This window comes from Gordoniibacillus kamchatkensis, from assembly GCF_000829455.1.
GTDB classification, from domain to species: Bacteria; Bacillota; Bacilli; order Paenibacillales; family NBRC-103111; genus Gordoniibacillus; species Gordoniibacillus kamchatkensis.
The window spans coordinates 1-57671 of sequence record NZ_JXAK01000036.1 but is presented as its reverse complement, the minus strand read 5'-3'; the positions used below and the strand labels follow the sequence as shown (position 1 = coordinate 57671).

Annotated in this window: 48 protein-coding genes and 4 pseudogenes; 12 read left to right on the top strand and 40 right to left on the bottom strand. The window is 55.8% G+C overall.

The genetic code is table 11. The features are described 5' to 3' along the window. The first annotated feature begins 124 nt into the window (after positions 1 to 124). Complete coding sequence (locus SD70_RS19730; protein WP_041049228.1) at positions 125 to 331, top strand: DUF1657 domain-containing protein; 207 nt, start codon at positions 125 to 127, stop codon at positions 329 to 331. Between the two features lie 139 nt (positions 332 to 470). Here SD70_RS19730 and SD70_RS19725 read toward each other — a convergent pair whose 3' ends face one another. Beyond that, on the bottom strand, positions 471 to 1475 hold the full coding sequence (locus SD70_RS19725) for a lipoate--protein ligase (protein WP_041049252.1): 1005 nt from the start codon (positions 1473 to 1475) through the stop codon (positions 471 to 473). 100 nt (positions 1476 to 1575) lie between these two features. Between SD70_RS19725 and SD70_RS19720 the strand changes: the two genes are divergently transcribed. Further along, entirely contained in the window at positions 1576 to 2349 is a 774-nt protein-coding gene (locus tag SD70_RS19720) for a GNAT family N-acetyltransferase (protein ID WP_041049227.1), read from the top strand. Here the strand turns inward: SD70_RS19720 and SD70_RS19715 are convergent. From SD70_RS19715 to SD70_RS19645, 17 genes and pseudogenes are all read right to left on the bottom strand, one after another. After that, the gene (locus SD70_RS19715) at positions 2333 to 2995 is read right to left on the bottom strand and encodes an alpha/beta hydrolase (RefSeq protein WP_041049251.1); all 663 of its coding nucleotides are present in this window, start codon (positions 2993 to 2995) and stop codon (positions 2333 to 2335) included. The two genes, SD70_RS19720 and SD70_RS19715, sit on opposite strands and share 17 nt — an antisense overlap. Before the next feature lie 193 nt (positions 2996 to 3188). Further along, positions 3189 to 3917 (bottom strand): peptidylprolyl isomerase, encoded by a 729-nt coding sequence (locus SD70_RS19710; protein WP_052487659.1) that lies wholly within the window; start codon positions 3915 to 3917, stop codon positions 3189 to 3191. A gap of 70 nt (positions 3918 to 3987) precedes the next feature. Beyond that, entirely contained in the window at positions 3988 to 6654 is a 2667-nt protein-coding gene (locus SD70_RS19705) for a transglycosylase domain-containing protein (protein ID WP_052487658.1), read from the bottom strand. Between the two features lie 141 nt (positions 6655 to 6795). After that, positions 6796 to 7038, bottom strand: coding sequence for an RNA chaperone Hfq (gene hfq, locus SD70_RS19700; RefSeq protein WP_041049226.1), 243 nt, complete (start codon positions 7036 to 7038; stop codon positions 6796 to 6798). 84 nt (positions 7039 to 7122) lie between these two features. After that, positions 7123 to 8064, bottom strand: coding sequence for a tRNA (adenosine(37)-N6)-dimethylallyltransferase MiaA (miaA, locus tag SD70_RS19695; protein WP_041049225.1), 942 nt, complete (start codon positions 8062 to 8064; stop codon positions 7123 to 7125). Beyond that, complete coding sequence (locus tag SD70_RS19690; protein WP_041049224.1) at positions 8061 to 8834, bottom strand: class I SAM-dependent methyltransferase; 774 nt, start codon at positions 8832 to 8834, stop codon at positions 8061 to 8063. The genes miaA and SD70_RS19690 overlap by 4 nt, the downstream gene beginning before the upstream one ends. Before the next feature lie 22 nt (positions 8835 to 8856). Continuing rightward, entirely contained in the window at positions 8857 to 10854 is a 1998-nt protein-coding gene (gene mutL / locus SD70_RS19685; RefSeq protein WP_041049223.1) for a DNA mismatch repair endonuclease MutL, read from the bottom strand. Positions 10855 to 10881: 27 nt separating this feature from the next. Beyond that, a pseudogene (locus SD70_RS38305) lies at positions 10882 to 12104 on the bottom strand (S41 family peptidase). Beyond that, positions 12007 to 12381 (bottom strand): hypothetical protein, encoded by a 375-nt coding sequence (locus tag SD70_RS33660; RefSeq protein ID WP_052487655.1) that lies wholly within the window; start codon positions 12379 to 12381, stop codon positions 12007 to 12009. The pseudogene SD70_RS38305 and the gene SD70_RS33660 overlap by 98 nt, the downstream one beginning before the upstream one ends. 444 nt (positions 12382 to 12825) lie before the next feature. Further along, entirely contained in the window at positions 12826 to 15606 is a 2781-nt protein-coding gene (gene mutS, locus SD70_RS19675; RefSeq protein WP_041049222.1) for a DNA mismatch repair protein MutS, read from the bottom strand. 64 nt (positions 15607 to 15670) lie between these two features. Further along, positions 15671 to 16624 carry a putative amidoligase domain-containing protein gene (locus tag SD70_RS38300; protein ID WP_231571327.1) on the bottom strand — a complete coding sequence of 318 codons (954 nt, stop codon included), beginning with the start codon at positions 16622 to 16624 and terminating at the stop codon, positions 15671 to 15673. A gap of 313 nt (positions 16625 to 16937) precedes the next feature. Further along, complete coding sequence (locus tag SD70_RS37060) at positions 16938 to 17315, bottom strand: hypothetical protein (RefSeq protein ID WP_052487652.1); 378 nt, start codon at positions 17313 to 17315, stop codon at positions 16938 to 16940. A 187-nt stretch (positions 17316 to 17502) separates the two neighbouring features. After that, the gene (locus tag SD70_RS19665) at positions 17503 to 18066 is read right to left on the bottom strand and encodes an outer spore coat protein CotE (RefSeq protein WP_041049221.1); all 564 of its coding nucleotides are present in this window, start codon (positions 18064 to 18066) and stop codon (positions 17503 to 17505) included. A 145-nt stretch (positions 18067 to 18211) separates the two neighbouring features. Next, positions 18212 to 19186 carry an aromatic acid exporter family protein gene (locus SD70_RS19660; RefSeq protein WP_041049220.1) on the bottom strand — a complete coding sequence of 325 codons (975 nt, stop codon included), beginning with the start codon at positions 19184 to 19186 and terminating at the stop codon, positions 18212 to 18214. Between the two features lie 78 nt (positions 19187 to 19264). Next, on the bottom strand, positions 19265 to 20209 hold the full coding sequence (locus SD70_RS19655) for an ABC transporter permease (RefSeq protein WP_231571326.1): 945 nt from the start codon (positions 20207 to 20209) through the stop codon (positions 19265 to 19267). Continuing rightward, positions 20206 to 21038 (bottom strand): annotated as a pseudogene (locus SD70_RS19650) (ABC transporter ATP-binding protein). Before SD70_RS19650 ends, SD70_RS19655 begins: the two are co-directional and overlap by 4 nt. A 77-nt stretch (positions 21039 to 21115) precedes the next feature. Continuing rightward, positions 21116 to 22128, bottom strand: a pseudogene (locus tag SD70_RS19645) (ABC transporter substrate-binding protein). A 133-nt stretch (positions 22129 to 22261) separates the two neighbouring features. On the opposite strand from SD70_RS19645, the gene SD70_RS19640 reads away from it, so the two are divergent. The 5 genes from SD70_RS19640 to SD70_RS19620 all read left to right on the top strand — a co-directional run bounded on the left by SD70_RS19640 (position 22262) and on the right by SD70_RS19620 (position 27598). After that, positions 22262 to 23095: a FadR/GntR family transcriptional regulator gene (locus SD70_RS19640; RefSeq protein ID WP_231571324.1), complete on the top strand. Its 834-nt coding sequence runs from the start codon at positions 22262 to 22264 to the stop codon at positions 23093 to 23095. Between the two features lie 141 nt (positions 23096 to 23236). Beyond that, positions 23237 to 24562: an ABC transporter substrate-binding protein gene (locus tag SD70_RS19635; RefSeq protein WP_041049218.1), complete on the top strand. Its 1326-nt coding sequence runs from the start codon at positions 23237 to 23239 to the stop codon at positions 24560 to 24562. A gap of 66 nt (positions 24563 to 24628) precedes the next feature. Further along, positions 24629 to 25525: a carbohydrate ABC transporter permease gene (locus SD70_RS19630; RefSeq protein WP_052487651.1), complete on the top strand. Its 897-nt coding sequence runs from the start codon at positions 24629 to 24631 to the stop codon at positions 25523 to 25525. Continuing rightward, complete coding sequence (locus SD70_RS19625) at positions 25526 to 26362, top strand: carbohydrate ABC transporter permease (RefSeq protein WP_041049217.1); 837 nt, start codon at positions 25526 to 25528, stop codon at positions 26360 to 26362. A 48-nt stretch (positions 26363 to 26410) separates the two neighbouring features. After that, positions 26411 to 27598, top strand: a complete 1188-nt coding sequence (locus SD70_RS19620) for a trans-sulfuration enzyme family protein (RefSeq protein ID WP_156158104.1) — start codon at positions 26411 to 26413, stop codon at positions 27596 to 27598. Between the two features lie 129 nt (positions 27599 to 27727). Here the strand turns inward: SD70_RS19620 and SD70_RS19615 are convergent. Then, positions 27728 to 29244: pseudogene (locus SD70_RS19615) on the bottom strand (carboxypeptidase M32). A gap of 126 nt (positions 29245 to 29370) precedes the next feature. On the opposite strand from SD70_RS19615, the gene SD70_RS19610 reads away from it, so the two are divergent. Beyond that, the gene (locus tag SD70_RS19610) at positions 29371 to 29706 is read left to right on the top strand and encodes an iron-sulfur cluster biosynthesis family protein (protein WP_231571329.1); all 336 of its coding nucleotides are present in this window, start codon (positions 29371 to 29373) and stop codon (positions 29704 to 29706) included. A 41-nt stretch (positions 29707 to 29747) separates the two neighbouring features. Further along, on the top strand, positions 29748 to 30329 hold the full coding sequence (locus tag SD70_RS19605; protein WP_041049215.1) for a beta-class carbonic anhydrase: 582 nt from the start codon (positions 29748 to 29750) through the stop codon (positions 30327 to 30329). Positions 30330 to 30388: 59 nt separating this feature from the next. On the opposite strand, the gene SD70_RS19600 is transcribed toward SD70_RS19605, so the two are convergent. The 4 genes from SD70_RS19600 to SD70_RS19585 form a co-directional block, all read right to left on the bottom strand. After that, positions 30389 to 31078, bottom strand: coding sequence for a hypothetical protein (locus SD70_RS19600; protein ID WP_041049214.1), 690 nt, complete (start codon positions 31076 to 31078; stop codon positions 30389 to 30391). 138 nt (positions 31079 to 31216) lie between these two features. Next, positions 31217 to 32731, bottom strand: coding sequence for a sensor histidine kinase (locus SD70_RS19595; protein ID WP_052487650.1), 1515 nt, complete (start codon positions 32729 to 32731; stop codon positions 31217 to 31219). Next, a complete protein-coding gene (locus SD70_RS19590; RefSeq protein WP_231571322.1) occupies positions 32703 to 33428 on the bottom strand; it encodes a response regulator transcription factor in 726 nt (241 codons plus the stop codon). Before SD70_RS19590 ends, SD70_RS19595 begins: the two co-directional genes overlap by 29 nt. Then, complete coding sequence (locus SD70_RS19585) at positions 33425 to 33979, bottom strand: DUF309 domain-containing protein (RefSeq protein ID WP_052487649.1); 555 nt, start codon at positions 33977 to 33979, stop codon at positions 33425 to 33427. Before SD70_RS19585 ends, SD70_RS19590 begins: the two co-directional genes overlap by 4 nt. A 165-nt stretch (positions 33980 to 34144) precedes the next feature. On the opposite strand from SD70_RS19585, the gene SD70_RS19580 reads away from it, so the two are divergent. Then, on the top strand, positions 34145 to 36082 hold the full coding sequence (locus SD70_RS19580; protein WP_231571320.1) for a glycosyl hydrolase family 18 protein: 1938 nt from the start codon (positions 34145 to 34147) through the stop codon (positions 36080 to 36082). Positions 36083 to 36152: 70 nt separating this feature from the next. On the opposite strand, the gene SD70_RS19575 is transcribed toward SD70_RS19580, so the two are convergent. The 6 genes from SD70_RS19575 to SD70_RS19555 all read right to left on the bottom strand — a co-directional run bounded on the left by SD70_RS19575 (position 36153) and on the right by SD70_RS19555 (position 40520). Beyond that, positions 36153 to 36815 carry an SGNH/GDSL hydrolase family protein gene (locus SD70_RS19575; RefSeq protein WP_041049213.1) on the bottom strand — a complete coding sequence of 221 codons (663 nt, stop codon included), beginning with the start codon at positions 36813 to 36815 and terminating at the stop codon, positions 36153 to 36155. A gap of 34 nt (positions 36816 to 36849) precedes the next feature. After that, complete coding sequence (locus SD70_RS19570; RefSeq protein ID WP_041049212.1) at positions 36850 to 38751, bottom strand: thioredoxin domain-containing protein; 1902 nt, start codon at positions 38749 to 38751, stop codon at positions 36850 to 36852. Positions 38752 to 38791: 40 nt separating this feature from the next. Then, entirely contained in the window at positions 38792 to 38953 is a 162-nt protein-coding gene (locus SD70_RS39325) for a DUF255 domain-containing protein (protein WP_082053499.1), read from the bottom strand. Between the two features lie 399 nt (positions 38954 to 39352). Continuing rightward, positions 39353 to 39598, bottom strand: a complete 246-nt coding sequence (locus tag SD70_RS19565) for a hypothetical protein (protein WP_041049211.1) — start codon at positions 39596 to 39598, stop codon at positions 39353 to 39355. Positions 39599 to 39771: 173 nt separating this feature from the next. After that, positions 39772 to 39987: an RrF2 family transcriptional regulator gene (locus SD70_RS19560; protein ID WP_082053498.1), complete on the bottom strand. Its 216-nt coding sequence runs from the start codon at positions 39985 to 39987 to the stop codon at positions 39772 to 39774. A 119-nt stretch (positions 39988 to 40106) separates the two neighbouring features. Further along, positions 40107 to 40520, bottom strand: coding sequence for a DUF1259 domain-containing protein (locus SD70_RS19555; RefSeq protein ID WP_041049210.1), 414 nt, complete (start codon positions 40518 to 40520; stop codon positions 40107 to 40109). Positions 40521 to 40761: 241 nt separating this feature from the next. On the opposite strand from SD70_RS19555, the gene SD70_RS19550 reads away from it, so the two are divergent. Further along, a complete protein-coding gene (locus SD70_RS19550; protein WP_041049209.1) occupies positions 40762 to 41106 on the top strand; it encodes a hypothetical protein in 345 nt (114 codons plus the stop codon). Between the two features lie 38 nt (positions 41107 to 41144). Here SD70_RS19550 and SD70_RS19545 read toward each other — a convergent pair whose 3' ends face one another. Beyond that, positions 41145 to 41411, bottom strand: coding sequence for a stage VI sporulation protein F (locus SD70_RS19545; protein WP_041049208.1), 267 nt, complete (start codon positions 41409 to 41411; stop codon positions 41145 to 41147). A gap of 318 nt (positions 41412 to 41729) precedes the next feature. Between SD70_RS19545 and SD70_RS35040 the strand changes: the two genes are divergently transcribed. Then, positions 41730 to 42716, top strand: coding sequence for an AraC family transcriptional regulator (locus tag SD70_RS35040; RefSeq protein ID WP_082053497.1), 987 nt, complete (start codon positions 41730 to 41732; stop codon positions 42714 to 42716). Positions 42717 to 42798: 82 nt separating this feature from the next. Here SD70_RS35040 and SD70_RS19535 read toward each other — a convergent pair whose 3' ends face one another. The 10 genes from SD70_RS19535 to SD70_RS19490 all read right to left on the bottom strand — a co-directional run bounded on the left by SD70_RS19535 (position 42799) and on the right by SD70_RS19490 (position 57649). Beyond that, entirely contained in the window at positions 42799 to 44562 is a 1764-nt protein-coding gene (locus SD70_RS19535) for a glycoside hydrolase family 2 protein (protein WP_041049206.1), read from the bottom strand. A 27-nt stretch (positions 44563 to 44589) separates the two neighbouring features. Beyond that, positions 44590 to 46971 carry a family 43 glycosylhydrolase gene (locus SD70_RS19530; protein ID WP_231571318.1) on the bottom strand — a complete coding sequence of 794 codons (2382 nt, stop codon included), beginning with the start codon at positions 46969 to 46971 and terminating at the stop codon, positions 44590 to 44592. Between the two features lie 4 nt (positions 46972 to 46975). Next, a complete protein-coding gene (locus SD70_RS19525) occupies positions 46976 to 49000 on the bottom strand; it encodes an alpha-L-arabinofuranosidase C-terminal domain-containing protein (protein ID WP_041049205.1) in 2025 nt (674 codons plus the stop codon). A gap of 24 nt (positions 49001 to 49024) precedes the next feature. Beyond that, positions 49025 to 49918, bottom strand: a complete 894-nt coding sequence (locus SD70_RS19520) for a carbohydrate ABC transporter permease (RefSeq protein ID WP_041049204.1) — start codon at positions 49916 to 49918, stop codon at positions 49025 to 49027. Between the two features lie 14 nt (positions 49919 to 49932). Then, positions 49933 to 50889, bottom strand: coding sequence for an ABC transporter permease (locus SD70_RS19515; protein ID WP_041049203.1), 957 nt, complete (start codon positions 50887 to 50889; stop codon positions 49933 to 49935). A 28-nt stretch (positions 50890 to 50917) separates the two neighbouring features. Then, positions 50918 to 52513 carry an extracellular solute-binding protein gene (locus tag SD70_RS19510; RefSeq protein ID WP_041049202.1) on the bottom strand — a complete coding sequence of 532 codons (1596 nt, stop codon included), beginning with the start codon at positions 52511 to 52513 and terminating at the stop codon, positions 50918 to 50920. A gap of 117 nt (positions 52514 to 52630) precedes the next feature. After that, a complete protein-coding gene (locus SD70_RS19505) occupies positions 52631 to 54235 on the bottom strand; it encodes a response regulator (protein WP_041049201.1) in 1605 nt (534 codons plus the stop codon). Positions 54236 to 54238: 3 nt separating this feature from the next. Then, positions 54239 to 56017, bottom strand: coding sequence for a cache domain-containing sensor histidine kinase (locus SD70_RS19500; protein ID WP_041049200.1), 1779 nt, complete (start codon positions 56015 to 56017; stop codon positions 54239 to 54241). 207 nt (positions 56018 to 56224) lie between these two features. Next, a complete protein-coding gene (locus tag SD70_RS19495; protein WP_331436820.1) occupies positions 56225 to 56773 on the bottom strand; it encodes a nitrite reductase in 549 nt (182 codons plus the stop codon). A gap of 96 nt (positions 56774 to 56869) precedes the next feature. Continuing rightward, positions 56870 to 57649 (bottom strand): hypothetical protein, encoded by a 780-nt coding sequence (locus SD70_RS19490; protein ID WP_231571316.1) that lies wholly within the window; start codon positions 57647 to 57649, stop codon positions 56870 to 56872. Positions 57650 to 57671: the final 22 nt, after the last annotated feature.

Sequence of the window (57671 nt, the reverse complement as noted above, 5' to 3'; positions counted from 1 at the left end):
TTTCGTAGTTGTCCGTCTCCCATATTATCTTCAGTCTGGTAGCAATTATTTCGCCTTGGCGCACGTATTTATTGTTTGCCAATGGACATTTTATGATTGTTGCTGAAACGAAGGAGGTGGGAAGATGACAGTCGCAACGCAAGTCAAAACTTGTCTGGCCTCGCTGAAAAGCGCGCAGGCAAGCTTGGAGCAATTTGCCATCAACACGCAAAACCAGGAGGCAAAGCAAGTGTTCCAGCAGGCTGCCCAATCGACGCAACAAATCGTCGACCAGGTGTCTAGCCGCGTGCAGCAATTGGAAAACGAAGAGCCTCAATACAAAGGCTTCTAACCATGAAAAAAGGCAGCGCGGAAAGCTCTCCGCGCTGCCTTTTATAATTCGACATGTCGACCTTGTTTCGACGGTTCTCTCGCGACCTGTCGGTTCTTGCGCTTGCCCGGGAAATGCTTTTATTTCCGCAAAGCGGCGCTTATACGCCCAGCAGCAGCAAATCGAGGAAGGCGGACTTGTCCACTCGTCCGAAATACGCTGCTACGTCGATGCCTTGCAGCGCCTCCTCGAGTGCGCCGCGCTCATACGCTGCTCCCTCCAGCTTCCGCTCCAGCTCCTTCACGTCAGCCGTGCCGAAAAAATCGCCGAACAAGCGGATTTCGGCAATGCGGCCGCCCTCAACGCTGAGGCGCGCGTCAATCGTGCCCGCCCCTTCGAACCGCTTGTTGTGGCGGATGTTCGCTTTCGGGGACTTCCCGTAGTTCCAATCCCAGCTTCGGTAACGCTGTTCCGACAGAAGACGGATGCCCTCCCAATGCTCCTCCGTCAGTTGCACTTGCGGCACTTCCGAAGCCGGACAACCGAAAATCGATTCCAGCAAAGCAGTGCGGAACTGCTCGACCGTCATCGGACGCTCGAGAAATTCGCGAATGTTCGCGACGCGACTGCGGATCGATTTGATTCCTTTGGACTGAATTTTTTGCGGGTCGACGTTTAACGCGCTGACGACGTTTTCGATCTGCGAATCGAACAGCAGCGTGCCGTGCGTGAACATCCGGCCCTTCGTGGCGAATTGGGCGTTGCCGGATATTTTGCGTTCGCCGACCTGGATGTCGTTGCGCCCCGTCAGCTCCGCCTCGACCCCGAGCCGCCGCAATGCCTGGGTGACCGGCTCCGTAAACTTGCGGTAATTGTGGAACGACTGGCCGTCGTCTTTCGTGATGAAGCTGTAATTCAAGTTGCCAAGGTCGTGATAGACGGCTCCGCCGCCGGACAGGCGCCGCACGACATGGATGCCGTTTCTTTCTACGTACTCGGCGTTGATCTCCTCGTGCGTGTTTTGATTTTTGCCGATAATGATGGACGGTTCGTTGATGTAAAAGAGCAAATAGTCGTGCTCCTCCGGCAAATGGCGGAGCGCGTATTCTTCGATCGCGAGGTTGACCGTCGGATCGTGGATGCCGGCGTTGTCGATGAAGAGCAGCATGGACAATTTCCTTTCCGCATGTTTGATCGAATCTATTGTAACGAAAACCGCAGGTAAGGTACAATCGGCATATCCTTGCGGTAAAGGAATGAGCAATATGGATATCGACGACATTCGCCGGCTGGAAGCGCGGGCGGCGCGGACATGGCCGGCGGCGGAAAACGTTCCGCTCGGCGGCTGGCTGCTGCGCGCCTCAGGCGGCGTCACAAAGCGGGCAAACAGCGTGCTGACGGCCGGGGACGAGCCGTCCGACGGGGATTGGCTGCAGCGCGTCGAGGCGTTCTATCTCTCGCGCGGACTGACTCCGACGTTCCAGGTGACAGACGGGTCGCCGGAGCGGTTGGACGAACTGCTGGACCGGCACGGCTATGCGAAGGAAACCCCGTGCCTGCTCATGATAGCCGAGACCGAGACAGCTGCGGCGGTGGCCAGGGACAGCAGCAAGGTACGGCATGAGGATGTGCGGCTCCAAGTGTCGTCTCATGCCGACGATGAGTGGCTTGACGACTTCATCCGGCTGGAACAGTTTCCGCCGGAGCGGCTCCCATTTTATCAAGGACTGCTCGAGCGCATGCCGGCGGGAACGCGCTACTTTACCCTGCTGCAGCAACGTACGGCGGTCGCGGTCGCGACGGTCGTCGGCGAACAGGGCTGGGGAGGCGTTATCAACGTAGCTGTCGACGAGCGGCTGCGCGGGCAAGGCCTCGGCAAAACGCTTATGGCGAGCGTCGCCGAATGTTGTGCGGAACAACAAATAGACCGGCTCTATTTGCAGGTAGTTGCAAATAACGAGCCGGCCATACGATTGTACAGACGTTTTGGCTTTATCCCGGCATACGGCTATCATTACCGGATCAAGCTTGATCCTTAGCGAGAAAGTGCGCGACGGCGCGGCACAAATCGGCGGCTTCCGGACCTTGGCAAATCATGTGGCTCGATTTCGGAAAGTAGCGCAGCTCCCGCGGTCCGGACAGCTTGCCGTACAAATATCGCGCGCTGAGCGGGTGAACGACTTGATCCAGCTCGCTTTGCGCAATCAACGTCGGCACCGTAACTTTCGGCAGCTCCGGCTTCAAATGCTTCACGAGCCGGGTAAACTGCCACGTCGCCCGGAATGGCGTACCGCGCATCTTGTTCCAATGGCTGCGGTCCCCCTGGCGGAAGCGCTCGGCGAACCCCCGCGCAAAATGCGGGCTGACGTAAATGACTGCGGCGTTTAACAGCACGAGCTTGCGCACCGGATAGCGCGTCGCGATGTATGCGGCGAGCAGCCCTCCCATCGAGAAGCCGATGCAGTCAAACGGCTCGGCTTCGGAAGCAAGCTGTCTCGCCTCTGCCTCCGCCGCCTGCACCCAGTCCGACCAATGGACGCGCTCCGTTTTCTCCAGCTGGGAACCGTTCCACGGCAGCAGCGGGAGCACGCAGCGCACGCCGGTTCGCTCCAGCTCGGCGGCCAGCGGTTCAAGTTCGTACGGCCCCCCGGTAAAGCCGTGGAGCAGCAATGCCGTCTTCCCCATACCGTTTTCCTCCGGTTCAGGCTGCTCAAGAAAGTATGGCTGCGATGCGGACCTGAGAATGCGGGTCTCCGGCTTCATTGAACTCGTGTTCCAATGCATCGGAATATATGGTTGGAACACGATTTCAAAGGCGCACGCTTCGTTCATAGGCCCACATCCCCATCCTCCGCTCCGCCTTTCTTGGGCAGCCTGATTATTTCTCTATAATTTTAACGCTGTTAATCGTTACTTTCTCGGTCGGCGAGCTCAGTTCTCCGCGCGGGCTCGGCTGAACCGGCGTATCGGCGATTTTTTGCACGACGTCCATCCCTTTACTTACTTTGCCGAAGACGGTGTAGTTCGGGCGAGGGTTGAGCGACGCCGCGGCATCCGAACCGGTGCAGATGAAAAATTGGCTGCCGTTCGTGTTCGGTCCGGCGTTGGCCATCGCCACGATGCCTGGCTCGTAGTTCTTATACGGCGTCTTCTCGTCATCGAACTTGTACCCGGGACCGCCGGTACCGTTGCCGTTCGGATCGCCGGTCTGGACCATGAACGTTTTGATAATTCGGTGGAAGATGACGCCGTCATAAAATCCTTGCTTCGATAAAAATACGAAGTTGTTGACCGTCTTCGGCGCGTCTTTGGCAAACAGTTGAATGGTGAACGTGCCTTTGGACGTCGTTACTTCCGCTTCATACGATTTGTTCGTGTCGATCTGCATCGCCGGTGGCGAGCTCCAGCTTTTCGCCTTCGCCTGTTGTCCGGCTGCCGCCCCGCTCGACGCAGTACCGGTGCCGCCAGCGGCGGCGCCTCCGGCGTTCGGTTTGTTGCCGCAGCCCGCAAGCAGCAATGCGGCAACAGTTACAGCTGCCGCCAGCTTCAGGGCTAACGGGCGGATGCGCCTGCGCTCTGGCGTATGGAAATCGGAAACGCGCTTCATGACTATAGTTCCTGCCTTTCGCGAATGTTAGTTTATCGGTATTTCGCTCTCCGGATGCGCCATGCGAATGTTAACCGCCGCCAGCTCCCGCGTTCCCGGGCGGGTTAGTGCCGGCGCCGGCACCTTTGTCCGCGCCGCTGCCGGCTCCTCCGGTCCCCCCGCCTGTTCCCGTAGAACCGCCTGTACCTATGGCGCCAGTGCCTGTTCCGGTCCCGCCGGGATTCGTTCCGATGCCTGTTCCGATTCCTGTTCCGCCATTCGTGCCCGTTCCGGTTCCGGCTCCTCCGTTCGTTCCAGTCCCGGTGTTTGTACCTGTACCGGTGCCGCCGTTCGTGCCGGTGCCATTTCCGGTACCTGCGCCGCTAGTTCCCGTTCCGCCGCCTCCGGTGCCGCCGGAACCGTTCTTACCGCCATTAGGGTTGCCTTTGCCGCCATTATTATCCGTGCCGCCTGCCCCTGTCTTATCGCCTGGCAAAGGCGGCAGCGTTGCGGCGTCCGCCGGTACGGCAACGGCGGCCACGTTCGATTTGTCGCTGTTCATATTCGTGTCCGTATTCAAGGCGGTGACGTAATATTCGTACGTCTCGCCTTTTTGCACGGTAAAGTCCAATACGTTCGCCTGCGCCGAATCGAGCAGCTTCGTAAAGTCTGCGTCTTTGGAGCCTTTGCGGAACACCTGGTACTGCACGTTGCCGCCGGATGCGGTCCAATTGAGCGTGACGCCGCTCTTCACCGGATCGTATGCCGCCGTCAAATCGGAAATCGCATTCGGCGGCTGCTCCGGATCCGGAACGCCGGCAGGCTTCTGGAACTGGCTAGGCGGCTTGCCGGCCAGTGCCTTCGACATCACTTCCTTGAAAATAACAGCCGGTCCGCCGCTGCCGACGGTCACGTAATGCTTCTCGTCGGTGACGAGGAACCCTTCCCAGACGGCGGTCGTCCATTCCGGCGTATAGCCGACCATCCATACGTCGCGGTTATACTTTTCGAGCCCTTTCAGGTCAAGATTCGTCGTTCCCGTCTTGCCGGCAAGCGGGCGGTCGAATTTCGCCGACGTGCCGGTGCCGTACTGGACGACGCCTTGCAGCATAAGCGTCATATAGTAGGCCGTTTTGGCCGACATCGCCGTATTTTTTTGCGGCTTGTACGCCGCGATTTCGTTTCCTTTATCATCGAGAATTTTGACGATCGTGTGCGACGTGTACCAGTAACCGCCGTTTGCAAACGCCGAGTAGGCCGTTGCCATTTGCAGCGGAGTAGCCCCTTTGTACAGGCCGCCGAGGGCGATGGCCAAGTTTCGGTCGTGTTTCGGGTCGAGCTGGATGCCGAGCTTTTGCGCGAATTCCATCCCCTTGCTCGGTCCGAGCTCGTTCAGCAGCCAGACGGCCGGCGCGTTGATCGACTGCGCCACCGCATCCCGCATGCTCACTTTGCCCCGATAGACGCCGTCATAGTTGCGGGGCGAATAGTTTCCGTACGACTGCTGCTCGTCGGTCAGCAGCGAGTACGGCGTATAGTTGCCGCTCTCCAGCGCCGGACCGTAGACGGCGATCGGCTTGAACGCAGAGCCGGGCTGGCGCGGGTTGCTCGTCGCCAGATTCAAATCTTTCGTCTTGTAACCGCGCGCGCCGACAATCGCAACGATGCCGCCGTCCTTGTTGTTTACGATCGCCATCGAGCTTTGGATCTTTTGCCCGTCGGACGCGTTCTTCTGGAAAAACTTATCTTGCTCGTACGTCTGCTCGGCGATTTTTTGTGCCTTCGTATCCAGCGTCGTGTAAATTTTGTAGCCGTTGCTGAGCAGCTCGTCTTCGGATATGCCGTAGACGTCTTGCGCTTCTTCCATGACCGTATCCGTAAACGCGGCGTAATCTTGATTTTTCGCAATCGGGCGCGGCGTATATTCGACCGCTGCCGCCTTGGCGCGCTCCTGCTCCGTAATGTAGCCCTGATCTTCCATGAGCTGCAGCACGACGGCGCGCCGCTCGCGCGATTTTTGCGGATTGTCGATCGGATTGTACACGCTCGGCGCTTTCGGCATCGCCGCCAGCGTCGCTATTTGCCACGTATCGAGCGCATTCAGGTCGGACACGCCGAAATACGTCTTCGCCGCAGCTTTTATGCCGTAGGCGCCGTTGCCGAAATAAATGCGGTTCAAATAAAGCTCAAGAATTTTGTCTTTCGTAAACTTCTCCTCGATAGCGATCGCAATCGACATTTCGGTCGCTTTGCGGAACGCGGTTTTCTCCGAGTTCGTGAACACGTTTTTGGCCAGCTGCTGCGTAATGGTGCTGCCGCCTTCGACCGCGCTGCGGGCGACGACGTCCTTCACCAGCGCCCGGCCGAGCGAATAAAAGTCGACGCCGAAATGGTTGTAATAGCGCCGGTCTTCCGTGGCGATAAAGGCGTCCCGCACTTTCTCCGGAATGTCCTTCGCCTCTACGACTTCGCGGTTGACGCCGCGTTTCAGCGTCGTTGCCTCCTGATTATTAACGTCATAAATAATCGACGATTCGTCGACGTCGAGCAGCTTGTTCATATTCGCATTCAAAATTTTATTGCCGTTAACGATAAAAAACATATAAATGCCGAGCGCGCAAATCATCGCGATGATGGCCGTCGCGAAAGCCCCGAGGACGAGCCGTCCCCAGCGGATTCCTTTCCGTTTCTTCGTCGGGGCCTTCCCCTTCTTCGTACCGGCTGCCGGTTTCGGGATTTGCTTCGGTGGTGTTGCCATGACGCTTCCCTCCGCTTCCGTATCGCTCTCGGGATTGCTCCCGGTTTGTCAACAAAAGAACAACCCGCTTCCGGGTTGCTCCTTCGTATTGTCTATGCAGTTAGACGGTTTCCGTGGCCGGAAAGTTGCACCCGGCGCTTCTCAATCGTCGCCCGCGCTGTCCTGCACTTGGAGCGAAACGGCGCGCTGCGGCGTAAATGTGGAGATGGCGTGCTTGTATACCATCTGCTGGCGGCCGTCGCTGTCGATGACGATCGTGAAATTGTCAAAAGCGCGAATCACTCCGCGGATCTGGAAACCGTTCGTCAAATAGACCGTAACGGGGATGTTCTCCTTCCGCAGCTGGTTCAAAAAATTGTCCTGAATGTTGATCGATTTATTCACTCGTGGTTCCCCTTTCTATTTGGAACGCCCGCAGGCGTCAGCTTCATGGCTGCGGACAAGTCGTCATTACCAAAGGTATTCGCGTTACATGCCGAACTTTCCTGCTAGTATACCATGGATATAACGAACTTGCTCAAAAAAATTTTGCGCATGCGTCACGTCGATCCAGTGGATGTCCCGCATGTGGCGGAACCAGGACAGCTGGCGCTTGGCAAAACGGCGCGTATTCCGTTTCAGCGTGCTGGCCGCCTCTTCCAGCGAAACTTCGCCGGCAAGGTAGGCGGCGATTTCCTTATAGCCGATCCCCTGCATCGAGATGTGCTCCGAGGTGTAACCGGCGCGGAGCAAACGCCGCACCTCGTCCACAAGCCCTTCCGCCAGCATCGCGTCGACGCGCTGGTCGATGCGCCGGTACAGCGCTTCGCGTTCCATCGTAAGCCCGATGAAACAGCATTCGTAAGGAGATTCCTTCTTCTGTCCGGCGAGGTGCTCGCTGAGCGGTTTTCCTGACAGCCGCTCGATTTCCAGCGCGCGAATTATGCGGCGCCGGTCGTTCGGATGCAGCTTGGCCGCGGACGCCGGATCGACGGCGTGCAGCTTGGCGTGGAGCGCTTCGTCGCCGTGCGCTTCGGCATAATCTGCCAGCTCGCGGCGGTAGCGTTCGTCAATGCCGACATCGGTAAATTCGAAGCCGTAGCACAGCGATTCGATATAGAGGCCCGTTCCGCCCACGAGCATCGGCAGCTTGCCGCGCGCGGCTATATCCGCGATCGCTTCGTGCGCGAGCTGCTGAAATTCGGCGACGGAGAACGGATAGTCCGGATCGTGAATGTCGATCAGGTGGTGCGGCACGAGCGCCCGCTCCTGCGGCGTCGCCTTGGCCGTGCCGACGTCCATGCCGCGGTACACCTGCATCGAATCGCCGGAAACGATCTCGCCGTTATACCGCAGCGCGAGCTCCAGGCTCAGCTTCGTCTTGCCGACAGCCGTCGGGCCCAGCACGATAAGCAGCGGCGGCTTCATCATAATTCGATCACCCCGTATGCCAGCTTGCGCGCCGTCGGGATCACCTTGACGAAGCCGAGCCGGGCGAATTCCGCGCTGTCCTTCTGCTCTTTGAGCACAATCGTCTTGCGCGCGACGCGCCTTGCTTCGGCTATCGCTTCCGCCGCGAGCGGGCTCGCGTTGGCCAGCTCGCGCAGCGGCGAGAGCGACGCCGAAGCTTCGATCGGCCGCCGGAACATCGGGTCGAAGTAAACGACGTCGACGCTCCGAGCGGGCTGCTCGCGCAAATACGCGAGATGGTCGGTCCGCAGCACGCGGACGCGGCGCAGCGCGGCCGTCAGGTCAGCGTCGCCGAGCTCGTAGCTGGCGAGCCCGCTGGCGACGAGCAGCGCGATGACCGGCTCGCTTTCGAGCGCGGTGACGGAGCCGCTCTCGCCGGCGCCGTAGGCGAAGACGATGGCGTCGGCGGCGAGGCCCGCCGTGCAGTCGAGCACGGTGTCGCCCGGCGCGAGGCGGGAGGCGGCCAGCAGCGGGTCGGATTCGCCGCGCTGCAGCCTTTTGAGCCGGATCATCGCCATGCTCGGGTGAAAAAACAGCGGCGGCTCGCCGCCGCGGATGAGCTGCAGCCCGCCTTTTGCCACGAGCAGAAGCTCGCTCTCGCCGTGCTTCGCCAACAGCTGGCTAAGCGAGCTGCGCCCGCGCGGGGCATACGCGGCGCCGAGCGCGGCCGCAGCTTCGCGCGCCTCACGAGCAAGTTCGGCAGTCGGTTCGTAGGATGTCGTGACGATCAAAGCGGCACTTCCTCTTGTGGTGTTACATGACTCGTTTGAACATTTTTTCCAGTTCGTAGGTCGAGAAGCTGACGACGATCGGGCGCCCGTGCGGGCACGTGTACGGATTGCGGCAGGCGGCGAGCCTGTCGAGCAGCGCTTCCAGACTGGACACGCTTTGCCGCTGGTTCGCCTTGATCGACGCTTTGCAGGAGCATAAAATCGCGGCCTTCTCCCGCACCTTGGCGATATCGACCGCTTGCTTGCCTTCCAGCAGCCAGCCGCACATCTCATCTACGACTTCCTGTTCTTCCCCGGGCGGGAACCAGTGCGGCAGCGAACGGACGAGAAAAGCGTTCGCGCCGAACGGTTCCATCGCCACGCCGACCTGTGCCAGCATCGGCAGCGCGCCGCGCAGACGCTCGGCCTCGGCGGAGGTGAACTCGAAAGTTAACGGCATCAATAATTCCTGGCTGGCGTCAGCCGGCTTGCCGAATTTGTCGTAGTAGTATTCGTAGTTGATTCGTTCATGTGCGGCATGCTGATCGATCAGGAACAAACCGTCCTCGTTCTGCGCCACGATATACGTGCCGTGCAGCTGTCCGATCGGCTGCAGCCGCGGAAAAGCGGGCAGCGCGGCCGGTGCGTTGACGCCATCCCCGCTCGCCGGCTGCATCGCCCGATTCAGCGCCTCCGCCGCCTGCCGCAGCGATGCGCCGCCCGGCTCGGATTGCTGCTGATATGGCTGCTGTTGACGGTACGCCTGCTGCATCTCTCGCGGTCGCTGCGATGCCGCCCCTTGGCTGCTTCCGGATAAGTAAGAACTGTTAACGATTCCCATTCTACCTTCTTCGCCGGGATGCTGCAACTTGCCTTCCGGCAAGCCGTCCCAAGGCGCTGCGGACGCGGTCCGCACGCCGGCAGAAGGCTGCAGCGGGACCGTTGCGCCGTCCTGCGCCGGCGGCCCGGCAGGCTCCGGCCGGTACAGCGTCAGCTGCTCCTGTACGACGAACGGCTTCTCCGCTGCAGGCTTGGCAATTTGCGGGATGAGCACCTGATTGCCGAGCGCGTTCCGCACCGAATGTTCGATGAGCTCCATCAGTTCCGCTTCTTTGCTGAAACGGACCTCAAGCTTCGACGGATGTACGTTGACGTCGACGAGCACGGGATCCATCTCGATGCGCAGCGCCGCCACCGGAAACCGGTTGATCGGAAGCAGCGTGTGGTAGCCTTGCAGCAACGCTTGGTTCAGGGCGTAATTGCGAATGTATCTGCCGTTCACGATGACGGTAATGCCGCCGCGATTCGCGCGCGTCACTTCCGGCTTCGCAATCCAGCCGCTCAACTTGTAATCGATGCTCTCTCCGCTTACTTCCACGAGCTGCTTGGCGAGCGCCGTGCCGTAAATGGCGGCGAGCGCTTGCCGCCCGTCGCCCGAGCCGAGCGTCTGCAGCAGCGTATGCCCGTTATGCTTGAGCGTAAAAGCGATATGCGGATGCGCAATAGCAAGCCGGTACAAATAGTCGGACACATGGCCGAGCTCCGTCTGAATCGACTTCATATATTTCAGGCGGGCAGGCGTATTGTAGAAAAGCTCCCGCACGGCGATGTCCGTGCCCCGCTCGGCGGCGGCGTCGGCTATTTCGCGGACCGTGCCGCCTTCGATGACGATGCGGCGTCCGAGGCCGTCCGTCCGCGCCGACGTCGTGCAGCTCAGCTTGGAGACGGCGGCGATGCTCGGCAGCGCCTCGCCGCGAAAGCCGAGCGTGCGGATCGCGAACAAATCTTTGCTGGTCGCGATTTTGCTGGTCGCATGGCGCAAAAACGCCGTTTCGACGTCGTCCCCCTCGATGCCGGAGCCGTTGTCCGCGACGCGGATCAGCTGCAGCCCGCCCTCCTCGATCGTGACGTCGACGCGGGTCGAACCGGCGTCGACGGCATTTTCCACGAGCTCCTTGACGACGGAGGACGGCCGCTCTACGACTTCGCCGGCGGCAATCTGGTTGGCGAGCTGCTCGTCCAGCAGTTTAATGATGCCCATTCGGTCGCCTCCTTACAGTAGCGCAGCTTACGGCTGCTTGGCATGCACTGTCAGCGTGCCGTTTGCGTCTTGATAATCGAGCTCCGGGAAAGACGCGCGCACGGCGTCCAGATCGACGAAGCTCGAACCGTCTTTCAGGATGAGGTCGTGGCCGGACTCGCTATAAGCCGCATGAGTGCCGTGCGCCGTGACGTCGACCGAGCGGACATCTCCGTTCCAGACGACAACTCCCCGCAGCAGCGACGTAACGGCCCGCGTCGGAGCGTACACGTGACCGTCCTGGCGCAGCACCGGGAACGGATCGTCCACGTCGAAGCCGTTGACGTTCAGCCTGTGCTTGTCCGCCTTGAGCGTCAAGTCGCTTAGTCCCGCAATGCGAAGAGCGGCAATGAGCTGCGCCGCATCCCCTTCTACTGGAAAATCCGGCGTGAGGCCGACTTTATTCACCTTGGTCAGCTTCGGTGTCAAATATTCCTGCACGGTCACTTTGAGCGCCCCGCCGCTCGGCAAATCGAACACGGACTGGACGCTGCCTTTGCCGTACGTTTTCGTGCCGACGACTTTGGCGACGCCGTAGTCGCGCAGCGCTCCGGTAACGACCTCGGAGGCGCTGGCGCTATTCTCGTTGACGAGAATCGTGACCGGCATATCGCGTTTCTGGCCGTGCAGCTCGACCGGGTCGTCTTCGTTGTTGCGGTCTTTCGTATGGATCAGCACTCCGCTTTGCACGAACTGCTCGGCGATCGTCTTGGCGCTTGCAAGCAGCCGCCCGGATTGTCGCGCAAATCGATGACGAGCGACTTGGCCCCTTTTTTGACCAGATCGCCCAGCTGTGCGGCGAATTTCGTGCCGGCGTCGCTGGAGAAGTCCGTCAGCCGAATGTAGCCTACGGTCGGCTGCACGAGGCCGGAAGTGACGACAGGCAGCTGGATTTGTTTGCGCGTCAGCTTGAAGTCTTTCGTCGTCTCGCCGCGCTTCACGGTGACCGTCACTTGCGTCCCTTCCGGGCCGAGAATGGTCTTGACGACATCCGATGTCGACGTTGTGCTGGCCGGTTTGCCGTCTACGGCGACGATATAGTCGTCGCGCTTCAGGCGCCCGCCTCTGCCGGAGAGTTCGGCACGACGCGGCCGATATAAACCCCGGCATCGTCTACGCCGACGACCGCGCCGATGCGACGTAGCTCTGCTCGATGTAATTATTGAAGTTTTGCAGTTCGGATTTGTCGAAGTAAACGGTGTACGGATCATGAAGCGCCTCGATCATGCCGGGAACCGTCAATTTCTCCAAAGCCGAGCGCGGCGTGCCGCTGACGTGCAGCCGGCTGAGCAGATCGAGCACCGTATCCCGGTCCTGCAGCTGCTCGGCCGCGATCGTCTGCGAGGCGTCCTCGGCCAGTGCCGCCCCCGGGACGGAGGCAAGCGCCAGCGCGAGCGCGGAGACGAGCAGCGGGCGCGCGACGACGCGGCTCTTGCGGGCGGCGGCAGCGTTTTGTTGCGGTCGGTCTATCGGATGTAAGGAATGCATAGTACGGCTCCTTCCGGGGCGAGTGATGGTTGTTACGTTTACGTTGCGTTATGTAAATGTGCGTTTGCTAAGGTGCGTTAGGCTCACTGTGCTTCGTCATGCTGTGCTGCAAGTGCACTCTGGGCAACTTCAGCATGACATTTCGGAAAATCGGCTGTGCAAGTGCTTTTTGAGCAGCTGCAAACGTAACTTTCCGCAGTTGGACCCAGTCGGACACTGTTGCTGCGCTAGGAGCAATTAAAGAAGCCGATTCCGCGAAAACAGCTGATGCGAGTGCACAAAGTGCGACTGCAGCGTGCTGGCGAAGCTAAATAAGCGTTATACACCTGCCGTTACAAAACCTTCAAGACGCAAAAAACGCCCCAAGAACGGTTACAAGACGCTATAAATCGCTGTGAGGCACTTGTACAAAACGCAGTAAGGCGCTTTAAGGTTGCAGATCGACTACCGCCCGTCCTGCAGCTTCTGCTTCAAATCGTAGATCATATTCAGCGCCTGAAGCGGCGTCATGTTGATGAGATCGGCGTGCTTCAGCTGCTCGAGCACCTGCTCGGCGCGGGCGTCGTGCTTCTTGCGCCCGGGCTTGTCCGCATTTTCCGGAAACAGGCTGAGCTGCACGACGGCAGCGGCTTGACCGGCCGCAGTATCCGCGGGCGCCGTCTGCGGCGCTGTAACTGCTGAGGCAGACGCCACCGCCTCTTCCTCAGCCTGCGCGCCATAGGCGGCGGGCACGGCTTCGGCCGCTGCTCCCGCCGGAGGCAGCTTGTCCCGCACGCCGGGCGCGGAAGGTGTACCTGCAGCCTCCGGGCCAGTCCATGCGCTGCGCGCCTCGAAGGTACTGAGCAGCTCGTACGAGCGGGCGATGATCGACTCCGGCAAGCCGGCGATTTGCGCGCAATAGATGCCGTAGCTCGTGCTTGCCGCACCGGGAACGAGCTTGCGCAGAAACGTGACGTCGCGACCGCTCTCCTTGACGGCCATGCACACGTTGCGCAGGCCTTCCAGGCTGTCCTCGAGATGCGCGAGCTCGTGAAAATGCGTCGAAACGAGCGTTTTGCAGCCGACCTGATCGTGCAAAAACTCGATGACCGCCTGCGCGATCGCCATCCCTTCGCCCGTCGACGTCCCCCGGCCGAGCTCGTCGATAATGACGAGCGAGCGCGGTGTCGCTTTCTCCGTCATGACCTGAATATCCATCATTTCGACCATGAACGTGCTCTGTCCGCCGATCAGGTCGTCCGCCGCGCCGATCCGCGTGAAAATGCGGTCGACGAGCGGAACCGTCGCTTCCTCCGCCGGCACGAAGCAGCCGATTTGCGCCATCAGGCAAATGACGGCGACTTGGCGCATGTATGTACTCTTGCCGGCCATGTTCGGCCCGGTGATAAGCAGCATCGAGCTTTCCCGCTTCGTAAGTCCGGTGTCGTTGGCGATGAACGCCCCGTTCGTCATCACCGCTTCGACGACCGGATGGCGGCCCAGCTTCACGACCAGGTCGTAGCCGTCCGTCACTTCCGGTCGCCGGTAATGGCGCGCTGCCGAGACGGCGGCCATGGATTGCAGCGCGTCGACGGCCGCAAGCCGCTCGGCGAGCCGCTGCAGGCGCGGGATGTGGGCGGCGATGCGGTCGCGCAAGGCGGCGAACAGCTCGTACTCGAGGTCGACCATTTTGTCCTGCGCTTCGAGAATGAGCGCCTCTTTTTCCTTCAGCTCGGGAGTCACGTAACGCTCGGCGTTGGCCAGCGTCTGCTTGCGCTCGTAACGGCCTTCCGGCAATGCGCCCATGTTCGCCTTGGTCACTTCGATAAAATAGCCGAACACTTTGTTATAGCCGATCTTCAGCGATTTGATCCCGGTCGCTTCGCGCTCCTGGCGCTCCAGCTCGGCGATCCATTGGCGGCCGTTCCGTCCCGCTTCGCGCAGCTGGTCGAGGAAGGCGTCGTAGCCGTCCTTGATCATGCCCCCGTCACGTACCGATACCGGGGGATCGTCCACGATGGCCGCTTCGATCCAGGCGCGGATATCCGCGCACGGATCCATCTGCTCCGCCAGACGGCTCAGCGTCGCCGAGCCGGACGTACGGCACGCCTCCGTTACCGCCGGCACTTGCGCCAGCGATTTGCCGAGTGCCAGCAGATCGCGGGCGTTGGCGCTGCCGTAAGCGATACGGCCGACCAGCCGCTCGAGGTCGTATACGTCCTTCAGCGCAAGCCGCACGTCTTCGCGCGCTATAAGGCCGCGGTACAAGGCGTCGACCGCCTCGAGCCGCTCTTCGATCGCGCCTTTGTTCATGAGCGGCTTCTCGATCCAGCGCCGCAGCATGCGCGCGCCCATCGCCGTCACCGTGCGGTCGAGCAGCCACAGCAGCGATCCTTTGCGGCTGCGCTCGCGCACCGTCTCCGTCAGCTCGAGATTGCGGCGCGTGAACGGGTCCATAATGAGGTATTGGTTCGGTTCGTAGCGGCGAATGTGCTTCACGTGGCCAAGCGCCCGCTTCTGCGTCTCGCGCAAGTAGCCGACGAGGATGCAAAGGCCTTCGACGTTAACGTCAGGCAGCCCGTCCGTCTCCCCGGCGCCGAAATGCTCGGCGAGCAGCGCGGCGTCTTCCGGCGTCTTGGTGCGCGGCGTCAGCACAGGCGCCGGCTTGGCAGCGGCGAGCGGGCTATCTTCGCTGCGAAACAGCTCCAGCACGTCGTCCCCCGCCACGATTTCCGACGGGCGGTACGTATTCAGCTCGTCGGCAAGCAGCTCGAGCGAAGCGCCGGTCGCCGTCACGTACAGCTCGCCGGTCGTAATGTCGCAAGCGGCCAGCCCGTATCCGGAACCGCCTTTCGTAATCGCCGCAATGTAGTTGTTGGCGCCGCCCTCCAGCGAGCGGCTGTCCATCACCGTGCCCGGCGTCACGATGCGCACGATTTCCCGCCGCACGACGCCTTTCGCTTCGGCCGGATCTTCGACCTGCTCGCAGATCGCGACTTTGTACCCTTTATCCACAAGTCTCGCTATGTAAGATTCCGCCGAATGATACGGCACGCCGCACATCGGAATGCGCTGCTCGGCCCCGCCGTCGCGGCCGGTCAGCGTAATTTCGAGCTCGCGCGACGCTTCGAGCGCGTCGTCGAAAAACATTTCGTAAAAGTCGCCGAGGCGGAAAAACAAAATCGCGTCCTTCGCCTGCTCCTTCACGGCCAAATATTGCTGCATCATCGGCGTATATGTCGTCATCGGTTTCCGAGTCCCCCACAGAAAAGCTGCTGCTATAAATCTGGAAATCTTGCAATCGGTTCTATTATAGCACGAATTCCGGCGCCGTCGCGCGCTTGCCGTCGAAGGGAGCAATTTTCCAAGCCCGGCGCACATCGTCCGTCTCCCGCCAAGGCTCCATCCGCAGCGTACGCTCGCGCAGCGGATCGAGGTAGGCGGCGAATTCGGCGTAGCCCGGCAACTGCTCGAGCTCGCGCCACAGACCGGCGACGACGGGCTGCACGACCGCCTTGTCGCCGCTGTAGTACGCTTCGAGCAAGCTGATGTCGTCGAGCGGGCGAGCGGCGGGGGCCCGGACGCATTCAGCTACGGTACCGGTGCGTGTGGCTGCACCGCTGCCGGCGCCGGCTCCGACGGCAACGCCTGCCGCGCCTGCCGCTTGCGGTGCTGCCGCCGCCGGTACAAGCGCGGACGCGCCCGGATTCACGCTCGGCAGCGAGCGATAGCCGTCGGCAACGACGCGCGCGAGCGCAAAGACGCCGACGGTAATAAGCGGCGTCGCCAGCCAGCTCGGCAGCGTCCGGTATTCGAAGCCGCCGTGCGGCTGGCGGCGGAAGTCGCCGAGGAAGCCGTAGCGGGGCCGCCGCCTGCGGTCCGCGTCGGCTTCGATGAGCATGAGCGGCAGCGCGAGGTAATGGTCGAGCGCCTGCAGCAAGTGCGAATTGAGCCAGACGCGGCTGAAATGGACGTGTCCGCCGAGGGGGAACCCTTTGAGCGGCATTCCCCCCGCCAGCCACGCCAGGCTGGCGTCGCCGATGCGCGAGGCGGCGAGCCGCATCGCCCCGTGCAAGTTCGCCGCCAGGCGGCGCGGCTGCGGGCTCGGGCGCGGCCGCAGCTCCGCGAGCGGCGTAATGACGCGATGCCCGCGCAGCACGATGGCATCGCAGCCGGCTTCGCCGTCCCGCTCCAAGTAGCGGGAAGCGGGGACGACTTTGCCTGCGGGGCTGACGAGCAGGAATTCGGGATCGGAGCCGAGCATGGCCGGCTCCGTGCGCTTCCGCTCGCCTGCCCAGCCGGCGGCGTAGCGGCCGATCGCCTCGGCGTACAGCGGCCCGAGGCGGCGCGCCTCCGGCTCCGGCCAAACGTCGAGCAGGACGAGCCGTCCGCCCGAGCGGATGCCGACGACGGCTTCCCCGTAGTCGAGGCGGAGCGCATACAGTGCCTTGACCGCCTCGCGCAGAGCGCGCTGGCTAAGGTAGGTCGTCTCCGCAAGTCCGACCTCCGCGAACCGGCCCGGGCGCGGTACGCCCCGCTTGCCGTCAGCATCGCCTCATGCTCCAGCCGGAACAACGTTAACGGTTCGAGGTGAAACACCGGCACGCGGTACACGTACGGATAATCGCGCAGCGCCTCTCCGAGACGCAGCAGTTCGGCTTCGCCGCCGGCGCCGAACGTGCGCTCGTCGGCGGCGACGCCGTGCGCCCGCAGCCGCCGCAGCGGCTCCGGAGGCAGCAGCGGCAAGGCGAGCCAGCCGTCTGCGGCCCTCCCTCCCGCTGCGGCCACGTCCCCTTGGCACGCAACCGCTGCAGCCGCCTTGCGAGCGCGGCACCCCAGACGACGGCACGGCCGCCGAAGCCGCCGGCGGACAGCTCCGTTCCGTGCGCTGTCTGCAGCGTCCGCGTCAGCTCTTGCGCTTCATTTTCGCCATCAAGTAGTACGAATAAGCTCATTGTTCTTCCTCCGCCTTCCCCAAGCTTCACTGACTGCTCAGCTGTATGGCCTCTACGCTCCTCTGTGCTGCTGACAACCCCACGCAAATTTTTGTGCCGCCGAAACAAAAAAGAGGGCAACCGCCCTCTTCTCCGGCATACCTGCCGCATATGATACAGTACGAAAGCAAGCCAAAGCGACTGTCACTCAATTCACTTCGTCTTCCAGCAGCTCCGGGTCGAGATCTTCGTAGTCGCCGCCTTCGCCGCCAAAGTCGACGGTTTTATCGTCGAGATCGCTGCAGCCGTTCGGGTTGACGATGACGCACACCTTCGTCTCGGCAACCATTTCCACAGCGAACTCCCTCTCGACGCGGATCACGACGCCGCTGCCGTTCGAGGAGATCGTCGCCTCTACGCAGTTCGGCTCTTGCGTAGCGACGGCGGACACTTCCGCTGTTGCCGCCTTATGTTTTTTGTCCAGGTAGGACAGGGGCACGGCTTCCACGTAGGAAACCGTTTCCTTCGCCACATCGGTTTTCGTATTGCGATCATACGAATACCAGATGTTGATATCGTAAGTACCCACAACCTCGACGTGCTCGCCAGACTTAACCGCTTCGTACTGATTGTTGATAATCCAAGCGCCTAAGATGCTGGACGGTTCGTTCGGGGGAGTGACGGTGTGACTTACGTGCGAGAATTTGCGCCCCTTGCCGCAGACGGCTTTCGTAAGGATCTCTCTGCACTGCAAATCTTGGTCTATCGGCATCCCTTCAACCTCCTCCATACCATCATTCATTACAAGTGTATGCGGGACATTCGTCTAGCGTGACAACTTTATATTTTTACGTTTTAATTTTTTGAAATCGCTTTCAAATGTTAGTAGGAAGAATCGGCGACCGCTTGGCAGCCGCTCAATCGGCCGCTTTGTCGACAGCTTTGGCCGGCAGCCGCTTCTTCGCCTTCTTCGCTATCGTTAAATATCCGTTCAGCTCCAGCATGAGCTGCAGAAGCGCCGAGCGCAGCTCAAATTCGCCGCGGGTGGCGGGCAGCGGCATGCGCCTGAACGTCTCCTCCAGCTCGCGCAGCAGCGCTTCCGAACGGCCCGTGTAATACTCGGCCTTGACGTCCCGGCTCAGCTCGTCGAACACGCGCGCCACCATGTCGCCCTGCGGAATGTTCTCGTATACTTGGGCGACAAGCTGGGCCATGCGGAAAATCGAGTCGAGCTGCTCGCCGCGCATATAGAAGTAGATCGGCCAGTAGCCTCCGTTCCAGAACAGGGCGTTTTGCTGCAGCTTGTCCGCCAAAGCGCGCCCCTCGTTCATCGTGTCCCCCGCCGCCAGCAGCTCCGCGCCGTCCCAAACGGTCGAAGCGTCGCGCAGCTGGTCCGCGAAATGCCGGAAAATGTCCGAGAACAGCTGCTCCAGCTTCGTTTGGCAAGCGAGCAAGTGCGGGTCGGCTTTCGGCATGTAGAGGACGTTGATGACCGTGGCGGAGCCGAGCCCGACGAGCAGGAGCCATAGCTCGTTCAGCAGCATGGCGGGAGAGATCGAATGCTGCGCGTACAAATGAAACATGACGACCGAGCCGGTAGTCGCTCCTTCGCGCAAATTCGCCTTGTTCAAAATCGGGAACACGGCCAGCACGAACAAGCCGACGACCCAGATCCGGAACCCGAGCGCGTAAAAAAGCAGCGAAGCGGCGAGCAGTCCGACAACCGACGCGCCGATGCGCTGCAGCGCGCTGCGGATGCCTTTCTTCCTCGTCACTTCGATGCCCAGAATGGCGAGCAGTCCGGCCGATAGCGGGTTCAGCAAATGAAGCCACTGCGCCAAATACATCGATACGACGACGGCGATTGCCGTCTTGATCACGCGGATGCCCATCGTGCCTGCTCCTTCACTGTTCTGTTGCCCTTCGCCTACGATTATTCCATGTTGGGCCGCCATGCGCAAGATCCGGAGCTACGACTGCCCGCCTCCCGTCAGACGCTGCTCCAGCATCGCTACCGCCTGGTACATCAAAGTGGCTACTATCGCAATGACGAACAGGCTCGCCAGCACGAGCGTGAAGTTGAACACCTGAAAGCCGTAGACGATCAAGTAGCCGAGCCCTTGCTTGGAGACGAGAAATTCGCCGACGATGACGCCGATCCACGCCAGTCCGACGTTCACTTTCAGCGTCGAGACGATCGTCGGAAAAGATGCCGGCAGCACTGTCTTGCGGAAGACGTCGCCTTTGCTGCCGCCGAACACCCGCACGACTTTCACGTAATTCGCATCCGTCTCGCGGAACGAGCCGTATATGACAAGCGTCGTAATGATGACCGTTACCGACAGCGTCGTCGCCACGATCGACAGCGCGCCCGGGCCGAAGCCGACGATGAACAGCGGCCCGAAGGCGACTTTCGGCATGCTGTTCAGCACGACCATGTACGGATCGAGCACCCGCGACAAAAACGGCGACCACCATAGCAGCGCTGCGATCGCCGTGCCGAGCGCCGTACCGAACGTGAAGCCGAGAATCGTTTCCCAGACGGTCATGCCAAGATGCGGAAACAGCGAGCCGTCGGCGATTTTGCCGGCGAGGAGCAGCACGATTTTGCTCGGATAGCTGAACAGCAGCACATCGATCCATTGCAGCCTCCCCGCCGTCTCCCACGCAGCGAGAAACAGGCCGAGCAGCAAACATTGCGTCAGACGGACAAGCCGTGTACGGACACTCTCTTCGCGGATGTACCGTTCGTATACGGTGCGCGGCAACGTGCGCCCGCTATGCGTAATATAGCTGCCGCCGATCCCGTCCGCATGGACGATGTCCTCCTTGACGGCAATTTCCGCCAGCTCCATCGGCTCCGGCACTTTGCCTGCGGCAGGTTCCGGGGCCAGCTTCCGTTCTTTCCCGCTCATCTGGCGCTCCCTCCTTTCCGGCTGCCGGCGCGCTGCGCCGCCTTCTCCGCGCCCTCCGCCTCTCCCGCCATCGCTTCGAATTCCGACCAAATGGCGCGGAACAGCTCGCGAAAGCCCCGGCATTCCCGCGCCGCGAACGGCAGTTCGGCGCGGATCGCATCAGGCACTTTGAACTCGCGCCGGATGCGTCCGGGCCGCGGCTGCAGCACGATGATCCGGTCGCTCATGGCGACCGCCTCCGTGATGTCGTGCGTGACGAGCAGCGCCGTCTTGCCCGTGCGGCGCAGCTCCCCGGCAACGAGGTCTTCGAGCTGGAGCTTCGTCTGGTAGTCGAGCGCGGAGAACGGTTCGTCCAGCAGCAAAATGTCCGGCTCCGTCGAGAGCGTCCGCACGAGCGCTACGCGCTGCCGCATCCCCCCCGACAGCTGGCTCGGCATGGCCTCGTGAAATCCGGCCAGCCCCATCTCGCCGAGAAGATGCAGCACCATATCCTTCTTCTCCGCGGTCATCATCCCTCTCAGCTCAAGCCCGATCAGGGCGTTATCCATTATCGTCCGCCACGGAAACAAATAATCTTGCTGCAGCATATAGCCGATGCGGGGCGAAGGACCCGCGACAGGTTCCCCGAACAAACGCACGTCTCCTTGCGTCGGAAGGATAAGCCCGGCAACGAGGGAAAGCAGCGTCGTTTTGCCGCAGCCGCTAGGTCCGATCAAGCTGACGAACTCGCCCGGCTTCACCGTAAAGCCGATGCTGTCTATGGCTAGCGTCGCCCTTTTTTGCTCACGTACACATGCGAGACGTCTTGCACTTGTATCGCCGTTTCCATATGATCTGGGCTCCTTTCCGGCCGGCGGCAAAGCGGGGATGCTGCCGCTCGCGGCCCCATTCCCGCTCTCCCCTGCCTTATTTGACGGCGGACTTCGCTTTCGCAGCGAAGCTGTTGTCAACAAGCGTCTTGTAATCCGCCGTGCCTTTCAGCTCCCCGGCTTTGCTCAGCACGTCCTTCAAGTTGTTCCATTCTTCTTCGTCGACTATCGGATCGGCAGCGTAACTGCCCTGCTCTTTGTAGCGCTGCACGACCGACCGCACGATGCCGATGTCCGTGTCCGGGAAGTACGACTTGACGGCATCGGCGATCTCGTTCACGCTTTTGTCCTGCACCCAGCGCTGAGCGCGCTGGATCGCGTTCGCGAATTTCTGGATCGTATCGGGGTTTTTCTTGATGAAGCTTTGCTTCGCAATGAAGTCGGTGTATGGAAGCTTTCCGCTTTCTTTGCCGAATGAAGCGATGACGTAGCCTTTGCCTTCCTTCTCGAACAGCGACGCCTGCGGCTCGAACAGCTGCACGAATTGGCCCGTGCCTGAAGCGAAAGCGGAAGCGATGTTGGCGAAATCGATGTTCTGGATCAGGTTCAAATCTTTTGCGGATCGATGCCGTGCTTTTTCAGCGTAAATTCGCCGGCCATTTGCGGCATGCCGCCTTTACGCTGGCCGAGAAACACTTTCCCCTTCAGGCTGTTCCAATCGAAATTCGCGATCGGCTCGCGCGCGACGAGGAACGTTCCGTCCGTTTGCGTCATTTGCGCGAAGTTGACGAGCGGGTCGCCGGACCCTTGCTGCGCCACGTAGATCGTCGTCTCCGCGCCGACGAGCCCTACGTCGATGCCTCCGGACAGGAGCGCTGTCGCCACTTTGTCGCCGCCGGGAATCGTCTGCAGTTCGACGTCTAGCCCTTCCTGCTTGAACATCCCTTGCGACAACGCCACATACTCCGGAGCATAAAAGAGCGACCTCGTCACTTCGCCGAGCCGCACTTTGCTGACTTGCTCCTTTTTGCCGCACGCCGCCATCAGCGCCGCCAGCGCGAGCAGCACGGCGGCTGCCGTCAAGAGCCGGGCGCACCGTTTTGTTGTCATAGGCATTCCCTCCTCCAGGAGCCCCAGCAGCACATAACCCCCAGTCCGCCGGCACTGCTCCTTCATCGTACTGTATCGTATGCAGGGGCCCGGAAATGGGTTACCGCCCAGAAAATGAAACCGGCCTCCGCGGATGACGGGACCGGCTTTATCAAGCAAACAGTTTGGCGAAAATGAAAATCTAACTCCTTCTGTCATATTTTTTTCGCGAGATTGCTGCTATAATGAGAAACGAATCTTGATCATGGGAGAGGTGAGTGAAAGCTTGAAGAAAATCAACAAAATCAGAATGCACGAGATGGTATCTGAGGAGTTGAGAGCATATATTCGAACCAATGAGCTGAAAAAAGGCGACAAGCTGCCGTCTGCGCAAACGATCATGAAAACGTTGGGAATAGGACGTTCGTCCCTTCGGGAAGCTTTGCGATATCTCGAGGCTTCCGATGTCATTGAGGTGGTTAACGGCAAAGGAATTTATGTGAAAGAAACTTCCCAGTTTCAAATGTCGGCCAAAATTATGGTAGAAGACGAAAAGACGGCCCTGCTGCAGCTTATGGAAGTTCGCCGGGCGTTGGAAGTATTGGCGGTGGAGCTGGCCGCTCAGCGCTCGACCGAACAAAATATCGAGGAAATGCGCCGATATTTGCTTGAAATGGAAGAAGCGGGAGGCCCGGCAAGCTCCATCGCGGACATGAAGTTCCATCAGGCTATTTATAAGGCGACAGGAAACCCGATTTTGCAAAGTATTGTGGAATCGGTGTGGGAATTGTTCACGGTGTTCTGGCAAGCTCCTCTCGGCAATCAAAAAATTTTCAACAGCAGCTTTCCCTTCCATCAAACCTTGTTCAATGCCATTGTCGAAAAAAATCCTGAGAAAGCGCGTGCGGAATTTAATAAGCTGATGGACGACATGGAACAATCCATCCGGCAGTTTGCCGCGAAGAAAGCGTTTCAAGAAACATATTGACGAGCTCAACATCTGCATATTATTATCGATATATCTCGACAAACGCTATACCTATCAGACAGGTATATAGGATGAACGGTATCCATACCTGTCACCCGTTTTTGGGCGATTGACCAATTCAGGAATGTGGAGGCTGGTAGAATGAGGAAAGCGACAAAATGGATGGCCTTGCCCATGGTGACAGTGCTGGCGGTTGGTTCGCTCAGCGCATGTTCAAGCAGCGGCACGCAAAAAGCGGCGGACGGCGGCAAAGCTGCGCCTGCAAAAGTGAATCTGAAGATGATCGAAAGCTTGACAAGCCCGGCCCGTACCGAAGTTATCAAAAAAATGATCGCTAGTTTTGAAGCGGCGAATCCTAACATCAAGGTAGAGCTGATCTCCCCGCCGCTGGAAGGCGCGGACAACAAAATTTCGACGATGCTCAACGCGAGAGAAGATCTCGACGTGTTGGAAGTTCGCGACGTTACCGTCAAGCAATTCGTAACGAATAAGTGGATCGCCGATTTATCGTCCTATACGAACGCTTGGAGCGGATATAAGGACTTAAACGCCAACGCAATCGCAATGGCCAACTATATTAACAATACCCCGTACTTCATTCCTTATGGACTTTATGAAAAAATGTTGTTTTACCGGAAAGACTGGTTCGATGCCAAAGGTCTGACTCCGCCGAAGACGTGGGACGAGCTGTACAAAGACGCGAAAGCATTGACCGACCCTGCGAATAACCGTTTCGGCTACTCGTTCCGCGGCGGTTCGGGCGCCGACGGCTACATTGTAGATTTGCTCCGCGACTTCAACGGCAGCAACGTCAATCCGGACGATGCGATGTTCCTGAAGAGCGGCGCTACGATCTTCAGCACGCCGGAAGCGAAGCAAGGCTTGACGATGTACGCCAACTTGTATAAAGACGGCTCCCCGAAAGACTCGGTCAACTGGGCTTTTGCCGAGCAGGTTCAAGGCTTTGTCTCCGGCACGACAGCGATGCTTATTCAAGACCCCGATACGATCGATCCGGTTTCGCAGAAGCTGGGCCAAGGAACCTGGGCTACTGCACCGATGCCGGTCGGGCCGACAGGGATCTCGCACTACAAGGTCGGCGCAGCCGGATGGGGTGTAACGTCGTATTCCAAGCATCCGAACGAAGCGTGGAAGCTGATTGAATTCCTCTCCAGCCCGGAACAAAATGCGATATTTACCAAAACGGCAGGCGTGATTCCGATTCATAACAGCGCATCCGTTGACAAATCGTTTACGCAAGGCGCGTACAAGCCGTATATTGATATGGCGAACGATCCCGCCCACTTCGTTTCTTACAAGCCGGAAACCGACTACAAAGGATTCGGCGAATGGAGAAAAATCGTGCAGCAGGACATGCAGGCCGTTCTTCTGAATCACCTTTCTATCGACGACGCATTGAAAAAATGGGACGCTTACTGGATCAACGAAAAGAAACAAGGCAAATAAGCTGAAAACAGGTGGCGGCAGGTTAAGTCCATTTACCTGCCGTCTTTATTTCAGGAGGGGCTGCACATGAAGCCATTTCGGCTAAATCGAACACAAACGTTCATTTTTTTAAGCTTGCTTCCGGCGGTTTTGCTCGTATTTGGTTTCACGTATTTTCCCATCTTGAAAGGGATTGACGTGGCCTTTCGCAATTATTCGCTATTTAACTTGACCGATGTTCATTATGTCGGCTTGGATAATTTTCGAGCGGTAATGGGTACGCCTCAATTCGGCACGATCCTGAAGAACACGGCTTTATGGGTCATTATCTCACTCGTTTTCCAGTTCGCCATCGGATTCCTTTTGGCACTGCTGATGCGCAAAGGCTTTCGCGGACGCGGCATCTATCAGGGCTTCGTCTTCTACTCCTGGGCGCTATCGGGCTTTCTGATCGGCATTATTTTTCGCTGGCTGTTTAACGGCCAGATCGGCGTCATTAACGATTTGCTGCTGAATGCGGGGATTATTACGGAGCGAATCGGCTTCCTGTCCGACCCGAAGTGGGCCATGTTCTCCGTCATTGTCGCCAACATCTGGTACGGAGTGGCGTTTTTTGCAATCATGCTGCTCGCGGCGCTGCAGTCCGTTCCTTCCGAGCTTTATGAAGCTGCCGATATCGACGGGGCCAGCGGCTTCAGCCAGCTTTTTAATGTAACCATCCCCTATATTATGCCGACGATCCTATCCACCGTGGCGCTGCGCGTCATTTGGATTTTCAATTTTCCCGATTTGATTTACGGCATGACGAACGGCGGACCGGCTGGTTCTACCCATATTTTGACGACTTACATGTTGGACAAAATTATTTTCTCGGGCGATTACGGCCAAGCGAGCGCCATCGGCATTATTTGCATCATTATCCTTTTGTTGTTCCTGGTATTTTACATGTTTGCGACCAAGGCGGAAAAGGCAGGTGATTTCTAAATGAAAAAACAATGGAAAATCGCCGGTAAAGCGGGCAAGGCGGTCGTTCTCGCTCTCTATTTTATCTTCATGGTGTTTCCGTTATATTGGATGGTCATTACTTCGCTGAAGCCGCGCAACGAAATATTCGCGCTGCCCTTGCAGTATTGGCCGAAGCATATTTCTTTCGAAAACTATGTACAAATATTTAAAATATCGAAATTCCAGATTTATCTCGGCAACAGCTTGTTCATCTCTCTCGTGGCGGCGGCCATCGTGCTGGTCGTGACGATTCTAAGCGGTTACGTTCTGGCGCGATTCAGCTTCAGGGGCGCCAGCCAGCTGATGTTGGCTTTTTTCATCACACAAATGATTCCGCTCTTTATCGGATTTAGCACCTTGTATATGATGATGTCTAGGATGGGACTGCTGAACAAGCAAGCCTCTTTGATCCTGATGTATACGGTCGGTCTCGTACCGTTTTGTACGATTATGCTGAGAGGATTTTTTCAGCGCATTCCGTCCAGCCTGGAGGAAGCGGCAATGATTGACGGCTGTTCCAGGCTGAGCGCCCTATGGCGGGTCATCATTCCGGTCATGATGCCGGGAATTTCGGCAACGTTCATCTTCGCCTTCGTACAGAACTGGAACGAGCTGTTCATGGCGATTATGTTCATCGACAACGAGACTTCCAAGACGCTGCCAGTAGCCATGAACTCCTTCATCACGAAATTCGACATCGATTGGGGCTCCATGTCTGCCGCCACGGTTTTGTCCGTCATACCGACGGTTATTTTGTTCGCCATCTGCCAGCGCTTCATCGTGGAAGGATTGACGCAAGGAGCAGTGAAAGGATAACGCTTCGCGACACACTTTATTTTTTGTTCACAAAGGAGACGACATCTCGTGGAAGACCAAACCGTTTCAAACCGCCATCATGCCATCGATCAGAGCACACTGGTAACCCACGATCCCCATGACGACAAACACCAAGGCGCTGTCGTGATGCCGATCTATCAAAATAGCCTGTTCACCTTCCCCACCTATAAAGATTTCGATCAGGCTTTTGCCGGACCGGACGATACGCCTTTGTACTCTAGGGGGAATAATCCGACGGTTCAACAGCTGGAGGCAAGACTCGCCGCTCTCCAAGGCGGAGAGAAGGCACGATGCTTTGGTTCCGGGATGGCTGCCATCTCCACCGGCATCATGTCTCTCGTCCGCGGAGGAGACCATGTGATTTGCGTAGATCAAGCTTACGGGCCGACCCGGGAGCTGCTTGGGAAATTCCTTTCGCAGTATGGCGTGGAAACCACCTTCGTGGACGGCACTTCGCTGGAAGCGATTCGGAGCGCAGCGAAAGCGAATACGAAGCTGATCTATTTGGAAAGCCCGACGACTTTGACGATCCGGCTCCAGGATTTGCGCGCTTGCGCCCACTTCGCGAAAAGCATCGGGGCAGCTACGATGATTGACAATACATGGGCGACGCCATGTTACCAGAACCCGTTCGAATTTGGCATCGACCTTGTCGCTCACTCCGTCAGCAAATATATCGGCGGTCATAGCGATATTGTCGGCGGGGTGCTGATCGGCTCCGCCGAGCTGATCAACCGGATCAACGCCAATGAATACTTGCTGCTTGGAGGGATCATGACCTCGCAGACGGCATCGCTTGTGATGAGAGGATTGCGTACGCTGCCTTTGCGGCTTGAGAAGCTGGAACAAAACGGGCTTACCGTGGCGCGTTATCTTGAAAGTCTTCCGTTTATTACTCGTGTCAACCATCCCGGGCTGCCCTCACATCCGCAGCATGAATTGGCCAAACGCCAAATGACCGGAACAAGCAGCCTTTTCTCTTTTGAGACCAATCTGACGACTGAAGTTATGAAGATTTGGGCCGATCGTCTGGCTTACTTCCGGATCGGCGTAAGCTGGGGAGGCTTCGAAAGCCTTGTGACCGTCGGCAAGCTGGGACCGGGCTACGAATCGGTTCAAGGCTCGCTTGTCAGACTGTACGTCGGTTTGGAGAAACCGCAAGATTTAATCGCGGATATTCGGCAAGCCAGCGCAGAGCTTTTGGTTAATTCATAATCGAAAACTTGCCGAGTTTAGCGGCTTTTGAGACACTGGCTTTAAGGAGCCAGTGTTTTTGTATGCGAAAACATGTAAATAAAAAATGCCCCGAAGGGGCATAAAATGGCGACGATATGTGCGCCGGATTTATAAACCGTAAACCGCCTTGTATTTTTGCTCCAAGTACTTGATCAAATACTCCGGATTGAGCTCTTCGCCCGTTACGCGGCGGATCAGCTCGTTAGGCTGGTACAGCTTGCCGTGGCGGTGGATGTTTTCCACGAGCCAGGCTTTGATCGGCTGCAGGTTGCCGGCTTCCACGAGCTCGAAAAGATTCGGCATTTGCTGCTGCAGCGTATTCAACAGCTGCGCCGCATACATGTTGCCGAGCGAATACGACGGGAAGTAGCCGAACGAGCCGCCAGACCAATGGACGTCCTGCAGCACGCCGACGCTGTTCGACGGCGGCACGATGCCGAGGTATTCTTTGTACTTGGCGTTCCAGATTTCCGGCAGATCGGCGACCTTCATCGAGCCGTCGAACAGCCCTTTCTCGATCTCGTAGCGCACCATAATGTGCAGGTTGTACGTCAGCTCGTCAGCTTCGATGCGGATGAGCGACGGCTCAATATGATTGACCGCGTGGAAGAACGTATCGACGTCCGTACTGTCGAGCTGGCCGGGGAAATGGCGCTGCAAGTCGCCGTAATACCGGTTCCAGAACGCTTTGGAGCGGCCGATCATATTTTCCCAGAAGCGCGACTGCGACTCGTGGATGCCCATCGAGACGCCGCCGGCCAGGTTGGTGCCGTACAGCTCTTCGCCGATGTTTTGCTCGTACAGCGCATGGCCGCATTCGTGCACCGTCGCCATAACGGCGCTGACGACGTCGTCCGGCAGGAAGCGGGTCGTAATCCGCACGTCGCCCGGATTGAGTCCAGTCGCGAACGGGTGCACCGTCTCGTCCAGACGGCCCGCCTCGAAGTCGTAGCCGAGCTCCTTCAAAATAAACAGGCTGAACTGCTTCTGCTGCTCCTTCGCGAATTGCTGCTGCAGGAACGAGCGGTCAGGCTGGTGCGGTGAAGCCTGGATCGCCTGCAGCAGCGGCACCGCCCGCTGCCGCAGCGTGCCGAACACGGCGTCAAGCTTCTCCACCGTCATGCCCGGCTCGTACATATCGAGCAGCGTGTTGTATTTGTGGCCTTCGTAGCCCCACAGATCGATAAACTGCAAGTTTATCGCCACGATTTTTTCCAAATACGGCTGGAACGACGCGAAATCGTCGTTGTGCTTCGCATCTTCCCATACGTTCTCGGCTTTGCTCGTCAGCACGACGTATTCCTGGTTCAGCTCGGGCGGAATTTTGCGGTTGCGGTCGTAGTCTTTCTTGCATTCTTCGACCATGCGGCGGGTAATGTTGTCGCTCTCTCCGCTCACGCCCGGATCGCTCAGCGCCTGCAGCAGCTCGCCCATCTTGTCGGATACGGACATGCGAAAATGGGCGTCCGACAGCTCGCCGATAACTTCGGCGCGGCCGGATGCGCCTTTGCGCGGGGCGCTGTGCGCAAATCCCAATACAGGACGCCGAGCGCCTCCTCATAGCTTTTCATCGTCTTCACGTACGCGCGGAATTCGTCTTTCTTTCGCTGCAGCTGTTCGCTCATGCCTCAATTCTCCTTTCGGCCCAGGAACGTTTTTCCTCTTCGATCATACCTTGCCGATGCCCCGGAAGCAAATGCCTGCAACTTGTGGTAAAATAAGAACGATTAAAGGAGGGACGCATAGTGCACATGACGTTGACAAGCAGCGCTTCCGAGCAGCTCGCGAAACGGCTCGGCGGCCACCCCGGCACGCTCCGGCTCGTCTACGATTCGGAAGGGTGCGGCTGTGCCGTAGACGGCGTGGCGGCGCTTTGGATCACCGGAGCCCCCGAGAACGGCGACGTGAGCGTGGCGGACGGGCCGCCGGCAGGCATCTGGATCGATCCGCGCCAGCTTATCTTTTTCGAGGACAACGTGAAGCTCGATTACCGCGAACATGCGCGCAGCTTCCGGCTGTACAGCGACAATCAGATTTACAGCGGCTCGCTAAGCGTGATCGATCGCCGTCCGGCGCCTATAGTGTAAGGTTGCCGCGAACAAATCATGTATGAACGGAGGAAAAGCCGATGTCTCTTATCTCGGAAATTATGGAGTACAACAAATCGTTCGTCGAAAACAAGGAATATGAACAATTTCTGACCGACAAATTTCCCGACAAAAAAATGGTCATCATCACCTGCATGGACACCCGGCTCACCGAGCTGCTGCCGAGGGCGATGAATTTGCACAACGGCGACGCCAAGGTGATCAAAAGCGCCGGGGCCGTCGTATCGCATCCGTTCGGTTCGATTATGCGCAGCGTCGTCGTCGCCGTCTACCAGCTGGAAGCCGACGAAGTTCTCGTCATCGGCCACCACGATTGCGGCATGACCGGCCTGAACCCGGATCAAGTGCTCGACAGAGCCAAGGCGCGCGGCGTAACCGACGAAATGGTCAATCTGCTGAAGCATGCCGGCATTAATTTGAACTCGTGGCTGACCGGATTCGACAACGTCGAAGATAGCGTCAAGCAAAGCGTGAACATGATCCGCAACCATCCGCTTATGCCCAAAAAAATTCCGGTTCACGGGCTCATCGTGCACCCGCAAACCGGCAAGCTCGACCTCGTCGACGACGGCTACGCGTACGCAGCTGCAAGCCGGGAATAATACAGCATTATATGAAAAACGGCATTACGGACCGCCACGCAGCTGTCCGTAATGCCGTTTTATTGTTTAGGCTGCGCCTGCTGTCGGCCATGGGCCGCTTTCGCTTCCAGCAAGTCGAGCAGCTGCTGCTCCAGGTTGCGTTCGCCCGATCTGCCATCTACGCCGCCGCGCGGGGCGTCCGCCGGCGATTTGGCGGTGGCGTCCGGTCCGTCGTCGCGCGGCGCCATGCCGCTCTCTTCCTGCTGGCGCTGCTTTTTGAACTGCTCGATCATCGCCGCCCGTTCCTCGGGCGTCAGCTTGTGCAGCTTTTTGCGCTCCGCTTGGGCGCGTTCCCGAAAATCGGAGATGAATCGGGCTTGCTCCGCTGTGAGCGAAGCGACTATTTTCTGTCTCTCTTCCGCCGACAGTTCGCCCTTCTCCTTGCCTGCCTTCACTATGGGAACGATCGCCGCCGCTTCGGCCTCCGTCAAGGCGAGCTCCGGCTTCTTGTCCATTTGCAGCAAGGCGACGAACAACAGCACAAGCTCCTTAGCTTTGCGGCTCTGCAAGTCTTCGCCAGAGGCAGCGGACGGACGGTCTGCCGTACTGCCCCGGTCCGCAGCAGCCTGCTCGCCGCTGCCGCCCGCGCCGGACTGCTGCGCAGCTGTACCCGCAGGCTGCTTGCTCCCGTCTTTCGTCCCGCATCCCGATAATCCGGCAAGAACTGCCAAAGCCGTCAGCAGCAAGGCGTATTTTCCGCGCAGCTTCATCCGTCGACCTCCTTCCGCTCTCTGCTGCCCCTTCGGTTCGCCAAGCTTCGGCGCAGCAATGAAGTTGCGTACAGCCAGTATAAGCAGTATTCATGAAGGAAGTGTGGCGCATTTGTAAAAAAACTGTAAACAAAACCTTCACTGGCCTGGTGCGTCCGCTCCCTCTTCCCGATGCGCCGCGCGCGGGAATTCCCGATCTGCTATGCGGGGAAATTCGATACAGAACGTCGAACCTCGGCCGGGCGCGCTGCTGGCGGCGATTTTGCCGTTCATGCCCAAGGCGAGATGCTTGACGATCGTCAGCCCTAGCCCGGTGCCGTCCGAAGGCTGGCTGCTGCGGGCATCGTCAGCCTTGTAGAACCGGTCCCAAATGCGGCGCAGCTCTTCCTCGCTCATGCCGATGCCGGTATCTTCGACCGCCACATAGACGTCTTCCGCCGAAGCTTCCAGCGCCACTTTCACCGTGCCGCCGGAAGGCGTGAACTGGATCGCGTTCGTAATCAGGTTTTGCATAATTTGCGCGAAGCGGTCCGGATCGAGCTCGACATGGATCGGCGCGCCGCCTGCCGGCGGAAACTCGGTTGCCAGTGTCAGCCCTTTGGCCTCGATGCGGCCCCGCATCAGCTCCAGCACTTCGTGCAGCTTGTCCTGCACCGCCACCGGCTGCATCCGGAACACGTCGAGGCCGTTCTGGATGCGCGCCAGATCGAGCAGATCGGTGACAAGCCGCTGCAGCCGCTGCACTTCGCCGTCGCATATCGCCAAATAGTGGCCGTATTTGTCTTCCGGCACGATTTTATCCTTCATGGCGACGATGAGCCCGCGCAGCGACGTCAGCGGCGAGCGCAGCTCGTGCGAAACGTTGGCCAGAAACTCTTGCCGCGCGTCCTCCCAGCCCTGCATCTGCTCCGCCATATAATTGAAGCTTTCGGCCAGCTCCCCGACCTCGTCGCCGGACGACGTCTGCACCCGCACCGTCAAATCGCCTTGCGCGATGCGCAGCGCCGCCGCCCGCATCGAATGGACGGGACCCGCAAACCGGCGCGACAAAATGAACAGGATGAGCCCGACCGCCACGAGCGAGAACAGCAGCGGCAGCAAAATATTGAAGCGGACGGCGGCGATCGCTTCCCCCACCTCGTCGGCCCGCACCTGCAGCAGCACGACGATCGGCTGATTGCCGAGCTGGTACGGCGCATAATGCGTCAACATGTCTTCGACTTTGCCGTTTGCGGTGCGACGCTCCGTCATGTCAGAGCCGGTGTTCCCCTTCAGGCCCGACAAAAATACGGCGTCGAGCTGGCGCGGAATCGTCGTCCCTTCGCCGTCCGTCGAGCCGCTGAGCACTTTTCCTTTGGCGTCCACGTACAGCACGTCGCCATTGAAGCTGCGGGCCACGATCCGCGTCGCAAAGCGCAAATCGCGCGTCGTCAGCGTGCCGTCCTGAAAGTTCGACAAAATGCCGGCCACGACGCCCGACCGTTCGTCAAGCAAAGCCTGCTTGTCATTGTAAAACAGACCCGTAAAGTAGTAGTTCCAAAACACCGCCAGGCCGACGAACAGCAGCACGCACACCGCCAGGAACGAAACGAAAATTTGCACGTACAAGCTTTTGAACCACGTCTTACTCCGGCTTAGCCACCTCAAAAGCATAGCCGACCCCCCATAAAGTCTGAATCGTCCAATCCGAACTAGGGCCCAGCTTTTTGCGCAAATTTTTAACGTGCGCGTCAACCGTCCGCGTGCCGCCGCTGAAATCGAAATCCCACACGTAGCCGAGCAAATCTTCGCGCGTATACACGCGGCCTGCATTGCCTGCCAGGAAAAACAGCAGCTCGATCTCCTTCGGCGTCAGCTCCACTTTGCGGCCGTCCACCTCGACCCGGTATTGCTCCAGATCGATCCACAAATTGCGGATTTGCAACGTTTTTTTCTTCCCTCCGGACTCGTGCTTGGCGTCCGCCTTCCCCCCGCCGAGCTGCACTCTTCGCAGCACGGCGCGGATGCGCGCGATCAGCTCGTTCGGATCGAACGGCTTGACGATATAGTCGTCGACGCCTAGCGTAAAGGCGCGCAGCTTGTCGATCGACTCGCCTTTGGCCGTCAAAAAGATGATCGGCACTTGCCCCGCCTCGCCGTCCAGCGCCCTGATGCCTTGGCACAGCTCGAAGCCGGACGAGTCGGGCAGCATGATGTCAAGCAGCACAAGCTCCGGCTCTTCCCGCCGCACCGCCTCCACGACGCCGCGGCCGCGGTGCAGAAGCAGCGGCTCGAAGCCGGCGTGCTCCAAATAGAGTCGAATCACTTCGACGATGTTCGGTTCGTCGTCGACAACCATAATTTTGCTCACGGCTTCTCCCCCCGCTGCTGCTGTTTCCGTCTCTTGCTCTCTTCCCTCTCGCGAACGACGTCCGACCGGTCCCGCCGCCGGTGGCGGTCAATGAGCTCCGCGTCATGCAGCGGGCTCGGCCGTTTCCAGCTCCAGCCGTGCGCTTCGCTCTTTTGCCGGCACAGCTCTTCCAGCCCGGGATCGGCGAAAGGCAAATCCATCTCCGCAAAAACGCTCCGTCCGCCGCCGTCGGCGCTAACGATTTCGAGCGCTTCCAGCCTTTGCCGCAGCCGCTCGCGCAGCTGCCCGCCGTCCAGACCGAGCTCCTGCAGCTGCTGCGGATCGAGCTTGCCCAGCGAGCTCCGCAGCATTTTGACGGCGCCTGCCAAGTTTCCCCGCCGCTCGTGGTACAGGCCGACCGCCAACTGAATGAGCCCGACGAGCGTATCCGCATTCGCCGCATCCGGGTGTCGTTTCCAATATTCTTCGAGAATTTCGTGGCACTCGAACCAGTCTCTGCTTCCGTGATAATGGATCAAATATTCGATAATCGCCGCCGGCGTCTGCCGCATATCTATGGCCTCCATCCACAACGTGCGCAGCGCCGATCGCGCGCGCAAGCCGCCCCGTCTTGTCTCTTCCCGTATTGTAAGCCTGCCCGGCCCCTGGCCGCAACTTCTTCCCGCCGTCCAGCGTTTAATTTGGTAGATTGCTAGAATCGGAGGAGATTTGCACTAATGCCCCCAGTTTCCAACAAAATCGCGCTCTCTCTTGCCGCAGCTATGCTGCTGCCCGCATCCCTCCTCGCCGCCGCGCCAGTCTCCGCCGCAGCTGCCGTCGCTTCTGCCGACAAAACGACGAAATACCGCGTCTATCAAAACAATCAGCTTCTCTATGAAGTGTCCGACCTGAAACAGGCACAGACGCTCGCCCGCGGGTTCACGTCCAGCCATGTCGAAGAGATTGGCTCGCGCCGCTGGATATGGGATAACTTCCCCCGCTACCGAGTTTATCAGTACGACGCCACGCTGCCCGAATGGCAGTTCGCCACGCTGGACCAAGCTGTCGCCGAAGCGAAAAAATGGGGCCACGCCAGTGTCCGCGACCTGCAAAACCCAGGCTGGGTATGGAACAACTATCCGCGCTACCGGCTTTACCAAGGCGAGATCACGACAGACGGCTGGGAGTTCGCGACGCTCGCCGACGCCAAGGCCGAAGCGAAAAAATGGGGCAACGCCCACATCATCGACCTGACGACGAACGAGTGGGTGTGGGATAACATTCCCGACGCGACGAAAAACGAGCTGCGCGCCGGTCCCGTGACGTACCGGGTGTATCAGGGCGACACGACGCTCGATGCGTGGGCGTTCGCCTCGCTCGAAGACGCCGTGCGCGAAGCGCTCCGCTGGTCGAATTCGACCGTCGTCAATGTGCAATTGAAGCAAACCGTGTTCGACAACCGCAAAAATTACCAAGTGTACCAGAACGATAACTTGCTCGATTCGTTCGTTTCGCTGGATGCCGCCGCCGACTTTGCCCGCCGATGGGCGCACAGCCGCATCGTCTGGAACGGCAAGCCGATCTGGACGAACACGCCATACTACCAGGTGCTGCAAAACGGCAACCCGATCGGGGAGTTCACGACCATCCCCGCTTCTCTCTCCTATGCGGCCGGCTATGCCAATGTCTCGATCAAGACGCTCGACGGAACGGTCATTTGGGACAATATCCGCAAGCTGCAATATTGGGGCTGGAACGGTTCCTCGAGCGGCGCGACGATCCGCAGCCAAGTTTCGGCAACAGCGGGCATGGACGTCGATTCGCCGAGCTACTTTCAGCTCGCGGACGCAGACGGCAATTTGAAAGACGCTTCCGATCCGGCGACGGTCGACTGGCTGAGCAAGCAAGGGTTTGCGGCCTACCCGCTCGTCTCGAATCAGTTCGACTCCGACCTGACGACGAAGTTTCTCGCGAACGCGAAGGCGCAGGACAAGTTCATCCAAGCGCTCGTTGCCCGCCTGGCGGCGATCGGAGCGTCCGGCGTCAACATCGACTTCGAGTCGATGAACGGCAAAGACAGAGCCGCCTTCACGGCTTTTGTCAAAAACTTGACCGATGCCGCCCACGCCAAAGGGCTCGCGGTCTCCGTCGATTTGCCGCGCGGCAGCGTGAAATGGAATCATTTGTCCGCCTACGATCACGAAAAGCTTGGCGACATCGTCGATTACATCGTCATAATGGCTTATGACCAATATTTTAAAGGCAGCACCTCTCCAGGCTCCGTCTCCGGCCTGCAATGGACCGAAGACGGCATTAAGGAATTTTTGTCGTACGGCATCCGCCGCGACAAAATCATTCTCGGCATACCGTACTACGTTCGCGAATGGAAATTGGATGCATCCGGCGCGCTCGTCGACAACCGGGCCGTCCTGCTCAAAGACATTCCGGCCTTGATTGCTGCAAAAGGCGCAACGCAAACGTGGGATGCGGCGTTTGGCCAATACCGGGTCGACTACAGCGAAGGCGGCTACAAATACGTGTTCTGGCTGGAAAACGTCGACACCGTGAAGGCGCGTATCGAGCTTGCCAAAAAGTACGAGCTCGCCGGCGTCTCCGCCTGGCGCCTCGGCTACGAAACGCCGGACCTATGGACCGCGATGCTGCAGCAAAAATAATACATAACCAAAAGCCGGCCGCTCTCCCCGCGGGAGCCGGCCGGCTTTTTGCCGTTTCGTTGACGTGCCGTTAGTTCGCGCTTCCGTTCCAGCTGAAGCCGATCGCGTCCAGAAACGCCTTGGCGAGCGTCATATGCCCGGTCATGGACGGATGCACCCGGTCCCAGCACAGAGCTGCCGGATACAAATGCTGCAGCACGGGGCCAAACGCCGTCTGCGTATCGACGAAAACGGCCCCTTCCTCAGCGGCAATCCGCTTCACGACGGCGCCGTATTCATCCATGCGAGCGCGCATCGCGTCGCGGCTGTTCGGTTCGATATAGAACGGGGTCATGAGCACGAGCCCTTTCAGCTGCGGCTTCGTCCGCTGCACCAGCTCACGCAGCGTTTGCTCGTATAGATCTAACCCGACATGCGTTTCCGTTTGAAACGGCGTGTCGAACTGGCGCCACACGTCGTTAATGCCGATCATGATCGACAGCCAGTCCGGCTTCAATTCCAGCACGTCCGTTTCCCAGCGGGCTTTCAGATCAAGCACCGTATTGCCGCCAAGGCCCATGTTGACAACCCTGATGCCAAGCTGCGGATATACTGCTTGCAGCATTGCATCCGCGATCGCCACATACCCTGTGCCGAGATCGCCGCCCCGGCCTTCCCCTATCGGCTTTTTGCGGCCGCAATCGGTAATGGAATCGCCGATCATGACCAGCTTGGCGCCTTTTTCCAGCTTCATCTTGTCATCCTCTCCTATCGTTTAGGATCGCTCTTCAGCTGGTAAAATTCGGCGCAAGGCTGCTCAAATCCTCCACATCGTTCGTAGGTTCTTGGCAAGAAAAATCGCGGCACACGTAAGCGGTCGCCCGGCCGCCCAACATTCGCTTGTCTTGCACCATCGGGATGACGGCCGACGTTTCCGCCCCAGCCTCCCCTGGCGGGTGCAGGACGAGCAGCGCGTTCGGCACAAATTGCCGGTGTACGGCGCGGATCATCGCTTCCGTATCGGCAGCGTCGGGCGCGCCGGCAATGATGATTTCCATCGGCTCGCCATAAGCGAAGTCGAGCGCGATCAAGAACAAGGCGTGCCCGGAAGGATACGACGAGACGGCGCCGGCGAACGCCCGGATTTGCTCTTCCGCCTTTTGCGCCAGCTTGGCGTCATAGCCGTATTTCGCCAACTTCAGGAGGTTCAGCGTCGCTGCCGAATTGCCGGATGGCAGCGCCCCGTCGTAAATTTCTTTCGGCCGCGTGAATAGCTCCTCCCCGTCGCTTCCGGTGAAAAACAGCCCGCCTTCCTCTTCGTCCCAAAACAGCCGCAGCATGTCGCGGTTTAGCTCCTGCGCCTGCTTCAAGTACTCGATGCGGAACGTCGCCTCGTACAGCTCGATCAGTCCCCAGACGAGGAACGCGTAGTCGTCCAGATAAGCGGGATAAGCCGCTTCGCCGTCGCGGTAGCGCGCCAGCAGCCGCCCGTCTTCGCGCACAAGCTTGCTGCGGATGAAGCGGACGGCCCTGGCCGCCGCCTCAGCGTAGCGCGGCTCGCCGAGCGCCTTCGCCGCCTTGGCTAACGCCATAATCATGAGGCCGTTCCAGGCCGTAAGGATTTTGTCGTCCTTGCCGGGATGGATGCGTCCCTCCCTTGCTTCAAACAGCTTCTGCCGCGACGCTTCGATGCGCTGTCCCAGCTCGGCCGGGTCAAGCGACTTGCGTTTTGCGAATGTGGCCAGATCGGCGTGGATCAAGTTCGGTATGCTGCGGCCTTCGAAGTTGCCGTGCTCCGAAATGTCGTACAGCTCGCAGATCAGCTCGCCTTCGTCCGCGCCGAGGACATCCGTCACTTCGTCCGGCGTCCAGACGTAAAATTTCCCTTCCCCCCCTTCGGAATCGGCGTCCTCCGCGGAATAGAAGCCTCCCTCCGGATCGGTCATATCGCGCAGCACGTACTCGATGATCCGCTCCGCCACGTCGGCGTAATACCGCTTGTTCGTCGCCTGATACGCTTCAACGTACGTCATGACAAGCAGCGCGTTGTCGTACAGCATTTTCTCGAAGTGCGGGACGAGCCACTTGCGGTCTGTCGAATAGCGGGCGAACGCGAAGCCGAGATGGTCGTACATGCCGCCGCGGTGCATTCCCTCCAGCGTTTTCTCGACCATCGCCAGAGCATCGGCTTCGCCTGTGCGGCGGTAGTAGCGGAGCAAGAACGACAAGTTGTGCGACGTCGGAAATTTCGGCGCATCGCCGAAACCGCCATATTCGGCATCGTACAGCTGCTTGTACATGCGGTAGGCCTTATCCAGCGTTTCCTGCGAAACATCCCCTTTGAGGCTGGCCAGCGTTCGCTTCTTCATCTCGTCGATAATCTGGTCGCTGAGGCCGGCAACCCGTTCGTGATCTTCCTTCCACTTATCGGCGAGCTGCGTCAAAATGTCGACGATCCCCGGCCGGCCGTAGCGGCGCTGCTTCGGAAAGTACGTACCGGCGAAGAACGGCTTCTTGTCCGGGGTCAGCACCACCGTCAGCGGCCAGCCCCCTTGTCCGGTCATCGCCTGGCATACGGTCATGTACAGATGATCGACGTCCGGCCGCTCCTCGCGGTCCACCTTGATCGAAACAAATTCGCGGTTGAGCAGTGCGGCCACTTCGTCGTCCTCGAACGACTCATGAGCCATGACGTGACACCAATGACATGTGCGTGTAGGTCATTAAACGTTAGCTGTACCCAATAGATAAAAAGACGGGCTTGTTTTCGCGCTTCGCGACTTCAAAAGCCTCATCCGACCAAGGAAACCAGTCGACCGGGTTGTAGGCATGCTGCAACAAGTACGGCGATTTTTCCTTGGCTAATCTATTGGGTTTGCTGTTCGTTGTCATGGGGCACCACCTCCCTTAGTTTTGGATTTTTTTGTCATGTATCCAATTTATCATGCCCATCGACAAAAGAAAAAAATTTTGCTGGCAACAAAGAGCTTGAAAGCCCTTTACATGCATGCAAGCGATACATGCAAAGCAAACCGTGGCCACCCTGCCTCAGGTCATAGACGGACTGCGCAGAAAGGGATATCGATTTGTTAAAATATCGACAATGCTGCGAATGATCAATCAAATGAAATAACGGTTTAGCAAATACCTGTGACACTCCTGTCTGTAACCGGAGCTTAACATAACCTTTTACAAAATAGAAAAACCCATATCCGTTAGGACATGAGTTTGGAAGTATAAGATTTAAAGCCTCCTGCCTCTTAGGCTCGAATAATTGACTATTTGACTGTGTTAAATAAAGAATCCGGGAAAGAAGCCCGGGAAGAAGCCTGGGAAGAAGCCGGGAAAAAAGCCGTCGACAAACCCCGGAAAAAAGAAGGCCTTGATCGTAGCTTTTTCCTGTTTCGAGCAAAGAATAACGTGATCGTTTCTAACTTCTTTTACAACACCCGTAAAAGTAGTGCCATCTTTTTTATAAGCTGTGACCGTTTTTCCCAATAATTGTTTCTTCCGGTCTGCAACCGAAGCTGCTCTCATCTTATTACCTCCCCTCTATAACTAGTCTCTACATTTTATGGGAGTGTTCAGCATCATGAACCGGACAAGTATGTATTATTTAGCTATGTACTTTGCACGCTGTTCTTCCGCCGGTTCCTGCGCTGCGTCAGTTGGAAAAAAAAGATGGACCGGACTATTTCTTATGCCTCGGCTCAAATCAGGCATTCCGTTTCGCCGTCCAGACAGCAATTGAACAAAGAGGCTGTCCCTTCAATCGCATGAATCACATCCAAAAACGATATATCTTTTTTCTGTGCTCCAAGCATATACCCCCCGTTTGCCCCGGATACCGAATCGATCAATCCGGCTTTCACCAGCTTCGATCCAATCGATCTAACAGACAATAGGGACAGGTTCTTGTCGTTCATCCGCGACAAGAACCTGTCCCTGGAGAAAAGAAAAAAACCGCAGTTCCTGCGGTTTTAGATTGACTGATGTTATTTCTGGAAAGCGACCCTTGCGACCGGCGTCGCCCCTGGGCTGCCGCTTACGGGCGAACCACCCGTTTGGTCAGAACGTTCAGGGCATCGCGAACTTCTCTCGCGAATACGAGGGGTCTCTCATTTTTCTCGAAGTGGATAAACCACAGATTCGGTTTGTCGAAGAGCCAGTGGTTATGCAAGGCCGTGACCTTGATATTATGTTTTCTGAGCCGGGAAATAAACGGATTGATTTCGGCGGTTAGAATCACGGTTTCGCCGAGACAAAGCGCACGCCCGTCTCTTCCGATACTTTCGAACGTAAAAGCTTGGGGAATCGCCAGAAATGACCTGCTTCGCTTACCCAGGATTACAGGTTTAATATTGTTCCTCACTCTCGTAGCCGTGCAAACTCCATTAACGACCGAAGGCATTGCGCCAAGGATGGCTGCAAATCGCCGACACAGAGGACTGACTGCCATTCGTCCCATCTCCTTCTAATAAATGTGATTACGTTTACTTTATATGAGACTGAGCGAACAAGCTCTTGGACGAATAGGGAGGGGGGAAAAGTACAATTTTCATACAATATTCTTGAGCTTTGTATGAATGTAGGACATCGCCATTAATTGGGTACTACCCGCAATAAACATTTCCGCTGATGCTTGGTCCATTTTCTCAAACGGACATACAATGTTATATCAACATAAAAGGGTGAGATTCGTGAAAAATAACCAGCGGGCTTTTATCAAACAAGCTATGACCGACCCGAATAACAATGGATTTTTTGGGGAAAATTTGTATGCACCCGGACCGTTAAACCAAGGTTCATCGCCTTCATCTAATAGCTTGCAGTCCTTCGTGGAAAAAATGGGGGGAATCGAAGGCATCTTGTCAACTGTTGAAAAGACTCAAAAGTTCATTCAAACCGTATCCCCTCTTCTCCCTCTATTGGGCTCACTGTTTAAAAAGAAAAAGAAGAACCGCAGTACAAGAAAGTATACCTACCAGCGAAAACGCAGTGCGGTTAAAAAAAGCAACCGGGCATTGTCTAAAAAGAACAGATAAAACAGCTATCCCTTAAAGGGGGGCATGAATGCCAACAATTATTTCGATAACATCGATTTGATGAGCTGCGCAAGACCGGTACCGCCCGCCCCTTTAACTGTCCGGATAATTTCATTTACTGTCGCATCGGACACGGGGATATTGGCCATTTTGGAAACCTGCATGATCAGGCTTCTTAGTTCTGAATCGCTTTTAAACGTACTCGGCTTTACACTGCTTGCGATTTTTTTAATGGCTTGCTCTGATATTTTCTTTCCCGACTTCCTATTAATAAACTGTAAAGCATTCTTTGATATGTTGTTCATCTTCGCTCTCCTTTCTTCATGATTGTTATGATATGAAGGTATAAAAAAATCGGATTGATATAATGATCTATTTTTATAAAATACTAGAAAGAACCATGCCTCGAGGATGCAGGCATGGTTCTTCTTCCGTATTAAAAGTTAATCGCAAATAAAGATTCGTTTGATGTAGTTGTCAATTCTGAATCCATATCAGGTTTCCGCCCTTGCTTCATACACGTCATTCCGGGCGAGATAAGTCAGCCTCCGTGGCTATTTTCACCTGTCTGATGCGAAAGGAAATCGCTAAGCTCAGGATAACGAAAAGCAATTGAAGGGACAATGTATTTCCTACTGTCAATGCGCCGGATCATGCGGAAGATGAAGTCAATGGAGCAAAGTCGAAGTCACAACTCTTGGATCCGATGTGATACAATACATTCATCGCTTTTTACGATAACAGCAAAGAGCAATAGAACTTCAGACGAATTGGTGAGGATTATGGATAAATACGGACCCATTTATCATTTTCCGTCAATCGGTGACCCTCCTCCTCTCAGCATCCCTTTCATCGGCATCAACTACTGCACTCCGCATTATCGCAATGTTAGGAGTCCGTCCAAAATTACGGTCATCGGCTGCGTATTGTCAGGTCATGGGAGAGTGCGCGTCAACACGGACTCCCGCCGCGTTAACCCCGGAGACGTTTTTGTGTTGCGAAGCGGGTGCGATCATGAGGTCATATCCGAAGCCGAGCCGGATGAGCCGTGGACCTACATTTGGTATAACATTCATAGCCATTGGGCGCTCAACGTGCTCGAGGCTTACCGTCTGCTCACCACCGTCGTTGTCCCGGATGCGTCCGTTGAGCATTTGTTCAGGCAAGGCATCGAGTGGGCTGAAAGCAAGACGCTGGAGGAGATGCAGGGAGACTTGCAGCTTCTGTTCATGCAAATTGTCATCCGCTTATCGGATATTCAGAGAAAACGGGGAGAATTGTTGTCTTCACTTGTGCAGCAAATTAAGCTTCGACTCGATAACCAGCTGCTGCAGCCTTTTCATACGGAGCAACTCGTGAAGGAAACGGGCATTTCGGCCAAACAGCTGAACCGAATGTTTAAGAAAGAAATGGGAACGACCATCTATAATTATGTGCTGACCAAAAAGATGGAATCCGCAAAGCTGATGCTGATCGATACCCCTTTGACCGTCAACGAAATTTCCGAGCAACTGGGGTATTCCGACGCCCACTATTTCTCCAATCTGTTCAACAAAAAAACCGGCATGCGCCCAACAGCCTTTCGCAGCCATTTTGCTGAACAAGATTGACGTTTTTACGAGAAAATCACCCTCTTTTGCGCCAAACTGGCCGCAGAAGAGGGTGATTTTGCCGTTTATTCCGCCGGATTCGTCAGGAAAGATTGATCTCCCTGATCTTGTCAAGCGGCACCTTCGGCTTGCGATCTTCAGTCAAGAGACCGTTCACCTCTTGCTGGACGTCGGTAATTTGCGTATAGCAGTATCCTACGATGTAATTCGTCTGCTTGATCGCTTCGTGGATGCCGCGAAACCGTTCCAGGAACTTTTCTTCCGAAGCGACCTGTTCGCCGTAGCCCCAGCCCTTGTCGGACTTGAACGCGATGCCGCCGAATTCGCTCACGATAATCGGCTGCCCCTTGTAGCTGTAGCCGTCGGCGAAAGCGTATTTCCATTGGTTGAACGTCTTCTCGTTGTTCACGATCTCGTCCTTGTTCGCATAACGGCTCAGGAAGCGATCCTTCCTCTCCTCGTAATCGTGCAGCGTCAAAATGTCGGACACCGTATGCTCCCAGCCATCGTTCGTTACGACCGGGCGGTTCGGATCGAACGCTTTTGTTAAATGATAGATCGCTTCGGTGAACTTCTGCTGCTTTTGATCCTTGTAAATGTTCATAATTCCCCATGATTCGTTGAACGGAACCCACGTAATGATGGAAGGATGGTTGTACTGCTGGCGAACGATCTCCATCCACTCCTCCGTGAATTTTTGAACCGCATTATCGTTAAATTCGAAGGTCGCCGCCATCTCGGACCATACAAGCACGCCTTTGACATCGCACCAATACAGGAACCGGGCGTCCTCTATCTTCATGTGCTTCCGGACACCGTTATACCCCATCTCCAGAAGGAGATCGATATCCCGGATCAGCGCTTCCTCGGAAGGAGGCGTCAAATGGCTGTCCGGCCAATAGCCTTGATCCAGCAGCAATCGCTGATAGATTGGGAAATTGTTCAGCAGAACCTTGCCCTTCTCGATCGATATTTTTCTCATGCCGAAGTAGGAGTAGACATGGTCAATCACGACATCGTCACGGTACAAAATAAATTCCACATCGTACAAATTCGGACGCCCGGGAGCCCAGTAGCAGCGTTTCCACGGTCCGTTCATTTCGTGAACGAGATCGACGTCGAGCTGCAGCCAAGGGCGGTCGATCGTCAGGCTTGCCTGCTTGACTTGGCGGTCCTTCATCGTAATAATCGTTTCCAGCCGGAGGTTGCTGCTGAGGTTCACGTCGCCTTTGACCTGGTACTCGAATCGTACGGATGAGGCATCGACATCAGGCGTAATTTTCACCGAATCGATGTAATCCCGTTCTACGTATTCAAGCCAAACGGACTGCCAAATGCCCGTCGTCTGCACATAGAAGCATTCGAAGTTTTGATCCACCCAGCGCTGCTTGCCGCGCGGCTGAGTCGCGTCCTTGCTGTCTTCCACCTTGACCGTCAGCTCGTTCGCGGACCCGAATGTCACGTAACGGGTGATGTCGAACGAAAATGCCGCATAGCCGCCCTGATGCCTTCCGACGTATTCGCCGTTCACCCATACTTTCGCCACATAGTCGACCGCTTGAAAATGAAGAAGAATTCGCTTGCCGGCAGCTTCTTCAGGAATGTCCAGCGATCTGTTGTACCAGACGTAAGGATGGTGCTCTTCTTCGCCGATGCCGCTCGCCTTCGTTTCGTACGTGAAGGGGACGATAATTTTGCGGTTTCCGCCGAATGTCCGTTGCCACCCTTCGGCTTCGCCTGCATTGGCGTCGTCGAAGCCGAAGCTCCACTCGCCGTTCAGATCGACCCAGTTATCTCTGACGAACTGTGGTCTCGGATAATTTTTCACATATTTCTTTGTTGTCATCTCGTACCTTCCTCTCCTCTGCTTAACCTATTTTTTGTTTCCTGTTACCGTTAACGGCGATATCGTCCATGCCCTCGATAAGCCCTTCTCGCCTACACGGCCATGAAGAAACGCATTCGGATCCGTCCACAGCAAGATGGGCTCATTGCTGTTATCGGAGAAAACCGCAATCGACGCTCCCTTCAGCTTGACGGTAACGCGGCGAGTTTGACCGGGCGTAAAGGCAAGGGTACCGGATGCCTCTTCCTTGACATTTTCATAGCTCACTCGCTTTAGAGCAACCGTGTCGTTATGAAACGCAAGCTCGTAGCCCATGAAAGCGTCCTTGACTTGATCCCGGAATTCAGACTCATTCGTCGTCCGCAGCAAAATTCCTGTCTCATCCGTCGAATCTTCTTTAAGGGTCAGATCGAAACTAACGTTATAATCCGGCCAGCCGGGGTCCCCGCCGAATCGATTGACAATGCCGACGTCCGACGGCTCGATGACCGACTGCTCCGGCACGGGAACCGTCAGCTGCGCTTCCACGTAGCGAATGGCGATCTCCCCTTTCGACCTGCGCAGTGACAGCCACTGCGGCCCCTTCTTCATCTCGAACTCGCCGAGCGGTACTTTCGTCCAATCCGCATCGCCCGCAAATAAAGAAGCGTCAAGCTTGATTTCCTTCGTCTTTCCGTTCGTTTCCACCGCGAGCGTCGATCCTGCGGAGGATTTAGAAACGTTAACCGCGAGCAGATACGCACCGTTCTGGCTTACGTTTACCGGGTAGGAAAGACTGTCCCCCTTGTTCGTCAGGACTACGGCATCGCTGCCGTCAGGCGTTATTCCCGAACGAATGGCCGGCTTACCGTCGCGAACGCCATGAACGGCTTCCATCGTGCCGGGCAACGGTTTGATCGCCTTCGTATCGCTGCTGCCGCCCGCCTCGTTCGAAAAGGCGGTGTAGTGCAGGTCCGGATTCGCCCCTTGCGGCCACGCATAGCCGATGCGGCCAGGCTTCGCGGCCATTGCGGACTGCTCAATCTTCAGCAGTCCGTCCCAGTAGAGCTTTGTGCCCGAGCTGTCCGCCTCGATACGGATCGTGTGCAGCTTCGTCAGATCGGTGCCCTCCGGCAGCGGCTTCGTGGCGATAACTTTTTCGGCGCCGTTCGCGCGATCGATCAGTTTGAGCTGCTTCGCTGCCCCGTCCACGCGGGCGCGCGGAATTCCCGAATCCCCGTATCGCGAATACTTGGCATCCAGTGAAGACGCCGAACCCGCACTTGTCACATGATTCAACCTGAAGTTGTATTCAGCCGTATATCGGCTGCCCGTGCCTGTACGGGCCAAATAAGCTTCGCCGCCTCCGGCTTGAACGACCCGCTCCCACTTGTCTGCCGACGGTGCAGCCCCGGGCGCATCCCGGAATACCGGCAGCTCGGGCGCTTCCTGCGGCGTCCCGTGAGTCGGCCCGAGAACGGACATTTTGTCTCCGTTGAATACGAGCCGGTCTATGTTCAGCTTGCGAACGGGAGGACCTTCCTTCGAACGGCCGATCAGGTTGTGGTAGACGATGTAATAAGAATCCAGATCCGGTCCCATGACCGTCGAACTGTGGCCAAGACCGTTGAAATCGTCGGCGGTAGAAATCAAGATCGAGTTATTCTCGGGTATCGTATACGTCCCGGTCGGAGATTCACGATTCACAGCGTAATTGACGCGATACCCTTTGCTGAACACGTGATTGCCCGTGTACGTAATGAAATAGCGCCCGTTCCGCTTGATGATCGTGGGACCTTCCGTCCAATGACCGAGCGAGGTGTTCAGCTTCAAGCCCGTTTCCATCGTGTACGGATCGGACATCGGGTGCGCCACGATGGCCCCAAAATTGGCGTGCGTGAAATACCATTTCCCGTCGTCATCGATAAAAACGGAGCCGTCGATCGTTAGGCCCAGATTGTCCGTCTTCACCACGAACGGTCCCGTCGGCTTGTCGCTTTGCAGGACGTAATGCCCTCTCCCTGCCGGCGAAGTGTACATGTAAAACGATCCGTTCCAATAGACGACCTCCGGTGCATATGCGCCCTCGCTGACGGGTTCCTCCGTGACGAGACCTTCGTAACGCCAGTGCACAAGATCGTCGGAGCTCCACGCCTTGACCCCGACTCTCCGATCCTTCGTGCTGCAGTATAGGTAATACTTGCCGTCATAACGGAGAATGTAAGGATCCCCGATGCCGTAATCTTCCCATTCCCCGTCCAATGTGAACGGATTCTCGTACGTCTGGCGCAAGGCAACCATCGGCCTATCCGCCCCTTTCTTGCCCCAAAGCTGCAGCGGTATCGTCGCAATCGCCGCGAGAAACAAACACGCAACCACAATAAATATCCAGCCCTTGCTGCTCCGCATCATCGGTATCTTCGGTTTCATCGGATCAGCCCCGCTGGCGAGTTATTTCCAATGCGTAGACGGAAGAAGCCTTCAGCTGACAAGTCACCTGACTTTGCGAAAATGGCAGCTCGTGAGTTACACTAACTACGCAATTCGGCTTATGCACGGTATTGATGCTTTCATAATCGTCAGCAGTTAATTCCTGCAATTGCGCAGTGCCCGACGCTGCAAACCCGTCCAATCGCACTTCGGTAACGGTGTCCCCGAGACTTCGATTTACCATAAAGACCGTCAATTTATCTCCATTGCCGTTAATACAAGCCACAACGTCCAAATTCGGCAGATCATTCAGCTGCGGCACAGTAGGCACAAGACTATTCACTTTAAAGCTGCCGCATTCGGTATGGCTCTGCACAACGTAGCCCAAATCTCTGTTTGCATACATTTTCATTACATAATAGGTCGGAGTGCCGTATACGGTTAACGATTTGCCGCTCCAGCCCGGGGTTTTGCCGCGAAATTGATCCGCATAGTTGTCCCCTACCCGGATACACCCGCCGAGCCAGCCGTTGACAAGATCGGAGAAGCTGCCGATCTCGACCAAGTCGCTGTTCCGAATAAATTCATTCAAATTCGCTGCGTTCGCCACCGCCGCTTCCAGGGTATGTTCATTAGGAAGCCCTTTGCGGATCGTATTCGGATAGTACATCGTATTGTATTCCGTGACAGCCAATTTCAGATGGGCATAACGTTCTTTCGAACCGAACATATCCCTCAATTGCTGTATCGTTTCTCTCGTCCATTCCGGATAAGAAACTATTGCCTTATAGCGCTCTTCTTTGGGCGTACGATGATTCATCCCAAACCGATTGCATCCGTGATATAAATGCAGCGTTAAGTAATCGATGTGCTCGGCTGCCCGTTCGATTACGCTCTGGTTCCAGTCCATTTTGGTATCGCCGCAAGCGAGCAGCACAATCCCGGGATCGACAGCTTTCATGGCTTGGGCAAATCGCGTGCACCGCTGCGCGAACTGCTCGGCGCTGCAATGGCCGACCTGCCACGGCCCCCAAACTTCGTTGCCGATCTCCCAATACTTCACGCCGTACGGCTCGACATGCCCGTTAGCGGCTCGCAGTTTTCCCATGGGCGTATCGGCACTGCCATTGCAATATTCCACCCACTCGGCCGCTTCTTCCGGCGTTCCCGAACCGTCGTTCACGCAAATAAGAGGTTCCACGTTCAGCTCGCGGCAAAATTGAATGAACTCGTCCGTACCGAAATACTTATTCGTCCATCCGCCCCACGCTTCATTGATGAAACAGGGCCGCTCATATACAGGGCCGATAGCTTGCCGCCAATGATAGGCGCTAATATAGTTCCCTGCTAACCGCATCATGCCGGCGTTCAAATCCTTCGTCATATCCATAACTTCTTTACGCACATTGCCTACGCTGTCGGAAGGCAAGAGCGAAATATGATCAAGCCACAGCATCCCCGTGGATACATGGTCCAGCCAGCGTTCATGCTCCGAAGGCACATATAACCTGAACTCCGCGTGCTCGCATTCCCGCTCCACCGCAAGACGCGACTCATAATGCTTCCAGTCGTGGCTAACCAAATCAATTCGGGCCTGACCAAGCACTTCCCCGCTCGTCTTATCCGCTATTTCCGCGACAACAAATTTGATTTCGACGGAAGCTCTTGCATACAAAGCCAAATAGTAACCGTTCCGGTCTTGTTTCACCGCAATGGCTTGGCTGACGCCTGCGTATCCCTCGTCATCGCTATATATTCGCACCAGCTGACTATGGCCGGAATGATGCGCAGCGGCAGGTTCGAGGGCATATATGGTGCTTTTCCCGTTCGTGTAAGGACGCCAGCTCCCGGAAAGCCCTTTGAACGTCCCGTCCAAACTTTCAAAATCCATATCCTTCAAAGGATAAGCCAGCATAGCATCCATATGATCGCGGATATCTTCCACAAAATGCCCGAACAAATACGGATTGATTTTGTCTTTGCCGACCTGATTCGCATTCACTTGTATTTTTGCTCTTGATTGCGCCATGAACACAACTCTTCCTTCCGCCTATTATCCTTTCAAAGAACCGATCATAACGCCCTTGACAAAATGCTTCTGGACAAAAGGGTACATGACCAGCACTGGCAAGCTGGAAATAATGATGACAACATATTTGATACTTTCCGCCAGCAGCACTTTATTTGCCATTCCCGTGCTGCTATCGAAAGAATCCGCCTGACTGATCAGCAGCATTTCACGCATCACGAGCTGCAGCGGATACAAATCTTTGCTGCGGATATAGATCAAGGCATTGAAAAATGAATTCCAGTGGCCGACGGCGTAAAACAGAACCATGACCGCCATTATCGGTTTGGAAAGCGGCAATATGACATGCGACAGCAGCTTCCAGTTCGAACAGCCGTCAATATGAGCCGCCTCCTGGATCTCCCAAGGGATGCTTGTTTGAAAATAGGTTCTCATGACAATCAAATTATATGTGCCAATAGCGCCCGGGATAACAAGCGCCCACATCGTATCCACCATACCCAATTGTTTCACGAGAAGATACGATGGAATGATACCGCCGCTAAAAAACATCGTAAGCGTGATGAAAAACATAAGCCCTTTGCGCCCGGGCAAATCTGGCCTCGATAGCGGGTAGGCCGCTAATGTCGTCATTAGAAGATTGATCAACGTACCTACAACAGTGTATAAAATGGTATTGCCATAGCTATGCCATATTTGTCCGTTCTGAAATACATTTTTGTATGCATCCAGAGTAATATGCTTAGGCAACAATATCACTTCGCCATTCAGCACCAGAGCGGGATCGCTGAAGGATGCACTGACAATAAAAATTAACGGGTACAGCACCACTACCACGATAAGGGCTGCCCATATGTTGACGACTGCATCGAATATTTTTTCGTCCGCATTCCTTTGGCCCGGCGTTTGCTCCCTCATCACATCGCCCCTCCTCACCATAAGCTTGTCTCGGCCTTTTTACGGGCAAAGCGATTGACGAGCACTAGCAGCGTCAAGTTAACAAACGAATTAAACAAGCCTATTGCTGCGGTATAGCTGTACTCTCCTTGCAGAATGCCTTTGGTGTAGACAAAGGTGGAAATGACGTCGCTCGCTTCCAGGTTCAGATTGTTTTGCATCAGCAATATTTTCTCAAAGCCGACATTCATGAGCTGGCCTATATCGAGGATAAGCAAGATGACGATGACCGGAAGGATGCCTGGAACGGATACGTGCCAGATGCGCCGCAATCGGCTTGCTCCATCCATTTTGGCCGCTTCATACAGCTGCGGGTTCACTCCGCTAAGTGCCGCAATATAGATGATCGATTGCCAACCCATATTTTGCCATATGTTGGAGCTGATAAAGATTGGCTTAAACCATCCCGCAGATTCCATAAATCGCACCGGCGAACCGCCGAACGCTTGAATGATCGTATTCACAGGGCCTCCTCGCGAAGATAAAAACAGCATCAGCATGCCCACCATGACTACGACTGAAATAAAATGAGGGATATACGTAATGTTTTGCACAACTTTGCTGAACGCTTTGTTGCGGATTTCATTAACTAGCAGGGCCAGAACAATCGGAACGGGAAACGCAAACAAGAGAGAGAACAAATTGATCGAAACGGTGTTCCAGAGCAGCCTCCAGAAATAATACGATTGTACAAATCGCTCGAAGTTATCCAGTCCCACCCATTTGCTGCCAAGAATACCCTTGGTTGGAACGAAGTTTTTAAACGCGATTTGCAAACCATACATTGGACCGTAATGGAACACAAGGTACCATACGATGGGAACAAGCAGCATCAGGTAGAGATCGTATCGGCTAACGATCGATTTATAGAGGCTGGAGCGCCTCGATTTGGATCGAGGCGCAACGCCTACAGGGTTGGCAGTACTTTTCATCTGTAGCCCTCCAGCCGGCATGCAGTTCTTATTTTTGTTTTTTGAGGTTATCGTAGGTGGCTTGGTACAGCTGCTGCAGCTCATCGATTTTCATCTTCTTCAAAGTGGCCTGGAACTCGCCCCACTTATCGAAGCTAAGGGCGCCTACAATAAACTTGGTGCTCTGCTCCTCGTAATATTTGTCAATATCGTTCCGCAGCACATTGATTTTTTGAGCCGTTTGTTCGTCAAACATTGGCGGTGCGTACTTCACCTTCGGCATGAACGGATCCAGCTGCTTTTGAGCTTCTTGAACCTGCTTCGGATTGATGTAAGACGCTACCTTCTCGCTGATCAGATGCGGCGCGCCGCCTCCGGCATACGGGGTGATTTTGGATTGATTGCCGGTCGCCAGGAAGGCAGCCGTATAATAGGGAATCCCGTCACGCAATTCATAATTCTCGCCTTGCCGGCCGAATCGCAGCAAAGTTGAACCTTCGTCGCTGTAGAAATAATCGATCCAACGCATCGTCGCTTCCGGATACTTGTTCACCGGAGTGATGGCAAAAGCTCCAAAATCTCTCGCTATCGGAGCTGCATTGCTTTGCAATCTGTCGCCATGCGGTCCTTTGAACGGAGCAATGCCGATATATTGATCATTCACTTTCGTATCCAGCATCGGATTGTTCGTCTGGTCAAAGAAGAAGCCGGTATTTCCCGATCCTTGCTTGGCCAAATATTGCGCTTCCTTCTGCGTAAACAGATCCTGATCGAGCAGCTTTTCCGAATACAGCTTGTTCAAATACATCAGTAATTCTTTATTGCGATCGCTGCCCATCCAAATATTAACCTTGTCGTTCTCCAGGTTAATGTTATAGCCAAATTGCAGATCCAATCCGAAAGATCCGGCCATTTGCGTTACGATGGACAATTTGTCGCTGCGTGCAGTCATCGGAATTTCGTCTTGTTTGCCGTTGCCGTTAGGATCTTTATCCCGGAAAGCTTTCAGCACCTCGTACAGTTCGTCCGTAGTCTCAGGTACCTTAAGGTTCAATTTCTGCAGCCATGCTTGGTTGATCCATCTTTTGTCCGTTCTGGCGGAGTTGACGGTCACAATACCCGGGATGGCATAAATATGGCCTTCGGGCGTCGTAATGCCTGAACGAATCTCCGGATACGTATCCATCAGCTTTTTAAGGTTTGGCGCGTACGAATCAATCAGTTTCTCGAGCGGGATCAATTGACCGCCTGTACCGTATTTAATCGCCTCCAGCTGTGTAAGGCCCGAGCGGTACAAAGCGTCCGGAAGCTCATTCGATGCGAATAACAGGTTCTTTTTCTCATTGAAACCGTCCGTCGGCGCTTCGATCCATTCAACCTGAATATTGCTCATTTTTTCATAGTCTTTGAACACCGGCATATCTTTGAACGGGCCGTTGACGGGCGCAGTTCGGGTGAACATTTTCAGCTTGATCGGTTGCTGGGTGATGGGAAATCCGGCCGAAGACACGCTTTTGGCGTCATTCGCTTTGGGTTTGTCCGCATTCTCCTTGCCCGTGCTCGGAGTATTCGAATTGCATGCGGTAAGCATCAAACCGGAAACTACCAAGGTGGAAAGCAGTACCGTCCCCCATTTTCTTTTCATTGTTTCGTCTCCTCCTGTGAGTTGTTTCACCCCGGAAAAGAAAGCGTTTTCCAAGGTTCGATCTTTATTATAGTCAGTTTTGTTGCGCCGATGGTTCAACATATATGACTTTCCATTCTACTTATTTGACTGTTTCAAGCTATCTGCATACGCCTGAGGCGTCATACCCGTTATAGCCTTAAACACTTTAAAAAAGTACGTATAATTCAAAAAACCGACCTGGCTGCTGATCTGTTTCAAGGAATGGACGCCGGATTCCATGAGCATGCAGCTTGTTTTAATGCGAACCCGGTTCAAATACTCGCTGAACGTCATTTGCGTCTCTTCTTTGAACAATCGGCTTAAGTAGGAGGGATTCAGATTGAGGACGGCCGCCGTCATTTCCAACGATATGTCGGAAGCATAGTTGTCCGTAATGTATTGTATAGCTTTCGAAATATGCCGCGAATAGGATCCTCCTGCATGCTGTTTCTTTAGCGCCTCAACGATGCGCGCATAGTAATTCAGCAGCCACTGTTCAAGCTCGGCAACGCTTCCGATTCGCCCAAGATCGCTTCGCGAAGGAAGGAGGTTGTTATCTTCAATGGTTGCATGAGGAAAATGACGCTTCAATGCCATTTCGACAATATGAAGCATTTCGCTTACAATGACTTGAACTGTCATGGAGTAGACAGGCTGACTCTGCAATGAGGCAAAAATGGTTGAAATCATTGAGTTCATTTTTTCCCCATCCAACTGCTCCAGAAAAAGCAACAATTGCTTCTGCTCTTCAATAAACAGAGAATCTCTTTGGATCGTTGCGTTCGTGCCCTGATAAAGAATGTCGTTAATCTTCTGATTGGCTGTACCGTAGCTAGCTCCGAGCTGCTTCAAACTTCCGCATAGCGGCCCTGTGGCAAAGATGCATTTTAAGTTAAGGAATTTCTCGAGAGAATGGGAAAGGCTGCTCATCGCTTGATTGATTTGGGTAGTAACCGTATGTACGCTTCGTTCCGTAGAAGAAAACAGGACGATAAAACGTCCCTCCCCGACGTAGCCTACCGTCCGCTGATAAATGTCGCCAATCGCCATCTGCATCACATCCGTGGCCTGCTGCACGAACCGGTTTTTCTGTACATCGGTAAACGGCTCCGTCAGCAACTGAAAAGGAACGAGTTGTACGGCTGCGGTTCCATAATTTACGGAATGAGCATAGAGCCGGTTGTCCCGAGCATAAGTATGCAGCTCTTCCCCGGCCTCTTGTCCATTTCTGGCCAAGTTGGCTACATACTCGCGAAGAATGACAGGACTCAGGCGCTCGAGCATTTTGATCTGAGCGCTGCGGGCTTCATGCTCCCGTTCTTCAACCTGCAAATCTCGAGCCGCTTTATTCAGAAGCGCCAACAACGAAGCCGCGTTCAAGCGATGTTTGAGCAAATAGTCCATGGCCCCGTTAATTAAACAAGCCCGCACGTAATCGTATTCGTCGAAACTGCTCAGCATGATCATTTTCACCTTGGGAAACCGCTCTCTGATCAAACGGCTCAATTCCACTCCGTTCATGGACGGCATGCTCACATCGATGATAGCGATATGCGGGGGTTGCCGCTCCATCAAGGAAAGCGCAGCAGATCCGTTATGCGCTTCGCCGCATATGGTGAACCCATACTTTTCCCAGTCCAACATACTTTTTACATCGTTGCGTGCCAACGCCTCATCGTCAACCAGCAATACTCGAAACACCGTTTATTCCCCCTGTTGCATACGATCCGTGCCTGGCAGCAATGGAAATCTGATCTGCACCTTGGTATACGCATCAAGCTCACTGTAGAGGGAGACGCCGTAAGGCTCCCCGAACAAGCGAACGATGCGTTCATGCACATTACGGATTCCCATGCCGCTGAAGCGTGTGCCGGTCTGGCCTTTTTTCGCTTCAAACAGAGCCTCTGTCTGCTCCTTCGACATTCCTTTGCCATTATCTTTGACTTCGATTCTCAGCTCGTTGATTTCTTCATAGATTCGAATCGACACCACTCCCTCATGCTCTGAGGAAGCGATCCCATGAATAATGGCATTTTCCACAATAGGCTGCAGCATGAGCTTTAAAACATGGCATCGCAACAGCTCTTCATTATCGATTTCTATGTTCAAATGTATAGGTTCTACATATTTGTATTTTTCAATATTGACGTAGCTGCGGACATACTGCAGTTCATCTTGCAGGGAGAGAAATTCGTTCGAATTCCCCAGTACGCCGCGCATGAGTTCGATGAGCGATTCCGATACTTCCACAATATTCGGCACTCCGTTAAGCTTGGCCAAATACTTTACCGTATTCAGCGTGTTATATAGAAAATGGGGACGGATTTGCGCCTGCAGAACAGCTAACTCCGCTTCATGCTTCTCCCTCTCGGTGGTCCTGATTCCTGCAAGTAAACGATTAAGCTCCTCTACCATCCTTTTGAACGCCTGATAGAGCTGGCCTATTTCATCCTTGGACTGAATTTCTACGGACGGCAATGTCAAATTGCCTTCCATTACATGCTTCATCATCGATCTCAGTCTTCTAATATTTCTGGTGATTCTTGAGGAAACTTGCAAGGTGCCGATGACGATAATAATAAACACGATAATGGCTACTTCAACCAATACATTGCGGATCCGCACCGTTTCGTTTAAAAGCGATTTCATAGGAACAAGCGCCAACGTGGACCATCCTGTATATTCCGATTTCCGGCTAATGAGAAGGTACGGCTTTTGATCAATGATTCTTTCCACCGAAGCGCCCGAACCGGCCAACTCCCGGCTTAGTTTCATGATCGTTCCTTTGTCGATCGCGCTTGTTTTCGGCTGATAAATGAATTCGTTATTCTCGTCTACGACATACAGCATACTGTCAGGTGTCGGTTTGACGTCATACGTCTTCTTAATAAACTCGTCGCTCAGATCGAACATCACGATCCCGATTCCACTACGGTTATATCGGATCTCGCGGCCGGTAACGATGGAGTCGACAGAGCCGGTTAGATGATAATAGGCATGCCCCGAGCCGTTTTGAAGCAAATAATTCATCATCGGTGTTTTGATTACGTTCTGATCAAGCCAAGGGGAGCCGACGAAAAACACTTTTCCGCTCAGCCCTATGACGGCAACTCGAGAAATATACGGCTTATAGGCAATCACAGCGGATAAAAACTCCTCGATCCGCTTTTGCTCTTCGAACCATTCGTAGCTCGGTTCCTCCGCAGCGCTCAGCAATGTGTTAATCACGGTTTGATTCGTAACGACGACCGTATTTAAACGGCCGATTTCCTCCAGCCGGAGATTTAACGATTCGTCCGCTTGCCGTATACTGTCCGTGACTGAAGTAATCGCGTTATTTTTGATCGTTTCTCTCATATACAGATAAACGATACTCGTCACGGCCACGATTCCAAGCAAAGTAACGAGACTGAACGCAACAAAGATTTTCCCCTGAATGCTTACTCTGGGTGAAATCAGCCTTTTTAGGGAGGAAATCTTCATGAACCGCTGCCTCCTGCCGCTTGATGGGCTAAATTCGATTTGTCATTCTTATTATCTTACATGGCGATGCAAAGAGTTTGAATGCAATTGTGAGTTTGAAAAGTGAGTATTTCGGACAAAAATCTATTTAGGCGAAAAAAAAGATGCTGCGAAAGGTCTCTCAGCATCTTTAATCAGAGTTTAACATGCACGATGCAACAATTCCGCTCAACCCGCAATCTGCTGCAGCCTCTCGAGCGTCACACGATTCACGAATTTGCCGAATTTCTCTTTCCCTTTAGCATTTGCCTTGTAGAAGTCGATAATGGCGATAATAACCGGAACGAGCCGATCTTCCGCCACTCCCGATACAAGCAGCTTGGCTAAGGAGGCTTTAAGGCCTTTGGGTTCACCGCCTACATAAATGTCGAACGTATCGCGCATTTTGATAACGCCGATGTCCTTTAGCAAAGGCTCGCTGGTGCCGAGTGCACAACCCGCATAGCCGATCCTAAGCGGCGCAGGCGTTTCAATACCGGCAATCGCTTTATTTAAACGTCTTGCCGTTTCTAACCCCGCCTCTTCCGCCCCCTTGCAAAAATTGCAAGCGATCAGACTTTTGGTCGCGAACCCTGCCGGATACACTTCAAGGCCGTAACGCTCAAGTTCTCCCTTAATAGCGTCACGCCGTTCGAGAGGCACTTCGACATAAAGCTGTTTGAACGTTGTCATTTCAATTTTGGCGTCCGTGCCTGACATAGCGCCGATTTTTGCCAACTGCTCCGGTGTAAACAGGCTGCCTCCGATTTGAACTGCCGGGGATACTGCGATTTTCGTTGTCTCCTCCAAGACCATACACCTCGAATTCCGAGCTTATTTAACTTCGACTACGAAAGGTACGGTAAACACTTTTCCTTGATGTTGAAATTGGCCCCAAATTTTGTAGGTGCCGCTTTTCGGGAAAGAGGTTGCGAATTGCGCCTTCGGCCCTGTTGCTTTCTCGTCGATCGGATGGACATGAATGTATTGCTCGGCATCTGCCGATAAAATCACAACATGCCCGACAGCGCCCAAATAAGGCTCGAGATTGTTAATTCCTTTCTTGGTTTGCGTATCGAGGATGTCGAAAGTGAGCGTAACGTCTTCTTTCGGCTTTGTGCTGCTTAGAGCGAGCTCGATTGTTTTTCCGTCAACATCTTTCACGAGTTTGGAGTCGGGTGTGATGGCGGCATGCTCTCCTTCTTTGCCTTCGACCTTCACCCATTCGCTGAGTGTCGTGCTGGCTCCGCCGTTTGGAACGAAATCCGCAAATAATTTGTAATCCCCGCCGGCCGGAAACGAAGTAGTAACCGTAAACTTTCCGTTTCCTTTGAAGTCGGGATGAATATGGTTAAAAACCGACAGGTCGCGATTCACGATGATGAGATGAAGCAGCTTCTCATGGCTCACTTGAAAATCGTTAACCGGTTTGCCAGCTTTATCTGTAATTTGTATGGTCAACTCTTTATTTTCGTTTGCCTTAGCTCCGCCAGACGCAAATGCAAACGATGCTTTGAAGTTATCGGAAGGCGTTTGCCGGTCTGCGCCATGGCCGCCGTGACCGCCGCCGGTATGCTCTGCGGCGCTTCCTTGATCGTGACCCTCATGCGCCATCTTTATCGCGTTGCCTCATGCG

Excerpts from the sequence above, each read along its gene's own strand:
- SD70_RS19520 (WP_041049204.1), bottom strand. The coding sequence starts at position 49,918 with ATGAGGGAGCAAACGCCGGGCCAAAGGAATGCGGACGAAAAAATATTC.
- SD70_RS19630 (WP_052487651.1), top strand. The coding sequence starts at position 24,629 with ATGAAGCCATTTCGGCTAAATCGAACACAAACGTTCATTTTTTTAAGC.
- SD70_RS19490 (WP_231571316.1), bottom strand. The coding sequence starts at position 57,649 with ATGGCGCATGAGGGTCACGATCAAGGAAGCGCCGCAGAGCATACCGGC.
- SD70_RS19625 (WP_041049217.1), top strand. The coding sequence starts at position 25,526 with ATGAAAAAACAATGGAAAATCGCCGGTAAAGCGGGCAAGGCGGTCGTT.
- mutL (WP_041049223.1), bottom strand. The coding sequence starts at position 10,854 with ATGGGCATCATTAAACTGCTGGACGAGCAGCTCGCCAACCAGATTGCC.
- SD70_RS19570 (WP_041049212.1), bottom strand. The coding sequence starts at position 38,751 with ATGGCTCATGAGTCGTTCGAGGACGACGAAGTGGCCGCACTGCTCAAC.
- SD70_RS19605 (WP_041049215.1), top strand. The coding sequence starts at position 29,748 with ATGTCTCTTATCTCGGAAATTATGGAGTACAACAAATCGTTCGTCGAA.
- SD70_RS19730 (WP_041049228.1), top strand. The coding sequence starts at position 125 with ATGACAGTCGCAACGCAAGTCAAAACTTGTCTGGCCTCGCTGAAAAGC.
- SD70_RS19655 (WP_231571326.1), bottom strand. The coding sequence starts at position 20,209 with ATGAGCGGGAAAGAACGGAAGCTGGCCCCGGAACCTGCCGCAGGCAAA.
- SD70_RS19530 (WP_231571318.1), bottom strand. The coding sequence starts at position 46,971 with ATGAAACCGAAGATACCGATGATGCGGAGCAGCAAGGGCTGGATATTT.
- SD70_RS19500 (WP_041049200.1), bottom strand. The coding sequence starts at position 56,017 with ATGAAGATTTCCTCCCTAAAAAGGCTGATTTCACCCAGAGTAAGCATT.
- SD70_RS19580 (WP_231571320.1), top strand. The coding sequence starts at position 34,145 with ATGCCCCCAGTTTCCAACAAAATCGCGCTCTCTCTTGCCGCAGCTATG.
- SD70_RS19665 (WP_041049221.1), bottom strand. The coding sequence starts at position 18,066 with ATGCCGATAGACCAAGATTTGCAGTGCAGAGAGATCCTTACGAAAGCC.
- SD70_RS19595 (WP_052487650.1), bottom strand. The coding sequence starts at position 32,731 with ATGCTTTTGAGGTGGCTAAGCCGGAGTAAGACGTGGTTCAAAAGCTTG.
- SD70_RS19705 (WP_052487658.1), bottom strand. The coding sequence starts at position 6,654 with ATGGCAACACCACCGAAGCAAATCCCGAAACCGGCAGCCGGTACGAAG.
- SD70_RS19525 (WP_041049205.1), bottom strand. The coding sequence starts at position 49,000 with ATGGCGCAATCAAGAGCAAAAATACAAGTGAATGCGAATCAGGTCGGC.
- SD70_RS19635 (WP_041049218.1), top strand. The coding sequence starts at position 23,237 with ATGAGGAAAGCGACAAAATGGATGGCCTTGCCCATGGTGACAGTGCTG.
- SD70_RS19710 (WP_052487659.1), bottom strand. The coding sequence starts at position 3,917 with ATGAAGCGCGTTTCCGATTTCCATACGCCAGAGCGCAGGCGCATCCGC.
- SD70_RS19515 (WP_041049203.1), bottom strand. The coding sequence starts at position 50,889 with ATGAAAAGTACTGCCAACCCTGTAGGCGTTGCGCCTCGATCCAAATCG.
- SD70_RS19545 (WP_041049208.1), bottom strand. The coding sequence starts at position 41,411 with ATGAACAACATATCAAAGAATGCTTTACAGTTTATTAATAGGAAGTCG.
- SD70_RS33660 (WP_052487655.1), bottom strand. The coding sequence starts at position 12,381 with ATGCATTCCTTACATCCGATAGACCGACCGCAACAAAACGCTGCCGCC.
- SD70_RS19715 (WP_041049251.1), bottom strand. The coding sequence starts at position 2,995 with ATGGGGAAGACGGCATTGCTGCTCCACGGCTTTACCGGGGGGCCGTAC.
- SD70_RS19610 (WP_231571329.1), top strand. The coding sequence starts at position 29,371 with ATGACGTTGACAAGCAGCGCTTCCGAGCAGCTCGCGAAACGGCTCGGC.
- SD70_RS19535 (WP_041049206.1), bottom strand. The coding sequence starts at position 44,562 with ATGACAACAAAGAAATATGTGAAAAATTATCCGAGACCACAGTTCGTC.
- SD70_RS19585 (WP_052487649.1), bottom strand. The coding sequence starts at position 33,979 with ATGCGGCAGACGCCGGCGGCGATTATCGAATATTTGATCCATTATCAC.
- SD70_RS19720 (WP_041049227.1), top strand. The coding sequence starts at position 1,576 with ATGGATATCGACGACATTCGCCGGCTGGAAGCGCGGGCGGCGCGGACA.
- SD70_RS19555 (WP_041049210.1), bottom strand. The coding sequence starts at position 40,520 with ATGGCAGTCAGTCCTCTGTGTCGGCGATTTGCAGCCATCCTTGGCGCA.
- SD70_RS39325 (WP_082053499.1), bottom strand. The coding sequence starts at position 38,953 with ATGACAACGAACAGCAAACCCAATAGATTAGCCAAGGAAAAATCGCCG.
- SD70_RS37060 (WP_052487652.1), bottom strand. The coding sequence starts at position 17,315 with ATGAGCTTATTCGTACTACTTGATGGCGAAAATGAAGCGCAAGAGCTG.
- SD70_RS19575 (WP_041049213.1), bottom strand. The coding sequence starts at position 36,815 with ATGAAGCTGGAAAAAGGCGCCAAGCTGGTCATGATCGGCGATTCCATT.
- SD70_RS19640 (WP_231571324.1), top strand. The coding sequence starts at position 22,262 with ATGACGGGACCGGCTTTATCAAGCAAACAGTTTGGCGAAAATGAAAAT.
- mutS (WP_041049222.1), bottom strand. The coding sequence starts at position 15,606 with ATGACGACATATACGCCGATGATGCAGCAATATTTGGCCGTGAAGGAG.
- SD70_RS38300 (WP_231571327.1), bottom strand. The coding sequence starts at position 16,624 with ATGCTCGGCTCCGATCCCGAATTCCTGCTCGTCAGCCCCGCAGGCAAA.
- SD70_RS19510 (WP_041049202.1), bottom strand. The coding sequence starts at position 52,513 with ATGAAAAGAAAATGGGGGACGGTACTGCTTTCCACCTTGGTAGTTTCC.
- SD70_RS19565 (WP_041049211.1), bottom strand. The coding sequence starts at position 39,598 with ATGAGAGCAGCTTCGGTTGCAGACCGGAAGAAACAATTATTGGGAAAA.
- SD70_RS19560 (WP_082053498.1), bottom strand. The coding sequence starts at position 39,987 with ATGAACGACAAGAACCTGTCCCTATTGTCTGTTAGATCGATTGGATCG.
- miaA (WP_041049225.1), bottom strand. The coding sequence starts at position 8,064 with ATGATGAAGCCGCCGCTGCTTATCGTGCTGGGCCCGACGGCTGTCGGC.
- SD70_RS19600 (WP_041049214.1), bottom strand. The coding sequence starts at position 31,078 with ATGAAGCTGCGCGGAAAATACGCCTTGCTGCTGACGGCTTTGGCAGTT.
- SD70_RS19660 (WP_041049220.1), bottom strand. The coding sequence starts at position 19,186 with ATGGGCATCCGCGTGATCAAGACGGCAATCGCCGTCGTCGTATCGATG.
- SD70_RS35040 (WP_082053497.1), top strand. The coding sequence starts at position 41,730 with ATGTATTTCCTACTGTCAATGCGCCGGATCATGCGGAAGATGAAGTCA.